Here is a 56643-nt window from a genome sequence, read left to right as displayed (position 1 = left end):
CGCCGAGGTCCCCATGTCCACCACCGCTCCGCCCTCCGGCGAGCAGGCCGACGCCGCACCCGAGTCCGCGTCGCTCGTCGAGCGGCTCTTCCGCGTCCGTGGCCGCGGCAGCAGCCCCCGTACGGAACTCGTCGCCGGCGCCTCGATGTTCATGGCCGCCGCCTACGCCGTCGTCGTGGTCCCCGGCCAGCTGGCGGGCGCCGGCGTGCCGCACGGCGCCGCGACCACCGCCGTCATCATCGCCATCGCGCTCGCGACCCTGGCCATGGGCCTCGTCGCCAACCTCCCGTTCGTCGTCGCGCCCGGCCTCGGCGGGGTGGCGCTGATCGCCTTCACCATCGTCGGCCAGGACCACGTCCCCTGGGACACGGCGCTCGGCATGGTGTTCTGGTCCGGCGTGGCCTTCCTGGTACTGACCCTGTTGGGCATCCGTGACCTCGTCACGCGCCTGATGCCGATGAACCTCAAGTACGCCATCAGCGGCGGCCTCGGCCTCTACATCGCCCTCATCGGCTTCCGCGACGCCGACCTCGTCGTCGGCAACGCCGACAAGGCCGCACTCGCCGTCGGCGACCTGTCGAAGCCCGCCGGACTGCTCGCCCTGGGCGGCCTGCTGCTGCTCACCGCGCTCGCCTCGCGCAAGGTGCCCGGCGCCTTCCTCATCACCATCGCGGCCGTCACGATCGTCGGCATCCCGCTCGGTGTCACGGACGTCCCCTCCAGCCTCTTCGCCGCGCCCGCCTCGCCGGGACCGCTGCTCTTCCACATCGACATCCTCGGCGCGCTCAAGCCGGAGTACTTCCCGTACATCTTCGCCTTCTTCGTGTCCGAGTTCTTCTCCATGACCGGCACGCTCCTCGCCGTCTCGGGCCGCGCCGGGCTGCTCGACAAGGACGGCAACATCCCCGGCTCCCGGCGCCCCTTCCTCGTCGACTCGGTCTCCGTGATGGGTGGTTCGGCCGTCGGCGCCCCGTCGATGACGGCCTACCTGGAGTCGTCGGCCGCGGCCGACGCGGGCGGCAAGACCGGCCTCGCCTCCGTGTGGGCGGCCTGCGGCTTCGGCCTGCTGCTCCTCGTCACACCGTTCGCGACGCTGATCCCCTCGGCGGCCACGGCGCCCGTGCTGATGTACATCGGCCTGAACATGCTCGGGGCCCTCAAGAACGTCGACTTCAAGGACCCGACCAACGCGATCCCGGCGGCCCTCACCGTCGCGACCACGCTGTTCTTCGGCAACTTCGGTACCGGCATCGCGGTCGGGCTCGCGGCCCACGTCCTGGTCAAGACCGTCAGCGGCCGGGTCCGCGAGGTGCCCTGGCCGCTGTGGATCGTCATGGTCCCGTTGGGCTACTACTTCTACACACTCGTCCCGTGACGGCCTGCCCCACACCGAGTGACGCACCCCTTCCGAAGGAGCACGACCCCATGAGTGAGCAGCACGACCTCCGGATCAGCGGTGGGCGCGTGGTGTCCACCTTCACCGGCGAGGAGTTCGCCGCGGACGTCCTCGTACGAGGCGAGACGATCAGCGCGGTGCTGCCCCCCGGCACCCCGGCCGACGCCCGCGAGGAGATCGACGCGAGCGGCATGCTCGTCGTCCCCGGCTTCGTCGACGCGCACATGCACATCGAGAGCGCGTTCCTGACGCCGCAGGAATTCGCCGCGGTGACACTCGCACGCGGCACGACGACCGTGCTCGCCGACCCGCACGAGATCGTCAACGTCGCCGGGCGCGACGCCATGCGCTGGATGATCGACGCCGGCCGGGAGACCGCCCAGACCCAACTGTGGGGCGTCCCGTCGTGCGTGCCCGCCCTGGAGGGCCTGGAGCACGCCGGGGCCGCGTTGTCCGCCGACGACATCGCGGAGATGCTCCGCTGGCCCGGGGTGATCGCGCTCGGCGAGGTCATGGACTACCGGGCCGTGGTCGCGGGCGACCGCCGCATGCACGAGATCACCGCCGCCGCCCGCGCGCAGGACGTCATTTTGGACGGCCACTGCCCGAACCTGACCGGAGCCGAACTCAGCGCCTACCTCGCCACCGGCGTCGACTCGGACCACACCAAGAACCGCACCGAGGTGGTCCTGGAGAAGGCCCGCCTCGGCATGACGATGATGCTTCAGGAGAAGTGCCTCACCGAAGAGGCCGCCGATGCCCTCCTCGCCCTGCCGCAGCTCCCGCCGCTGTGCCTGGTCACCGACGACCTCGCCGCCGACCACATCGTCGACAAGGGCCACCTCGACCACATCGCACGGGTGGCCGTGGCCGCCGGATTCCCCGCACACGTCGTCCTGAAGGCGCTGACGTGGACGCCCGCTCAGCGCCTTCGCCTCCACGACCGCGGCGTCGTCTCGCCGGGCAAGCGCGCCGACCTGGTGCTGCTGCGCGGCGAACTCGCCGCGTTCGAGCCGGAGTTGGTGCTGTCCGGTGGCCACGTGGTGGGCCGGGGCGGCGTGCCCGCCCGCTCGGAGGAGGTCGGTGACGCCCCGGCCGTCACACCGCTCGGCAGTCGCATCGACGTCGAACCGCAGGACGCCGACACGTTCCGCTGGACCGTCGAACTGCCCGACGGGGTGCACACCTTCCGTGCCATGCGGGTCAACGAACGGGACACCTACACCGAGGAAGCCGAGGTCCAACTCCCGGTCCACGGGGGCGAGGTGCAGTGGGAGGGCCGCGCCACCCTCGTGCGCGTCCGCAACCGCTACGGGCGTCAGGGTGCGGTCTTCGCGCCCCTCCTCGGCCGCGAGCTGACCTCCGGCGCAGTGGCCTCGACGTACGCCCACGACAGCCACAACCTGCTGACCATCGGCACCTCCCGCGCCGCCATGGCCGCCGCCGCGGCGACCGTCGTCGCGGACGGGGGAGGCGTCGCCGTGGTCGCCGGGGCCGAGGGCGAGTCGATCGCGGCACGCATGCCGCTGCCCGTGGGTGGTGTGCTGTCGGCCCGCCCGGCCGGGGACGTCGCCGACCAGGCGGCCGCGGTGCGGGGCGCGTTGGAGAGCTGGGGCTGGCGCCACCTCAACCCGTTCATGAGTGTGTCGACCCTGACCCTCGCCGTGTCACCCGCCCTCAAGATCACCGACCGCTCGCTGGTCGACGTCGTGCGCCGTGAGGCCGTAGGGGCGACGACGGGTAACTGACCGCAACGACGCACCATTTGTCCGTTTCGAATCGTCAATTGACCATGTGTTCAGAGGGGGTGGGGTGCGCGGCCTGCACGTATGGCCTAAAGTGACGACTCGGCTACGCTGAGAGGCGACACGGAGAAGGGGGCGGCAGCAGTGCGCGAAGAGCAGCTTTCCAGGTGGGATCAGGCGGCCTGCCGGACAACGGACCCGGACGAGTTGTTCGTCGAGGGAGCCGCGCAGAGCAGCGCCAAGCGCATCTGCGGCGGATGCGTGATCAAGACCGAATGCCTGGCCCACGCGCTGGATCAGCGTATCCAGCACGGGGTCTGGGGCGGGATGACCGAGCGCGAGCGTCGCGCGCTGCTGCGTCGGCGGCCGACCGTCACCTCGTGGCGACAGCTGCTCGAGGCCGCCCGCGCCGAGCACGAGCGGCCTGTCCGAGCGGTGCATGCGGGGGTGTCGTGAGGGGCGTTGCCCGCCAGGGCCCGACCCAGAGCGACAGGCCCTAACCCCACGCTCCGAGCGTGAACTCGGCGATGACGACCGAGAGCAGGAACGACGCGGTGATGGCCACGAGCCCGACCGGGACGATCTTCCACCCGATGCGGCGCAGCAGCGGCAGATCCTTTCCGAGGGAGAGCCCCGCCAGCGTCAGCATGATCGTCGCGATGGACAGGAAGTCCACCGACGACACCAGGCGGTTCAGTGTGTCCGAGGCGAAGAACCACGGACTCGACACGTACGCGCCGACGGTGGTGATCCACACGATCGCCGAGACCTTCCGGCTGACCTTGGCCAGCACGATCCCGACCAGCACCAGGGCCAGCAGCACGGCGTAACCGCCGATGATGTCGAGGCCGAGGTGCCCCGCCGCGACGGAGGCGGTGCCGATGCCCAGCACCGTCAGCACACCGAGCGACAGCCACAGCGGGAGCTTGATCTCACCCGCCGCAGAGGCCACCTGCTCGCGGAAGGCGCGGTTCTCCGCCGCGCTCTGCTCCGTCTCGACCGGTTCGGTCCGTGCGGTCACTGCCGCCTCCGTACGCCCGCCACGCGTCAGAAAGCGGTAGAAGCGGTCGGCCAGCGGCAGCGCCAGATAGATGCCGACGTAGACACCGAGGATCGTCGTGATCAGGTTGGAGACCGCGGCCATCCCCAGGATGGCCTGCTCGTCGCCGGGATAGGCGGCCACGATACTGGCCGAGGACGCCGCCATCATCGACCCGGAACCGACACCGGCACCCATCGCCAGGGCCAGCGGGTCGAAGATGTTCCAGTTCGACACCAGCGAGGTCAGGAGCGTGATGAAGACCGCTCCGAACATCGTGCCGAACACGTACATGGCGAGGACACCGCGGTACTGATCGGAGTCGGGACCGTACTTCTCCGAGACCATCGCGAACGACGGCTCGCGGTCCAGCGAGAACGTGGCACCCACCGTCGCCTTGCCCATGCGCAGCAGCACGGCGAGCGGCAGCGCGATGGCGACCGTGCCGAGCAGATGCCCGATCTCCTGGAGCAGCAGCGCGGGACCGGCGTCGGCGAGCGTCGGCAGACTCGGACCGATGTTGAACGCCAGCCGCGCCACCAGGATCATCACGGCGACACCGACGAGCGCCGCCGCCACCTTCTGCAGGTCGATGCCGAGCGGCCGGAACTTCTGGATCGACACCAGCAGACCCAGCAACAGGCCCCACACCATGGGGAAGATGATGATGGAGCCGATGCCCAGGTCGATGTCGAGTTCACCGATGAACTGCACGACCAGCGCGATCACCAGGGCCAGCCCGGCGATGGGCAGCGTCTGACGGGTCCGCGTGCCGCGGTCGTTCGGCTTGACGAGGGTGGACATGTCGTCACCCGGCCCTTCTGATGTCACGGTGGAAGGCGGCCTCGACGAACCGGGCGCGCTGCTCCGGATCGCTCGCCGCGTCGACGACGGTCCAGGCGAGCGCGCGGGCCGCTTCGAGCATCAGCCCGTACGCCGCGTCGGTGTCGGCGACCGCGGTGAATCCGTGGGAGTGGATGGGCACTTCGGCCCCCGGGATGCTCAGCCAGGGGTGCAGACTCGGGATGACCTGGCTGACATTGCCCATGTCGGTCGACCCGCCGCCGAGCCGGCCGCCGGACGTGGTGTCACGCCCGAACGACTCCATCGCGGCCGTCCAGTACCCGGCCAACGCCTCGTCCTGCACGAGCGGTTCGTACAGTGGCTCGGTCGCCTCGATCGCCAGCTCGGTGCCGCTCGCGAGCGCCGCCCCTTCGAAGCAGCGCCGTACGCGGGCGAGGAGCGCCTCGTACTCGGGCAGCGTGAACGCGCGGCACTCGAAGTCGACGACGGCCCGCTCGGGGATGATGTTGGTGGCCACGCCCGCCTCCGACACGAACAGGGCCACCCGATGGTCGCCTGGGATCTGCTGGCGCAGCAGCCCGATGGCGACCTGGGCGAGGGTGGCACCGTCGGCCGCGTTCACACCCTGGTGGGGCGCGGCCGCGGCGTGCGCGGCACGTCCGGAGAACACGGCACGGTAGCGGCCGACCGCCTGCGCGGTGGTCCCCGCCGGGTTGTACGAGACACCGTCCTGCACCGGGTGCACCATCAGGGCCAGGCCCACACCGTCGAACGCGCCCGACTCCAGGAGCAGCGACTTGCCGCCGCCGTGCTCCTCGGCCGGGGTGCCGATGGCCTTGAGCGTGATGCCCAACTCGTCGGCGTACGGTGCCAGGGCGAGGGCCGCGGCGACCGACGCCCCGGCGATGAGATTGTGCCCGCAGGCGTGGCCGACCTCGGGCAGCGCGTCGTACTCGACACACAGCGCCACGGTCAGGTCGCCGCTGCCCGCCGTCGCCGTGAACGCGGTGGGCAGGCCACCGGTCCCGTGCTCGACCGTGAGCCCGCCCTCCGCGAGCAGAGCGGTGATCGCCGCGGCGGACTCGGTCTCCTCGAAGGAGAGCTCGGGCCGGGCGTGCAGGCCGCGGGCGAGCGACAGCACCCGGCTCTGCCAGTTGGTGACACCGGCCGAGGTGTCCTTTTTGAGTCGGTCGCCTTCGGCGACGGTGTGTGTCTGGCTCATCGAGGACTCCTCAGTAGCTCAGCGACGGGAACGGGGAACCGGCGGCACGCGTGGGGGTCCACACGGCTTTGGTCTGGGTGTACTCGTCCAGTACGCCGGGGCCGGAGGACCGGCCGTGCCCGGAGTCACCGAAGCCACCGAAGGGCACGGCCACGTGGATCGTCTTGTACGAGTTGATCCAGAAGGTACCTGCCTTCACCGCGCGAGCCACATGGTGGGCCCGCGCGACGTCCTGGGTCCACACCGCTCCGGCAAGGCCGAAGGTGGTGGCGTTGGCGCGCTCGATGGCCTCGGCCTCGGTGAAGAAGGAGTCGACGCCGACGACCGGACCGAACACCTCGGTGGTCTCCAGCACATTGGCGGGGCTGACCCCGTCCAGCACAGTGGGAAGCACCCAACGCCCCTCCGTCAGTGGCGAGTTGGTGACGTGGGTGGGAAGGCTCGCCGCCGTGGCCCGGTGGGCGCCGCCCGCGATGCCCGCCTCGACGAGCGAGGTGACCGTGGCGAACTGCGACTCCGTGATGATCGGGCCGACCTCGGTCCGCGGGTCGAGGGGATCGCCGACCCGCAGCCGGGCCGCTCGCTCCGCGACACGTGCCACGAACTCGGCGTGCACCGACCGCTCCACCAGCAGCCGCGAACCGGCCACACACGACTGCCCGGCCCCGGAGAAGATCGCGGACACGGCCCCGTCCGCCGCCCGGTCCAGATCGGCGTCGGCGAACACGATGTTGGCGCTCTTGCCGCCGAGCTCCAGGACCGTCGGGATGCCCGCGGACGCCGCCGCGACGGCCACCCGCCGCCCCGTGCCCACCGAGCCGATGAAGGACACCTTCCCCACACGCGCGTCGCTGGTGAGGGTGGCGCCGACCGTGGAACCCAGGCCGGTGGCGACGTTGAACACACCGTCCGGCAGACCGGCCTGGTGTGCCAGCTGCGCCAGGCGCACCGTGGAGGCGGGGGTGAACTCGCTGGGCTTGACGACGACGGCGTTGCCCGCGGCGAGCGGCGCCGCCGAGTTCCAACCCCCGGTGAACAGCGGCGCGTTCCACGGAGTGATCGCCACGACGACACCCCACGGGACCCGCTCGGTGTACGTGTGCCAGTTGCCGGGGACCGGGATGGTGTGTCCGAGCAGCTTGTCCGCCCAGCCCGCGTAGTAGCCGAACATCTCGGCGACCTTGGCGGCCTCGCCGCGGGTGTCGCGGATCGGCTTGCCGGTGGTCGCGGACTCCAGCGCGGCGAGTTCCTCGACGTGCTCGGCGACACTGCGGGAGACCTCACGCAGGATCGCCGCCCGCTCGAAGGGGTCGGTGGCGGCCCACACCTCGGCCCCGCGGGCCGCGCTCGTCAGGACGGCGTCGGCGCCCTCCGTACCGGCGTCGGCGTAATCGGCCACCCACTCGGAGGTGGCGGCGGATGTGAGGCGGACGGCTTCGCCGCGGCCGGGGACGACATGGCCGTCGACGAACGAGCCGAGTCCCTGCGGGAAGTGGGCGTCCAGGGCGGCGCGGGCGGTGGCGGCGCCGGAGGTGGCCGAGGCGATGGAGAAAGCGGTGCTGTTCATGGTGCGTCGGTCCTTAACGCGTGAGGGTCGGTGCGACGGTGCGGGCTATCTCGGAGAAGTCGGCGGCCGGGCCCAGTTCGGCCAGGGCCTCCTGCCACCGCTCGCTCGCGGCAGCCAGCAACTGGGGTGTCTCACCGCGCTGCTTGGCGGTCTCGACGGCCAGGGCGGCGTCGCGCGCCATCAGCCCGAGCGAGAACCCGGAGTCGTACGTGCCACTGAGCACCCAGTCCGGATACATCGCGGCCGACGCCTTGCTGGCACCGGACGCGCCACTGATGCCCGCAGCGGAGGCGGCCGGGTCGACGCCGTAGGACTTCGCGACGGCCAGTGCCTCGCCGACCGCCACCAGGTTGACCGCGGCAAGCATGTTGTTGAGCAGCTTGACCACGTTGCCCGAGCCGGGGCCGCCGAGGTGCCGGAACTGGCCGCCGGTGAGCGCGTCCAGGACGGGCCGCGCGGCATCGAGGGCGTCCGCCTCGGCGCCCACGAACGCGGTCAGCCGACCGGCCACGGCGCCGGTGCGGCCACCGGACACGGGCGCGTCGACGAAGGACACACCCTTCTGGGAGGCGAGCACCGCACACGCGGCCGAGATGTCGGGCTGCGACGTCGTGGTGTCGACGACGGCCACCGTGCCCGGCTGCGACAGCAGGACGGGCAGGCTCGCCTCGACGACCTGGGCCGACGGCAGCGACAGCACCACGTACGGCGTGCCGGCGAGCTGCTCGAGCGTGTCGACGGCGTCGACACCGGCATCCTGCGCGGTGGCCCGCGCCGCGGCGGAGGGATCGTACCCACGCACCTGCCAGCCGGCGGCGACCAGAGCGGTGGCCATGGCACCGCCCATCGACCCGAGGCCGACGACGGCGATGTGCTTACTCATCTGTGCTCCTTGCGGGCAAAAGGCGCGGAGCCCGTCGCCCGATGTGACGGTCGAGATGTCGGGATGCCGGGTTCTCAGTCGAGATAGATGTCCAGGTCCCGCCACAGCTGCTGGGTGCGGCGGATCGCGGCACGGCTGCGCTCGGGCCGAGCCTCCTGCATGCCGGCGAGCAGCCCGTAGACGACCGACGTGGCGGCGGTGACGGACTGGAAGAACGAGATGCCTTCGGAGGGCACGATCAGCAGGTGGTCGGCGATGGAGGTGGCGAGCCGCCCCCGGCGCATGTCGGTGATGGCGACGACGGTGGCCCCGGCCTCGTGAGCGGCCTCCGCGGCGGCGATGACCTGCTTCGTGGAGCGCCACATGTTGACGACCAGGAGCACATCGCCGGGGCCGACACTGTTCACGGCCGACGCCAGGTGCACACCGGCCCGGTTCTCCAGCGTGATCGGGTAGCCCATGGTGGAGCCGAGGTGTGCCATCACCGTGGCGGGACCCGAGAAGGATCCGACCCCGACGACGAGGATCGACCGGGCCTCGGCCAGCGCCGCGATGGCGGCCTCGGCCTCCGCGGCGGAATTGCTCTCGAGGGTCTGGCGCAGATTCTCCAGGTCGTGCGTCAGTGCGTCGTGCAGCGGGCTGCGGTGCTCGCCGTGCTCGGTGAGCGTGTCCTCGGTCGAGATCTGCACCAGGTAGCGCGCCCGCAGCTCCCGCTGCAGGTCGGGCCAGCCCTGGTAGCCCAGGGTCTGCGCGGCCCGGACGACCGTGGAGCTGTTCACGTCCGCGCGCTCGGCGATCTGCGCGATCTCGGCGTACGAGGCGAGCTGCGGGTTGCGCACGATGACATCGACGACGCGGGTCTGCGCCTTGGACAGGGGTACATCGGGCAGGGCATCGCCCAGCCAGTCGGCCTGGCCGGGGTTCTTGGGGGTGCGGGATGAAGGCACGGGCGTTGCTTTCTGAGAGAACGAGCAATCTGCAAGTGCGATTGCATAAAAGTACCTCGCAATTTCAATTGCGGGAACCCCTGTGTTCGGCCTGCCGCCGGCTCCGTCGCAGGTGGCTTCAGCACAGGTGACTTCGGCGCCAGTGACTTCGGCACAGGTGATAGAGATGGTCCTGCCGTGATCTTCACCGGAAGGAACCACCGTTGAGCTCCGACGCCGCCCCCGTGCTGCGGGCCGTCGAGGGACGCGCCGCGTACCTCACCCTGAACCGGCCCCCCGCCCTGAACTCCCTCACCCACGCCATGCTGCGAGCGACCGCAGAGGCACTCGACACCTGGGAGGGTGACCCCGCCGTCGGGACCGTCGTGCTCCAGGGGGCGGGGGAGCGGGGCCTGTGCGCGGGGGCCGACATCCGGCTCTTCCACGACGACGCGCGCAGCGGGGACCACCGTGCGGCGCAGGCCTTCCTGCGCGACGAATACCGGCTCAACTCCCGTATCGCGCACTACCCGAAGCCCTACGTCGCCGTCATGGACGGCATCGTCATGGGCGGCGGCGTCGGACTGTCCGCGCACGGCGGCATCCGGATCGTCACCGAGCGCTCGAAGGTCGCGATGCCTGAGGTCGGCATCGGCCTGGTCCCCGACGTCGGCGGCACGTACCTGTTCACGCGCGCGCCCGGACACCTCGGCACCCACCTCGCGCTCACCGGCATCGCAGTCGGCGCGGCCGACGCGATGCTGTGCGGTCTCGCCGACCACTACGTACCGTCCGAGGCGCTGCCCAAGCTGCTGCGCGAGCTGGCCGAGGCGGAACCGGACGAGGCCGTCGCCCGCCACACGCGGCAGGCGCCGCCCGGAATCCTCGCCGAGCAGCGCACATGGATCGACACGTGCTACGCCGCGGACACGGTCGAGGAGATCGTCGAGCGGCTCTTCGCCACCGGCGATGTCGCCGCCAAGGAAGCGGCGGACCTGATCCTCTCCCGGTCGCCCATGGCCGTGAAGGCGACACATGAGTCCCTGCGCCGTGCGGCCCGCCTCGACTCACTGGAGCAGGCCCTCGACCAGGAGTACCGGGTGATCTGCGCGGCCCTCGACACCCACGATCTGCCCGAGGGGATCCGCGCCCAGATCATCGACAAGGACCGCGACCCGAAGTGGTCCCCGGCGACACTGGCAGGGGTCGGGGACGCCGACGTGGAACGCTACTTCGCGCCGCTGGGGGAGCGGGAGCTGGGCCTCGGCTGACCGCCTGGAGGGTAGGCCACGCCCGTGTGCGTTACGGAACGCGGGCGACACCGACGTAGAAGCCGCTCAACTCCTCGGCGGGTGCGGGCCCTGACCTGTACCACCGGGTCGCCGTCACCAGTCCCGGCTCCACCAGTTCCAGCCCCTCGAAGAACGGCTCGACCTCGGACCGGGTGCGCATCCGCAGCGGAATCTCGCCCTTGCGGTACGTCGTGGTCACCGACTTCACCAGATGCGGATGCTCGTCGGCGGTGCCGTGCGACAGCACCAGGTAGCTGCCGGACGGCAGCGCGTCGACGAGCGTCCTGGTGAGGCCGTAGGGGTCCTCGTCGTCGCCGATGAAGTGCATCAGCGCGACCATCGACAGGGCGACGGGACGGGAGAAGTCCAGGAACGTACGCGCGTGGTCGAGGATCCGCTCGGGCCTGCGGACATCCGCCTGGATGTAGTCCGTGGCCCCCGCCGAGTGGCTCACCAGCAGGGCCTCCGCGTGCCGCAGCACGATCGGATCATTGTCCGCGTACGCGACCCGCGCCGACGGCACGATGCCCTGCACGATCTGGTGGAGGTTCGGCTCGGTCGGGATGCCCGTGCCGATGTCGAGGTATTGGTCGATGCCGTTGCCGGCCAGCCATGCGGCGGCGCGGTGCATGAACGCGCGGTTGCGCAGGGCGTTCTGCCGCGCCTCCGGCGGCAGCTTCTCCGCCACCGCCTGGTCGACGGGGTAGTGGTCCTTGCCGCCCAGCAGCCAGTCGTAGACGCGCGCCGGGTGCGGCCGGCTCGTGTCGATGCGGTGATCGGAGGACGGTACCGACATACGTGACTCCCGCGGGTAGGGGTTCGCGGATTATGTCACCGCCGGAACCTCCCCCGTGATCGGCGGCACCTCCGCCTCCGAGGCCCGCACCAGCCGCGGCCCGTCCGGCCCGTACACCGCGCGCGGTTCCGGGAAGGCGAACAGCAGGGCCAGGTAGACGACGGCGGCGAGGGCGAGGCCGACCGGGAGGGAGATGTCCGTGCCACCCGCGAGCGCGCCGAGCGGCCCGACGAACTGACCCGGGGAGATTCGTGAACAGCAGTGCCAGGCACGCCGAGACCAGCCAAGCCGTCAGACCACGCCAGTTCCAGCCGTGCGTGAACCAGTAACGCCCGCCCCGCTGACGCCGGTTGAAGACCTGGAGGGCCTCCGCGTCGTACCAGCCGCGCCGGGTCACGTAGCCGAGGGCCATGACGACCATCCATGGCGCGGTGCACGTGATGATGAGCGTGGCGAACGTCGAGATCGACTGGGCGAGGTTCAGGGCGAAGCGGCCGACGAAGATGAACGCGATCGACAGCGCACCGATGAAGACCGTCGCCTGCACCCGGCCGAAGCGGGGGAACACCGAGGAGAAGTCGAGGCCCGTGCCGTACAGCGCGGTCGTGCCCGTCGCCATGCCGCCGATCAGCGCGATGAGGCACAGCGGGAGGAAGTACCAGCCGGGGGAGATGGCCAGCAGCCCGCCCACGTAGTTGGGGGCCGCAGGATCCAGGTACTTCCCCGCCTTCGCGGCGATCACCGAAGCCGTGGCGAGGCCGAACAGGAACGGCAGCAGCGTCGCGAGCTGCGACAGGAACGCCGCGCCCATGACGCGCCCGCGCGGCGTGGCCGCCGGAATGTACCGCGACCAGTCACCGAGGAACGCGCCGAAGGACACCGGGTTGGACAGCACGATCAGCGCCGAACCGATGAACGACGGCCAGAACATCGGCGTCGACGTGGACGCGAACGCACCCGTGTACCCGGGGTCGAAGTCCCCCGCGAAGGCGAACACACCGAGCACGAACAGCGCCGACGCGGCAAGCACGGCGATCTTGTTCACGAACAGCATGAACCGGAACCCGTACACGCACACCGTCAGGACGAGCCCCGCGAACACCGCGTACGCGACCCCGTACGAGATGTCCGACTCGGGCAGCCCCGCCAGCCGGTGCGCCGCGCCGATCAGCGCGTCGCCGGACGACCACACGGAGATCGAGAAGAACGCGATCGCCGTGAGGAGTGACAGGAACGAGCCGACGACGCGGCCGTGCACGCCGAGGTGTGCCGACGAGGACACCGCGTTGTTCGTGCCGTTGGCCGGGCCGAACAAGGACATCGGCGCCAGCAGCAGCGCGCCCGCCACCAGACCCAGGACCGTCGCGGCGAGCCCTTGCCAGAAGGACAGGCCGAACAGGATGGGGAACGCGCCGAGCACACACGTGGCGAAGGTGTTGGCGCCACCGAAGGCGAGACGGAACAGGTCGAGGGGGCCTGCTGTGCGGTCCGCGTCGGGAATCCGCTCGACACCGTGGGTCTCAACTTCGGTGAGGCCGGGGGACGTTGGAGCCCCGGGTGTCGCGTCGACCATGCGTACCGCCTTTAGCGTCTTGCCGGACTTCATCGGGGAGACGGTATCCGTGACTGCGCGGCGGCCCGGGGCCCGGGTCCCGACTCGGCGGCCCCCAGGACCAGCACCTGAATCGCCAGTACGGCCCCACCGCGCGCCCAGTCGTGGAAATCGGAGACCTTGGTCTCCAGATTGACCGGATCGGCCCGCGGATGACGGTTCGCACGAATCGCCTCCTCGATCACGGGCGCCGCCACATCGACGAGACCGACCCCTTCCCCGGCGAGCAGGATCTTCTGCGGCATCGCGAAGTTCGCGATCTGCGCGACGAGCGTGCCGAGCGCGCGGGCCGCCTCGTCGACCACCCGGGCCGGGAGCGGCTCGCCCTCGACGGCGCGCGCGAGAATCTCCTCGTACGTGGCGTCCTCGCCGGTGGCGGCCCGCACCTGGCGGCGGATGCCGGGGATGGTGAGGAGGGAGACGGCGCTGCCGCGCGTGCCGTCGGCGGACAGCGGACCGGACGGATCGACGATCCAGAAGCGGCCAACCCCGAGCCCGTCCTCGGCGGTCTCCACCCGCCGACCCCCACTGACCAGCCCGTACCCGAGCCCCGCCCCGATCGTGAGCACGGCGAACCGGTCCAGGCCCCGTCCCGCCCCGAACCAGCTCTCGGCCTCGACGAGTGCGCTCACATCGTTGTCGACGACGGCCGGCAACCCGGTGCGCTCGCGTACGAGGCGCGCGAGCGGCACGTCCCGCCAGCCGAGGAACGCCGACTCGTCGACGACCGAACAATCCTGCGCCCGGCCGCCGAGCCCGATCCCGATCCCGCACAGCGAAGGAAACTCCCGGGCGAACGCGTCGGTCAACTCGCCGATGGCCGCGACGACTTGATCCGGATCCCGACTCGTGAGCGGCGTGTCCCGGCACGCCACGATGTCGCTCCTGAGCGTGGTGACGACGCCGTAGACCGTGTCCTCGGTGATCTTGAATCCGGCGAAGGCGCGGGACTCGGCCACGATGTCCAGCGGCAGGGACGGCCGGCCCTGCCGCGGCTCCGGGCGCTCCGGTCCCTCCGGCGCCTCGACCAGCAGCCCCGACTCGATCAGCGGTTTGGTCAGCCGGGTGAGACTGCCCGCCGACAGGGCGAGGCGCCGTGCGAGCTCACTGCGCGACAGTGGCCCACGCGTGAGCACTTCCAACGCCACGGCACGCTCGCCCGACGTGAGCGGCACCCAGGTGTCCGCCTTCGCGTTCATCGCCAACTCCCTGCCCTTTTCCTTCTGCTGCAAAAGGAATGACGTCACCATATGTGGCAGCAACCCCTTTCAGGTAGTCGCTGCACGCATCTTGACGGCTCAAAACTTCTGCCACGAAAGTAACAACGCCGAGGACGAGGCCGAACCCCAGACGAGGGAGCCACCGATGACCGTCGCTTCCAGCAGCCCGCCGAGACCCCTCCCGCTCGCCGACACCGCTCCGCGGGAGAAGAAGCGCAAACGCCCCCTCCGGGACGGCGCGATCGCCGCACTCTTCATCGCCCCGGCCATGCTCGGCTTCGCCGTCTTCCTGCTGTGGCCCACCCTGCGCGGCATCTGGCTGAGCTTCACCCGCTTCAACCTCCTCACACCACCGCAGTGGGTGGGACTGGCCAACTACGAGCGCATGGTCAACGACCCCATCTTCTGGGACTCATTGAAGGTCACCATCGAGTACGTCGTCATCAACATCGGCGTACAGACGGTGTCGGCGCTCGGCATCGCCGTCCTGCTGCACCGGCTCACCCAGTCCTCACTCCTGCGCGGCATCGTCCTCACGCCGTACCTGATGTCGAACGTCGTCGCCGGCATCGTCTGGCTGTGGATGCTCGACACCCAACTCGGCATCGGCAACGAGATCATCGCCGCCCTCGGCCTCGACCGCATCCCGTTCCTCGCCGACGAGACCTGGGCCATCCCCACCATCGCCCTCATCAACGTGTGGCGGCACGTCGGCTACACCGCGCTCCTGCTCTTCGCGGGACTCCAGGCGATACCCCACGACATGTACGAAGCGGCGCGCGTCGACGGTGCGAGCGAGTGGCGGATGTTCACCCGCATCACCATGCCGCTGCTGCGGCCCGTCCTCGCGGTCGTCCTCATCATGACGGTGATCGGCTCCTTCCAGGTCTTCGACACCGTCGCCGTGACCACGGCCGGCGGGCCCGCCAACGCCACCAACGTGCTGCAGTTCTACATCTACGGATCGGCGTTCGGCCGCTTCCAGTTCGGCTACGCCTCCGCGATGTCCGTGGCCCTCCTGGTCGTGCTCAGCGCGATCACCATCGTCCAGTACCGGATCACCCGCGCCGGACAGACCGACCTCGGCTGAAGAGCCGAAGAGAGGAGCACCGACATGGCCACCGCAACCGCACCCGCGCGCACCGTACGGCCCGCCCGGCGCCGCCCCTCCTTCGGGCGCGCCGTCGCCTGGACCGCGATGGGCGCGATCGTACTCATCACCCTGCTGCCGTTCTACTGGGTGCTGCGCACCGCGCTCTCCTCAAACCCGGGCGTCGCCGCGGACCCGACCTCCGCCCTCCCCGTGGACCCGACGGGCGGCGGCTTCGAGCGGGCGCTCGGCCTGCAGTCGACGAAGGAGGCCGTCGCCCAGGGCGGCGCGGGCGGCGGGCTCGACTTCTGGCGCTACCTGCTCAACTCGATCGGCGTCTCGACGCTGATCACCGTCTGTCAGATCCTGTTCTCCGCCATGGCCGCCTACGCGTTCGCACGCCTCAACTGGCGAGGCCGCAATACCGTGTTCGCGCTGTTCCTCGGCGGACTCATGGTGCCGACCGTCTTCACGCTGCTGCCCAACTTCGTCCTCGTGAAGGAACTCGGACTCATCGACTCCCTCCTCGGGATCGCGCTGCCCACGATGTTCATGACACCGTTCGCGGTCTTCTTCCTCCGTCAGTTCTTCATGAACATCCCGCGCGAGGTCGAGGAGGCCGCGCTCCTGGACGGCGCGGGCCGGATCCGGATCTTCTTCCGGGTGCTGCTGCCCATGGCGTCCACGCCCGTCATCACCCTTGCCGTCCTGACGTACATCACGTCCTGGAACGACTACTTCTGGCCGCTGATGGTGTCGTACAGCGACAGCTCCCGCGTCCTCACCGTCGCCCTCGCGATGTTCCGCGCGCAGACCCCGCAGTCCGGCTTCGACTGGTCGGGGCTCATGGCAGCGACCCTTATCGCTGCCCTCCCGATGCTGCTGCTCTTCGGAGTGTTCGCCCGCCGGATCGTCAGCTCCATCAGCTTCACCGGACTCAAGTAGGAGGCACCGGATGCGATTTCGTACGCTCGTCGCGCTGACCGGAGCGCTGGCGCTGTCGCTGACCGGGTGTGCGGGAAGCGACCCGGGAGCCCGCTCGTCGAGAACCGTCACGTACTGGCTGTGGGACGCCAACCAGTTGCCCGCCTACGAGGCCTGCGCCAAGGACTTCGAGAAGCAACACCGCGGCATGGACGTGAAGTTCACCCAGATCGGCTGGGGGGACTACTGGACCAAACTCACAGCGAGCTTCATCGCCGGCACCGAGCCGGACGTCTTCACCAACCACATCCAGAAGTTCGGCCAGTTCGCCGACCTGGAGGTACTCGAACCCCTCGACGACCTCGGCATCAAGGACACGGACTACCAGCCGGGCCTCGCCGCGAACTGGGTAGCCGAGGACGGCCACCGCTACGGCGCGCCGAAGGACTGGGACACCTTCTCGCTCTTCTACAACAAGAAGATGCTCGACGACGCCGACCTGTCGGCGAAGGGCCTCGACGCGCTGAACTGGAACCCCAAGGACGGCGGCACCTTCGAGAAGACCATCGCCCACCTCACCGTCGACACCAACGGCAAACGCGGCGACGAACCCGGCTTCGACAAGCACCACGTCAAGACGTATGGCCTCGCCACCAACGGGGGAGGGGACGGCGACGGCCAGACCCAGTGGAGCCCGTTCACCGGCTCGGCCGGCTGGTCCTACACGGACAAGAAACGCTGGGGCGAGAAGTACCGCTACGGCGACAAGACCTTCCAGTCCACCGTCGACTGGTACTTCGGCCTCGCGAAGAAGGGATACATGGCGCCCTTCACCGCCTGGAACGCCGGACTCAACCAGTCCAACGCCCAGTTCGCCGCGGGCCGCGCCGCCACCGCCTTCGACGGCGCCTGGATGCTCTCCACCTACGCCGGGTTCAAGGGCATCGGCTTCGGCACCGTCCGCAACCCCACAGGACCCACCGGCAAGCGCGCCACCATGATGAACGGCCTCGCCGACTCCGTCACCAAGGGCGCCCGCAACAAGGCGGGCGCCAAGAAGTGGGTCGCGTACCTCGCCTCCGACGCCTGCCAGCGGACGGTCGGCCGGTACGGGATCGTCTTCCCCGCGACACCGTCGGGGACCGATGCAGCGGTCGAGGCCTACAAGAAGAAGGGCATCGACACCTCGGCCTTCACCACCCCGGTCGACGACCGCGAGCACTACCGCACCTTCCCCTTCCCGATCACCAACTACGCCGCCGACGTGTACGCCCTCATGCACCCCGCCATGCAGGACGTCTTCGGCAACGGGGCGCCCGCGAGCCGCCTCGACGACACCAACGACCAGATCAACCTCCTGCTCGACCAGTGAGACCAGACAGACCAGTCGGACCAGTGAGACCTGTGACCACGCAGCACGTACCGAAAGGCATGCGCACATGACGTTCACCCTCGGCATCGTCGGCGCCGGACAGTTCGCCGGCGGCTTCGCCAAGCTGTTCCTCGCCCACCCCGGCGTCGACGCCGTCCACGTCACCGACCTGCTGCCGGAGCGGGCGGAGCAACTGGCCGCGAAAGAGGGCCTCGCCGGAACCTTCCCCTCGTACGAGGCGATGCTGGAGTCCCCCGACATCGACGCCGTCGCCGTCTTCACGCAGCGCTGGACGCACGGCCCACTCGTCCTGCAAGGCCTCGAAGCCGGCAAACACGTCTACTCCGCCGTCCCGATGGCCATCACCCGGGACGAGATCGCGGCGATCATCGACGCGGTCCGCCGCACCGGACTCACGTACATGATGGGCGAGACCAGCGAGTACAACCCGGCCACCGTGCACGCCCGCAACCAGATCGCCGACGGCGCCTTCGGTCGGCTCTTCTACGCGGAGGGCGACTACGTCCACGACATGGACCTCGGCTTCTACGAGGCGTACCAGTACAGCGGCGGCGAACGCTGGAAGGAGACCGCCAGCTATCCGCCGCTGCTCTACCCGACACACGCGGTCGGCGGAGTGCTCGGCGCGTGGCGGACCCACGCGGTCAGTGTGTCGGCGATCGGGGTGAAGGACGAGCGCGGCGACGGCGTCTTCGACACCGAGGTCAGCCAGTTCGACAACGACATCTCGAATGCCACCGCACTCTTCGAGGTCGCCGGTGGCGGCTCGTTCCGTACGAACGAGTTCCGGCGGGTCGGCTACCCCTCGCACATCAGGGAGTCACGCTTCCGGTTCTTCGGCACGGACGCCAGCATGGAGCAGCTCGCCACGGTCAGCTTCTGGCAGGACAAGAAGGGCGTGCAGGACATCACCGAACTCCTCGAACCGAAGCCGTCGCTCAGCCCGGACGACCCGTCGCTCGAGAAGATCGCGCCCGCCCTGCGCGCCGCGTTCACCTCGGGCTCGGCCCCCGTCCACGACCGATCCCGCCTGCCCAGCGTCTACGACGACATGCCCAACGGTCACGAGGGCAGCCACCACTTCCTGGTGGACGACTTCGTCACCGCGGTCAACACCCGCACCCTGCCGTCGGTAAACGCGTGGGTGGCAGCGCGCTACACGCTGCCGGGCATCGTCGCCCACGACTCGGCAGGCCAGGGCGGAACACGCCTCCAGATCCCCGACTTCGGGGACGCTCCGGGGGCCTGAGGGAGCCGCGAGCGGGGCCCGGAAGCCCGGCCTCGGCAAAGCAGCGGAAGAACGCCCGAGACAGCGATGCCTGTAGTGACGTTGATCAATGCAGGAAAATTTGCACGATGTGCCGCAGGCGCCGAACGCCTCGACGTGGGCATGATGGGGCTGGTGTGCCGGGGGAGGGGCGCAGGGCCGACCTTCGGCATGCGTGGAGTGGCAGCGAGGGGGTAGGCGCGCCGCCGGAGGCGCTGCGCGCAAGAGGGGCGCCTCGGCGGCTGAAGGGACGGTTATGGGGCAGGCTCGGGTTCGGTTCCCAGTGCGCTGGGAGGACGGAGGTGTCCTCGTCGTACAGGTCGTGGGCCGCTTCGACGCCGACGCCGCGGCGGAGCTGGGCGCGCTGATGGGACGCCTGGACGCGACGGGCCAGTCCGGCCTCGTGGTGGACTTCCAGGACGCCGAACACTGCGGAGCCGACGGGGCACAGCAGTTCGTCGCGGCAGGCCTGGACATGGTGGCGGGCGGCGGCGCGCTGGCCGTCGTGGCAGACGCCGCCGAGCAGGCCGTCCTGCACGCCGCGGGAGCGGACCGGCTTCCCCTCGGCGTGCACGACGACGTCGCATCAGCCCTCGAAGAAGTCTCGGGCCGCTCCGCCGACACCCTGGGTGACCGGGACGCGGACGCCGGATCGGGCTCCGCACTGCGCTAGGCACGCCGCCCCGACACCCGTGCGCACGCAGTGGACCGGAAACCGTGCAGGAGCGGCGTGAACTGGTCCTGACGAAGCCGGGGCCCGCCGGGCACCATGGTCCGGTGGTCGGACGGGAGGGCCGTCGTGTGCGCGAGGGTGCGTGACGTGGTGCGGGACGTGGTCGCCGAGGTGGCGCCGGACGAGGTCCTGCTGCTGGACCGACTCGCGCGCCTCGACGAGGGGAGCGTGACCCGCCTCTTCGAGCGCAGAGTTCAAGACATGGACACGGACCCGCACCTGGAACCGGACCGGGGCCCGCACGCGGATCGGCACACGGACCCACTCGAATGCGGTCACGTCGATGTCACCGCGCCGGTCACCCCGATCGTATGGCTCGCACTGGACGAGGCGGCCCGTCGCACCACCTGCCGGACCGACAAACGCCGCACGCCGCTCCTGCACCACCTGTTACGCCGCCGGCCCCAGCCCCCTCCCGCGATCCATCCCCTCACTGCGGCCCAACTGGACGCCGTACGGCACCTGGTACGCGACCACGTACGCTCGGCGCGACTCGGGGAGGACGCGGCGACAGCACTCGCCGACGCGGTGGCCTCCCGCCTGGCCCTGGAGCTGACGGACGCGGGCTGACGCCGACCGACGAGAGGGTCCTGGGGCGGGTCGGACCACCACGCACGGCGAAGGTGTCAGGACCGGGTGAGAGTGTAGGAGAGCTGGTAGTTGGCGCCGTCCTTGGTGAAGTTCAGGATGCCGCTGCCTTCCTCCGACAGGGTGTGCGACCCCAGGAAGTCGCTGCCGTCGCCCGGCAGTCCGTCGGCTTCGTGGAGCGTGATGGTGACGTCGCCGTCGAAGGCGTGGTACGCGTCGATGGCGTACTTCTGGCCCCCATTCATGCTCGGGAGCAGGATGTTCTCCCCGTTCACGGCGAGTTGAGGGTCGTCGTGGTGGAGCCAGTCCTCGGTCTCGACGCACTTGAGCGTCTTCAGGTGAAGGTTGGCCATGTTTCTGCTCCCCGTTCTTGCGGTCGAACTTCCGCCGGCCGGCGGGCCGTACCCCCGCAGGTAAGCATCGTGAACTGCGGGCCTTCCTGTCGAACGCGGGGTCGATACGCAATCTTCACGGGTGCGGCACGGGTCCCGGCGCCGCGACTTGGGTGGGGACGCGGCCCTGTGTTCGGATGAGGCGGTGATTGAGAACGCCCATCCCGAAGACTCCACACAGACCCCGGACACGCCCCCAGATGGCCAGGCCCCGACGGCTGACGACTCCGGCACCCCCTTGGACCGCAAGGCCCGCAGGGCTCGTCGACGTGCGGCGCGCAAGGTGCTGCGCTCTCCCGCTCGTACGACGGCGAAGGTGACGGCGACACTGGTCGTGGTGCTCGCGTTCCTCGCGCTGGGGGATCGCTGGGCGGTGCTCTACGCGGAGAACATGGCGGCCAAGAAGGTGCAGGAATCGCTGAAGTTGCACGCCGAACCCGAGGTGCACATCGACAGCTTCCCCTTCCTGGGCCACGTCGCCACGGGCACCATCGACCACGTGGAGGTCAACGTGCCCCACGTGCCCGCGGGCCCCGTCTCGGTCGCGCAGGTGAAGGGCTCGGTCGACGACATCCGCATCGTGGGCAGCCTCCCGTCCTCCGTCAAGGGCGCCGTCCTGAGCAAGGTCCGCGGCGACGTGTTCCTGGCCTTCGACGACCTCAACCGCGAAGTCGGCGCATCCCAGGTGACGTTGGCCCCCGGCAAGCAGAGCAACACGGTGCAGGCCAAGGGCGCTCTCCCGGTGGCCGGCAAGCAGGCTCAGATCCGGGGCCGCGCACACCTGGAGCGCACCGGGGACCGGGGCCTGGCGCTGTCCGTGGAGGACACCCGGATCGTGGTGCCGGGCCTCCTCACCTACACCCCGGGCCGGGGCGGCGGCCTGCAACTGGCCGCACCCACCGTCGACAAGATGGACCGCCGCGAGACCGAACAGGCCACAGGGCAGCCGCTCTTGCCGGGCCAACTGCTGAAGGGCGGCGCCCTGGACGCGCTGGCCGATCACCCCGCACTGCTCAAGCCCGCGGGCATCGACCCGTCACTCATCGAGGGTCTTCAGAAGCTCCAAGAGCCCAAGGTCGCCCAGAAGATGGAGTTCTCGGCCCAGCTGCCCAAGAACATGCCAGGCGACCTGCGCCTGCGCGACATCACCGTCACGCACGACGGCATCCGCGCCCAATTGTCCGGCAAGGACGTCCCCTTGGGCACCTGACACACGCCTGCACTGAGCGGTCCGCGAGCGGTCCGCGGGCGGCGGAGAGTAGTGCCCCCTGGGACAAAGGCCTCAGCGCATCGGCGTCAGGGGTGTGTGTTCCAGTGGGGTGCGGTGCGGGCCCAGGCGGTGTCCCATTGGGTGAGGTTGTGGCGGTTGATGAGTCGGCTGATGGTGGCGTGGGTCGCGAGGCCGGTGAGGGGGACGGCGAGGAAGGCGAGGAGTGCCCAGCCCATGGCGTGGTTGCGGACCTGGTCGGTGGTCAACGGGGGCCGGGTGATTTTGCCGTCGGTGTCCGTCCAGACCAGGACGGTGCGGCCGGCCGGCAGTCCTGGTGCCACGTCGGCTCTCCCGGTCCGTGTGTCGCCGTAGGGATCGACGTAGCGGACGGGGACCGTGTAGCGGGCTTCCTTCGCTTCGTCCGATCCGGGTTCGGGGTGGCGAGGTGTGTCGTGGGTGAGGGTGGCGGGGTGCTGGGTACGGGTGTGTGCTTCGTGCTCGGCGGTGGTGCGGTAATGGCGGTGGGCGCTGTCACCGGCCGCGAACATGGCGGCCGGTGCGGTGGTCAGTACGGCGAGGGCGAGAGTGAGTGTGACCCACGCCTGCAGCCGGTCGCTGGGCCGTCGCAGCGGGTTGCGCCGCCACCGCCACAGGGGGAGGTGGTGTGCCGGGTCGGGGTTGGTGGGTGGTGGCTGGGCGGAGGGGATCTCGCCGGCCATGGTGCCTCCTTCCGGGCGGCGGTAGCGGTGGTGGCGGGCGTCCGGGGTGTGTGGGGTGGTGTGGTGCGGGCCGGGACTCGCGGCTAGTGCGGCGTGTTCGATGGGTGGGTGTGTGCGGCTGTCAGGAGTTGCGCGGCGCCGCGGACAGCGGCGGTGTGCGGCGCCGGGACGGGGCGGAGCGGTACGTGCAGCCGGTCGGCGAGGCCGTAGGTGATCTCGGGGTGCAGTGCGCCTCCGCCCGCCAGCAGCGGGCCCCGGGCCAGCGCGTCGAGGGTGAGCGAGGTGCGGTCCTGGCGCCGCATCGCGGCCGTCATGTCGGCGAGGGCCTCGCCGATCTGTACGGGGTGGGCGCTCTGGTTGCGGGTGTCCTCGGTGCCCAGCGCGGTGCGGCGTGCGTCGTGGACGGCGCCGTCGGCCAGGAGAACCACCTCGGTGAGGTGCGCGCCGATGTCGATGACGAGCAGGGGCCGGGACAGGTCCGAGCCCGCCGCGTGGGCGATGGCGCGCGCGGTGGGGACGGTCAGCACGTTGCGCGGGTGCAGGACCTGCACGGCGGCGCGGGCCTGGGCGCGATAGGTGAACCCGTCGAGGACGGGGGTGGTCACCACGATCAGCGGGCGGGCGAAGCGGGGCAGCCGGTTGCTCAGCAGCCGCTCGAGCATCCGTGCGGTGCCGGGGCCGTCGACGATGGTGCCGCGCTGGACCGGGTGGGTGGCTCCCGTACCGGGGAACGTCACCGTCGGCACGTCCAGGACGAGCCCGCGCCCGGGAACCCAGGCGCGGGTGCGGGCGCTGCCCACGTCGAGGGCGATGCCGCTGCTGGTCCGGCGCAGTGGCCAGGGGCGGGGCCGGGGCTGGAGCAGGCTCATCGGCCGGCCGCCGGGGCCAGTTGGCACAGGGTGCAGTAGCGGGCCTGCGGCACGATCCGCAGGCGATCGCGGTCGATGGTGTGCCGGCAGCGGTGGCAGCGGCCGTAACGGCCCTCGGCGAGGCGGTCGAGGGCCGCCTCCACGTCGGCGAGCACCATGCGTGCGCAGGCCGCGAGTGTCTCCTGGACTTCCGCGCGCGCGGCGGAGTGCCGCAGAGACGGCCGTCCGACGCGGGAGGCGGCGGCGTTGATCTGCCGCAGCTGGTCCTCGCGGAAGCGCCGCTGTTCGTGAAGGTTGTCCCGCAGCGCCGCGAGATCCTTGGGTGACAGATGTGTGTTGCGGTCGAGGATGGTCTGGTGGTTCACCACTTCACCCCTTGGGGCAGGGCGGGAGGGACAAGGGACTGGCCGGCGGCCACGCCGGGCGGCCGACGGGGCCGGGGAGCGGGACGACCCGTCAGGTCGTCGCGCGGCGGCGACAGGTGACGCAGTACCGCGTGTACGGGAGGATTTCCAGGCGCTCTTCGGGAACGGGAGTACCGCAGCCCTCGCAGGCTCCATACGTGCCGTCCTCGAGCCGGACGAGGGCGGCGTCGATCTCCTTGAGCGTCTGCTCGACCGCGGTCTTCTGCGCGGGCGCCAACTGGTCCTCGGTGTGGCCGTCCTGGGTGAGGGCCTGGAGCTGGGCGAGGTTGGTCCGGTGAGCGTGCTCGAGGCGCCGGCGCGCTTCGTGAGCGGCGGGCCGCTCGGGGCGGGATTCGGTGCGGGAGGCGTCGAGAGACACGGCGGAGGGCCCCTTTGTCTTGGCAGGTGTGCGGGTGTGCGGGTGTGCCGGTGTGCGGATACGTCGGTGGGCGGATGGGTGGGTGCGCGGCATGCGGATGTGCGGGTACGTGGATATGCCGAGTGCCGGGCCGTCGGGGCCCGGTTACCGTCCACTCTGGTCGGGGGGCGGGAACAAACCCATCGGGCGCGGGCCCCATTTCCCGGGGACACGGGCTCCATGCCGGGCCGCCCGCACAGGTGCGGGCAGTCGTCCGGCGGGCCGCCGGGATCCGGGCGCTGTGCGGGAGCGTATGGGTAGTGCGTACCCCGCAATGTGGGGGCGCGGCCCCATGGCCCGGTCGGGCCCGCATGCGGCAGGCTGGCCGGATGCTCGGCCGCTCACCTGGACCTCGGTTCCCACCGAGGGCGCGCGATGACCGACAGTAGAGCCGTACATGGTCGTTCATGGTCGTTTCGTCGCTGAAGGAGGCGTACTCGCGGTGTCCCTGTTCTGGCGGGTCTTCGGGCTCAATGCGGTGGTGCTGGGGCTGGCCACGGCTCTGCTGCTGTGGGCTCCGGTGACGGTTTCGGTGCCGATCTTGCTGACCGAGGCGGTCGTCCTGCTGGCCGGCATGGGGGTGATGCTGGTGGCCAACGGGGCGTTGCTGCGCTGGGGGCTGGCGCCGCTGGCCCGGCTCACCGCGCTGATGACCACGGTGGATCTGCTGCGCCCCGGCCAGCGGCTGCCGGTGTCGGGCGGCGGTGAGGTCCCCGAACTGATCCGGACGTTCAACGCCATGCTCGAGCGCCTGGAAAGTGAGCGGGCTGTAAGCAATGCGCGTGTGCTGCTGGCGCAGGAGTCCGAGCGGCGCCGGATCGCTCAGGAGTTGCATGATGAGGTCGGGCAGAGCATGACCGCGGTGCTGCTGGTGCTGGGCCGGGCCGCGGGCGACGCCGACGAGCCGCTGCGCGAGGAACTTCACCAGGCCCAGGAGATCACCCGGGAGAGTCTGGGCGAGGTCGGCCGACTGGTGCGCCGGCTGCGGCCCGGTGTCCTGGACGATCTCGGTCTGGTCAGCGCGCTGTCCTCGCTCACGCAGGACTTCGCGACGCACACGGGTCTGCGGGTGGTACGTCGTTTCGACGCCGACCTCCCCGCGCTGGATCATGAGGGGGAGCTGGCGCTGTACCGGGTGGCGCAGGAGAGTCTGACCAACGCCGCCCGCCACGCCGATGCCGAGCGTGTGGAGGTGTCCCTGCAGTGCGCGGACGGCGCGGTGACGCTCACCGTCACCGACGACGGCCGCGGTATCGAGGAGGTGCACGAGGGGGCGGGTATCCGTGGCATGCGTGAGCGGGCGCTGCTGATCGGGGCCGACCTCGACATCACGTCCGCTGTCGGTTCGGGTACCCGTGTCCGGCTCACCGCACCCTTTCCCGGGAAGCAGTCCTGATCATGTCTGTCCTGTCCTGGCCCGCTCCGCGCGGGTATTCGGCGGCCCGGTCGGCGATGTCGGCCGTGTCCGTGTCCGGCGGGTCGACCGCATCTTCCGCATCTTCCGCGTCCGGTGTGTCGGCGGCGTCCTCAACGGCTTCTGCCGCCGCACCTGCGCCTGCGCCTGCGTATGGGGCGGGTTCGGCTCCTGCGCCGGTGATTCGTATCCTGCTCGCCGACGACCATGCGCTGGTACGCCGCGGGGTGCGTCTGATCCTGGACCAGGAGCCGGACCTCGAGGTGGTCGCGGAGGCGGGGGACGGGGCCGAGGCCATCGAGATGGCGCGCGCTCATGAGGTGGACCTGGCCGTCCTGGACATCACGATGCCGCGGCTGACGGGTCTGCAGGCGGCGCGTGAACTGGCGGCGCTGAAGCCGGGATTGCGCATCCTGATGCTGACGATGCACGACAACGAGCAGTACCTGTTCCAGGCGTTGAAGTCCGGGGCCTGCGGGTATGTCCTGAAGTCGGTGGCCGACCGGGACCTGGTCGCGGCCTGCCGGGCCGCGATGCGTGACGAGCCGTTCCTGTACCCGGGGGCGGTGACGGCGCTCATCCGCAACTTCCTGGACCGGGTCCGGCACGGCGAGGAGGCCGCGGGCGACCTTCTGACGCCGCGTGAGGAGGAGGTCCTCAAGCTGGTGGCCGAGGGCCATTCCTCCAAGGCGATCGCCGAGATCCTCTTCATCAGTATCAAAACGGTTCACCGGCACCGGGCCAACCTCCTGCAAAAGCTCGGCCTGCACGACCGCCTGGAGCTGACCCGGTACGCCATCCGCGCCGGACTCATCGAACCCTGACGGACAACGGGACAACGGGCTACGGGCTCTGCCTGAGCCACTGCCACCGGGCACCCACAGCACGACGTACGCAGTGAGCGACACGCAACGGAACGGAAAGGGGACGGTGCATGCGCTCCGCATCTGCCGGCACCGCCCCCGCCGTCGTCCACCGCGGCCGGTTCGCGAGGCTGCTCACCGTGCTGGCGGCGGTCCTGCTGCCCCTGTTCCTGGCGGCCCCCGCGTCCGCCGACCCGCGTCCGGATGCGGCCGCCGTCCTGTCCGTCGATGCGGTCGCGGCCCCCGATGCCACCCCGGCCGCCAATGTCACCCCGACCGTCGACGGCCCGTCGGCCGTCGAGCGATATCCGGCCTTCGGCCCGCACGCGGACGACGGCATTACGCCCTGTGTGGCCCAACAGCGGGCCCGGCCCGATCACCCGGCCGGACGCCCCTTCGCCCTGGACCACCAGGGGGCGCCCACGGGGTGCGGCCCGGGCACCGCCACGGGTGCCTTCACCCGGGACACGGCCGGCCCCGGCACGGCGCCGGCCTCGCCGGGCCGCACGGGCCACGACAACAACCGGGCGCCTCCCGCCTCCTGCGGCATCTGAGACACACCCGATCCGCACCCGACCCGCACCACCTCCTTTCTCTTCTGCCATCTTCTTGCGCCGCGGCCGCGGTCGGCCGCCGCTGCGGCGTGCCTGCCGGAGGCCCGTGTTGTCCCGCTCCCGACCCCTGCCACATCCCCGTACCCGTACCGGTAACCGCCCGCGTCCGCGTGCTCGTTCGCGTGCCCTGACCGTCCGCGTGTGCGTCGCGCTTGCTGTGCTGGCCGCGTCGCTGGCCATCGCCCTGACCACGCCGATCCGTCTCGGACTCGATCTGCGCGGCGGCACGCAGATCGTGCTGGAGACCCAGTCCACCGCCACGACCCGGGCCGACCGGGAGGCGACGGACCGCACCCTGGAGGTGCTGCGCGGCCGCATCGACGCCCTCGGCGTCGCCGAGCCGAGCATCGTCCGCTCCGGTGACAAGCGCATCGTCGTCGAACTGCCGGGCGTGCAGGACCCGAAGAAGGCCGCGGCCCTGCTCGGCCGCACCGCGCAGCTCACCGTCCACCCGGTCCTGTCAGAGACCAAGCCCCCCAATACATCCCCCCACAATCCCCGGACCACCCCCGACACCGGCCCCTCCGAGGAATCGGCCCCTGAGGGCGCCTCGGTACTGCCCGACGAATCCGGTCGGCAACTGCGTCTGGCGCCCGCCACCCTGACCGGCCAGGACGTCAAGGGGGCCGATGCCCGCTTCGACCAGCAGGGCGGGGCCGGCTGGCATGTGACCGTCGATTTCAAGGACTCCGGCAGCAGCCGCTGGCAGCAGGTGACCGGTGAGGCCGCCTGCCACGCGCCCGGCGATGCCCAGCGCCGGGTCGCCATCGTCCTCGACAAGAAGATCATTTCGTCGCCGCAGGTCGACCCCTCCGTCTCCTGCAAGACGGGCATCACCGGCGGCTCGACGCAGATCACCGGCTCCTTCGACGACACGCAGGCCCGCGAACTGGCCCTGCTGATCACGGGCGGCGCTCTGCCCGTGCCGGTCGAGACCATCGAACAGCGCACGATCGGTGCCACCCTGGGAGACGAGGCCATCGCCTCGGCCGCGCAGGCCGCGGTGATCGGTACGGCGTTGACGGCGTTGTTCATCATGGTCGTCTACCGCCTGATGGGGGCTCTGGCGGCCGTCGCCCTGCTCTGTTACGGCCTGGTCTCCTACGCCGCGCTGGCCGCGCTCGGCGCCACTTTGACGCTGCCGGGGCTGGCCGGGTTCGTCCTGGCGATCGGCATGGCCGTCGATGCCAATGTCCTCGTCTTCGAGCGGGCCCGCGAGGAGCGGGCCGCCCGCCCCCGGACGAGTATCCGGTCCGCGCTGAAGGCGGGTTTCCGGGGCGCCTTCAGCGCGATCGCCGACTCCAACGTCACCACCTTGATCGCCGCGGGCCTGCTGTTCTTCCTGGCCTCCGGCCCCGTCAAGGGTTTCGGTATCACGCTGGGGATCGGCGTTCTGGCCTCCATGTTCAGCGCTCTGGTCATCACCCGCGCGCTGGCCGAACTCGCCGCGAACCGCCCGGCCATCCGCCTCCGCCCGCACCTCACCGGCATCGCGGGCGCCGGCCGGGTCCGCTCCGCGCTGCTGCGCCGCAACCCGTTCTGGATGCGCCGCCCGCGCCGCTGGCTGGCGGTGTCACTGCTGGCCGTCCTGGCGGCGGGCTCCGGCATCCTGGTACGCGGGGTGGATCTCGGCATCGAGTTCACCGGCGGCCGCCTCATCGAGTACGCCACCACCGCCCCGGTCGACCCGGACCGGGCCCGTACGGCGCTGGCCGAGTCGGGCTTTCCCCGCGCCATCGTCCAGTCCTCCTCCGGGGGCGACCTGACGGTCCGCACCCAGCAGCTGACCGACACCGAGGCCGCCGCCGTCACCGACACCATCGCGGGCCTGGGCGGCGAGACCCGCACGGTGCGCGATGAACGGATCGGGCCCAGCCTCGGCAAGGAACTGCGCCAGGGCGCGTTGATCGCCCTCGGTCTGGCCATGGGCGCCCAACTCCTTTACCTGGCCGCCCGGTTCCGCCCGCTGCTGGCGACGGCCGCGGTCACGGCCCTGGCCCATGATGTGGTCATCCTGGTGGGCGTGTTCGCCTGGCTGGACAAGCCGCTCGACGGCGTGTTCCTGGCCGCACTGCTGACCGTGATCGGCTACTCGGTCAACGACTCGGTGGTCCTCTTCGACCGCATCCGCGAACTGTCCGGCGGCCCGCGCGCGGCCCCGTTCGGCCGCCTCACCAACGAGGCGATCCTGCAGACGTTGCCGCGCACGGTGAACACGGGCATGGGTGCGGTGTTCATCCTGGCCTCGCTGGCGGTCCTGGCGTCAGACCCGCTGACCGATTTCGCACTGGCCCTGCTGATCGGTGTGTGCGTCGGCACGTACTCCTCGGTGTTCACGGCTTCCCCGCTGGCCATCGCTCTCCAGGCACGCGGCCGCCGCGGCGCCCCGACCACAAAGAAGGCGGGGAAGGCGGGTGAGCTGGCACTGCAGAGCACGCTGCGGCGGGGGTCCCGGCCGTAGCCCGCCCTGGCTCAGGGGACCTTGGTCCAGCGGCCGGCCACGTGCCCTCCCGGAGGAACAGGGGCACGTGGCGGGCCCGCCCAGCCCTGAGGCCGGTCCCCAGCGTCAGCCCTCCGAAGCGTTCCCGGGCCGGCAGGGAGGTCCTGTCCGGCCCACGCCGGCCACGCCCGGCCCCTCCTGCTCCCTCTTCTTGCCTGTCTCTCGTGGGCAATGACCCGGTCGTCGTCCCGGTCGTCGGAGGTCGAGGCGGTCGGGTACGAACCGGTGGAGGACGCCAAGGCCGGGATGAGCAGTACCGGTTGGGTTGTGTTCACGCCGGACAATAAGACGCAGAAGCTCGTGTTGCGCTACAAGCGGCTTGCTGCCAAGGGCTCCGACGGCACGGCCGTCTCGGCGAAGAACTTTGACATCCCGCTGAACTGATACGGGCCGGTCGCCCGTCTTTGGCATGCGGCGGTCTCACGCGGGACGGTCGAACGAGCGGCCCTGTCTCGCGTGCGGTGGTGGCGCAACGGGGCCTTGTCCCGGGGCCGGGCAGTCGGCAGTGCCGCGCCCCGGCCGACGTCCTCGGTGGCCGGGCCACCGAGGACGAGGCGCAGCCCGGGGGCCGCATGGTGAACGCCCCGGCCCTGGAACGCGCCGGGAGGTGCGGTGGCCGGGCCGTCGGACTGCCGGACGGCGGTGCCGGCGTCGGGCTTCGGCAGTCCGGTTCGGGCCGAGCGGTGTCTTCGCGGTGGTGGGCTTCGGCCGGGTCCCCTGGGTTCTGTCCGGAGTTGTGATCCGGTCTCCCGGGGCTGTTGTCCTGGAGTGCTCTGGAGGCGCTGGTCCGCGGTGGAGTCTCCTCGCGGGTGAGCGGCCGGTGGGTCTCGTCGTTCTGGAAGTCGTTCTGGAAGTCGTTCTGGACGGGGGCGGGTTGGTGTTCAGTGACCGTCCTGGTGGAGGGGCCAGCAGGTGGTGGTGGTGAGGGTGTCCAGGTCGGGTTCCGTGTCCGAGGCCCAGGCTGCGTAGCCGTCGGGGCGGACCAGGATCGCCTGGGGGAGTCCGGGTACGGGTGCGGCGGGTGTGGCGCCGAGGTGGGGCGGGAGGATGCCGGCGAGGTCGAGCAGGACGGGTTTGCCGGTCAGGAACAGTGACGGGTCGAGGCCGGGGATGCGGTGGCCGGCCAGGGGGTGGTGGGGGCCGGGCACGTCGTAGGAGTGGGCCAGTCCCGACATCAGGCCTGCCAGGTGCCGGTTGGTGTCGGGCAGGCGCATCAGGTTGGTGAAGACCTCGCGCAGTTCGATGGTGTCCGGGCCGGGCCGGGGGGTGGCGAACACGCGCTGGGCCTGGGTGATGTGCAGGACCCAGGCCCCGGCCGGGTGCCGCTCGGTGTGGTAGCTGTCCAGCAGGTCCGCGCGGGCCCGGCCGTGCAGCGCCGCGGCCAGCTTCCAGCCCAGGTTGAAGGCGTCCTGGATGCCGAGGTTGAGGCCCTGGCCGCCGAACGGCGGATGGATGTGTGCGGCGTCGCCGGCGAAGAACACGTTGCCCATCCGGTAGCTGTCGATCTGGCGGGTGGCGTCGCCGAACCGGGACGCGTGGTCCACGCTGTCCAGCACGGTGTCCTCGCCGTACACGATGCGCAGCGTTTCGGCGATCTCCTCGAAGGCCACCGGCCTGTCCCTGGCCGGCTCCTGCTCGCCGGCGGCTCCGCCGGTGTAGCGGTAGCGGTCGTCGCCCAGGGGCACGAGCATCACCCAGCGGTCGGCGGCCTCGCGGGTGAGGGTGCTGATGTGCCCGATGGTCTTGGGCACCAGGGCGGATGCCGACGAGAGCCGGATGTCGGCCAGGACGGCCGTGAACGTGCCCGCCCTGCCGGGGAACGGGACGTCGAGCAGCTTCCTGACCGTGCTGTGCCCGCCGTCGCAGGCCACCAGGTAACGGGCTTCGATGCGCCGGCCGCCGGCCGTCACCACCACACCGGCGTCCGACTGCTGCACCGCTGTCAGCGGGGTGCCGCGCAGCACCTCGACCCCGAGTGCCGCGGCGCGCTGCTCCAGGACCTCCTCGATCTGCCACTGTGCGATGGACAGCGGGTAGGGGTGCGCGGTGTCCCATGCCGTGCAGTCGAGCGGCACGGGCAGCATGCCGAAGTGACCGCCCACCGGCTCGCGTGCCATCGCCTGGGCCTGCATCGGTTCCAGCAGGCCGCGCAGTGCGAGCAGTTCCTGCACGCGCGGCTGGATCACGCCGCCCTTGGTCTGCTGGATCCGGTCCGCCAGCCGCTCCACGATGACGGTCTGAACCCCGGCCAGGGCCAGTTCGCAGGCCAGCATCAGCCCGGTGGGGCCGGCTCCCGCCACGATGACGTCGGTCATTGCTCCTCCAAAGATTCGCCTCAGTGCAAATGTACACCGAGTGCGAAAAGTGGCTGAGTGCAGCCTCCTGTTACCCTGGAGCCATGACAGGGCTGCGCGAACGCAAGCGGGCACGGACCCATGCCGCCATCTCGGACGCGGCGATCGCGCTCTTCCTGGAGCACGGGTTCGACCGGGTGTCGGTGGCGCAGGTCGCCGAGGCCGCCGAGGTGTCGAAGCGGACGGTGTTCGCCTACTTCCCCACCAAGGAGGACCTCGTCATCCACCGCTTCGCCGACCACGAGGCGGAGGCGGCCCGCGTGGTGCGCGCCCGGCCGGCGGGCGTCACGCCCCTGGCGGCGCTCCGCGGTCACTTCCTGCACGGCCTGCACGAGCGGGACCCGATCACCGGCCTCAGCGACCACCCGCACATCCTCGCGCTCACCCGCATGGTCCGGGACACCGCGGCGCTGCGCACACGGGTGGTCCGCTTCCAGGAGGGCTCGCAGCGGGCGCTCGCGCAGGCACTCCAGGACACCGCTGGTGTCGCGTCCCTGACCGCGCGCCTGGCCGCCGGCCAAGTAGTGGGTGTGCAATGGCTCTTGGCGATGGACAACTTCGAGACGCTCGCCGGCGGCCGGTCCGCCGACGAGCGCTGCCCGCAGGCGGTTGCCGACGCCGAACACGCCTTCACCCTGCTTGCCGAGGGCCTGGCCGGGTTCGTCTAGAGCCCGGCGGCCGCTGCGCCCCGCCGCCTCTTCGGGGCCGGAGGGGTGCCGCGGGTCTCGCCGGGTGTCCGGCCGCATGGGACGGCGCCGTGGGCGGGCCGGCGGCCCCGGATTCCGCTCGCCCCGGGTGCTGTCCGCAGTGGTGATCCGGATCAGCGCACGGGGCGGTACGGGGCGGGGCGGGTGCGGTGGCAGGGCGCCTGGTGCGTGGTCCGTTGTGGTTCTGCTGCCGTGACCGGGGACCCCGTCCGCAGGGGCGGGCCGGCGGCTTGCGGGGTGTGGGCGGACCCCCGGCCGCCGTCTGCCGGCCGGGGGCGAGAGGTGAGGGGCGAGGGGTGAGGGATGGCGGGCTGCTCGAAGGGCGGGGCCCGGCCGTCGTGGTGAGGGGCCGTCATGTGGCGGGTGAGGTCCGAAGGGGGTGGACCCTCGTGCGGCGGTATGGGCGACACGCGCGGTGGTCCCGAAAATCGCGAGGTCGGGGGCTGGTGGCTGGGCTGGTTGGGTGCGGCCGAACGGGGTGTCCCGATTGCGGCCGGTATGTGCTGCTCGCACGGTTGCTGGGAGCACTACTCGCCAACCGCGAAAAGGAAGTTTCATGCGTATTTCCCGGAAAGCCGGCCTCCTTGCCTCCACCGCGCTGTGCGGTGCCCTCGCCCTCGGCGCGGCCGGCCCGGCCTTCTCGTCCGTGATGGACGCGCCGTCCCACAGTGCACCCGCCGCCCCGGTTCCGGGCGCGGACGCGCTGGCGAAGCAGAACGCGGCGCTGGCGGGGGCGGGTGATGTTGTGCAGCCGGTGACCGCTCTGGTCGCCGGTGTGCTCAAGGCCCCCGGCGGCAAGCTGTCCAAGGAGGAGGCCGCCAAGCACGCGGCCGGCGTCACGAAGGCGCTGGACGGCCTGAAGTCCGGTGCGAAGGGTGCGGCCGGCAAGGCGGCCGGCGCCTTTGGCGGCCGCGCACAGGCTCCCGGTGCGGAGCTCGTCGTGAAGGCGGCGGCGGATCTGCAGGCGAAGGTGGACGCCCTGGTGAAGGCGTCTGCTGCGGGGGATGCGAAGGCGACCGCCGCCGCCCTGCAGGCGACGCTGACCGGCACGGTCAACGTCGTGGTCGCGATCGTGCTGGGCGGTGACCTGCCGGCGCCCGACCTGAAGGGCCTGCCGAAGCTGCCGACGCTGCCGGGCGTGGACCCGGCACAGACACTGCCGTCGCTGTAGGCGCGCGCAGCACCTCGAGATGAGGGGAGGGGGCGGCCCGTTCGGGGCCGCCCCCTCCCTTTCCGTATGCCCTTTGCCCGCAGTGGCCCGTTGGCCGGCACCTCACGGCACTCCACGGCATCTCACGGGGCGTGGCGGGAGCTCGCGGGCGGGGCGCGCGGGTGGTGGCGGACGGCTCCGCATGATTCCGCCTGCCCTGCCCTGGTCGGCGGCCGGTTGGGGGTGTTCGGCCTGGTCCTGCGGGTGCGGGGTGGGGCCTGCACTCCACCGCCCCCGGACGAATCGTCTGCGAGGACGACGTACAGATCGTGGTCGTACCCCGCCGGCAGGCACCCGCCACCGGCCCCGGCACCACCCACCCGTGACCGCCGACCCGGCCGGGCCGCAGGGCCGGGCAGCCGGTGCCGTGGACGCACGGGATGTCCGGGTGGCCGGGGATGCGGGCGGGGAGGTGTGGGGCGGAGGTTTTGAATCAGGCTGCTGCGCCGGGGATGGTGTCGTGGTTGTGGACGTGGGGGGGGCGACGGTTGAGAGGTCGGTGTACGCGGCGTTGGACCGGGTGTCGCCGATGCGGCGGAAGGCTTCGTGTCCGTTGGAGAGCTTTCCTGCCGTGCCGTGCCGGGGTGCGGGTGAGTCCGAACACGCCGGTGAAGTGGCCCCGGTTGGTGCCGGTTGGTGTGGTGGGGCGACGGGCAGCGCCCGGCCCGGCCCGGCCCGGCCCGGCCCGGCCGGGGCCACGGACCGGACGCCCCCCCGGCCCCGCACGGTCGGTGCACCGCGTGGACCTTGCTTGGGTGCCTTAGTGCCCCGGCCCGGGTGAACCCTCCCGCGCGGCACGCGTGAACCCTTGGGTGTTCCGCGTGCCGCGCGGACGCCCACACGGCGGAGGACCGGCGGGGTCAGGGGCGTGGCTCGTCGAGGTACTGGTCGGCCCAGGCGCTGATGATGTGGGCGGCGCGCTGCGCCTGCCCCCGTGCGGTCAGCAGATGGTCGGCGCCCTCGAGGGAGACGAAACTGCGCGGGTGGCGGGCCTCCTGGAAGATTTCCGCGGCGTTGTCGACGTCGACGGTGGCATCGGTGGGGGAGTGCGCCACCAGCAGCGGGAGGTCGAGTTTGCCGATCGTTTCGCGCAGGTGGGCCTTGCGGACGTCCTCGACGAAGGCGCGTTTGAGGACGAGGGTGCGTCCGCCGACGAACCATTCGTGGGAGCCGTCGCTCAGGACGCGGTCCAGGACGGTGTCGTACTGCCGCTCGACGTGGCTGGGGTCGACGGGCGCGGCGATCGTGGCCAGCGCGCGCAGTCCGGGGATCTCGTGGGCGGCGGCGAGTGCGGCGGCGCCGCCCCAGGAGTGCCCCACCAGCAAATCCACGGGAGTGCCGCGCTCGGCCATGAAGGCCGCCGCGCGGAGCGTGTCCCTGACCTTGACGGTGAAGGAACCGTCGCCCCAGTCGCCGTCGGAGTCACCGATACCGAGGTTGTCGAAACGCAGCATCCCGACGCCCTCGCCGGCGAGTTGCTTGCACACGCGGGAGGCGGCCGGTGAGTCCTTGCCGAGGGTGAAGCCGTGTGCGAAGAGCCCCCAGCCGCGGACCTCACCCTCCGGCAGGTCGATCACTCCGGCCAGTTCGGGGCCGACGACGCTCGGGAAACTGACTTTTTCTCTCATCTGTGGTGTTCACCTAGGCAGAAACTGATCAGGGGACGGGGCGCGGGCGGCACCGGGCGGTGCCACAGCGGGCCGGTGAGCAGCATGCCATGCACGGGTCACCACGTTCGACGGACCGGGCCCGCCCCGGACCGGGCCCCGGCAGTCCCCGCCGGGCGCGTACCGGGCGTGCAGCGTGAGGGAGGTGGCGCGGCGTCTGCTGGCGGATGGTTCAACTGGGCCGGGGAGAACGCCCGTAGGACAGCGAGCAGACTACGGCCCGACTGGCCCGACTGGCCCGTTGTGGGTTCTCATTTTGCGTGAGGCCCTAGCGTCGGCTACCTGAGCTGATGGCTCGCAGTCCCGCGCTAGTTTGAGATTGATCTTGATTTTTTGCCGACACGCACTTGGCCTGCAAGGACTACATCCTGAAAATCAATGGCCGTGATTCTGTGGTGCGGTGAGCAGGAATCCCTGTTGGGTTTGAGATTCCCTGATTCTCTTGAGAGCCATTATGGGGGACGGTTTTCAAGTGTGTTGGATGCGGCGGCTGTTGGGTGCAGCTCGCTGCGCAGCTGGCGGTAGCCGTTGGTGAGGCAGAGGGTCAGCTGCAGGAATTTGATGACCTGGGTGTGAGGCTTACCTGTCGGCGGTTCCTAGGTGCCCCCGGCATGCGGTTTGCGAACCTCCCGGAGGCCTTGAGTTGTTGGGACTGGGGCTCCGTGCCCCGCTGCGCGATCCGGGCCCGGAGTAGACGGAGAAGAAGATCGTTGAAGGAGACGAGGCGCTTCGCCGAGGTGTGTTCAGTGAGCTGTTTCCAACCTGTCGCAGCATGAGGCCTGTTGGAGACGGCCCCCGCTGCAGGACGCAGTGAAGCTCCTGGTAGACGAGTTCACGACCAAGATCACTCGCCCTACCAGGGGCTTCGTCGTGCTTGTCCACCTGTCGGCCATCGATCTGTCCAGCCGGACTTTGCGGTACCTGACCAGGCAACTCGCCTCCCGCCGCAAGGAGATCGGCACCCGGTGGCGGCGACTGACCGCCGGTCGGCAGGCCCTCCTCGCCCTGGCTCACCTGCGGTGCGGCGACACCTACGCCCGGCTCGCCGCCGGGTTCGGTATCGGCCTCGCAACCGTCTACCGCTACGTACGCGAGGCCGTCGATGTCCTGGCCGGCCTGGCTCCCACGCTCGACGAAGCGATGATGACCGTGCGCACCAGGGCGTTCGTGATCCTCGACGGCACGGTGCTGCCGATCGACCGCGTCGCCGCCGACACCCCGTACTACTCCGGCAAGAAGAAGCACCACGGCATGAACGTGCGGCCGCCTGTTGTGGGCCTCGCCGCCTTGCCCGGCGCCACTCACGATCTGACCGCCGCCCGCCACCACGGCATCATCGACGCACTCGCAACCGCGGGCGTGAAGTGCTGGGCGGACAGTGATGATGGCTGATGGCGTCACCGACGGATCTGTCCCTTGGGCTGACTGACCGGAATCTCGTGTCCTTGCCTTGATCCGTCGATCAAGGCGTACCAGGTCGCAGGTCGCCATGTGCGCGTGCCGTTCCGGGGCCGCCGACTGCGGCGGTGGCAGCGTCGCCACAACACCACCCACGCCAAGAGCCGATGTGTCGGCGAACAGGCCATGGCCGTCCTCAAGGGCTGGCGACTGCTCCGCAAGCTGCGCTGCAGCACCAACCGGATCACCGACGTCGTCAAGGCAGTCCTCGTCCTTCACCTCGCCTCAACGTGAGACTGGAAAAGGCTCATTGTCGACTGGTCCTGAACGGGTCCCGGAAGAGAGCTTCAGTCGCGCCCGAGCCGGCGGCGCGAGGAGTACAAGTGCCCTCGCGCCGGCCTACCGCGGGGCCGGAGGTTTCGGGCACGACCGAAACCTGTGGCTGGCGCAAGCACCCCCCACTAAACATGACGGTGTCCCGACAAACACGACCACGGGGGAAGAGATGATCAACCGTCGAAGGGCTGCGCTCAGCTGCGCCTCGCTGCTCCTGGCGTCTGGAACGCTGGCGGCCACCGGCAGTGTCGCAGCCGCGGAAACCGCGTCCGGTTCCGCAGCAGGGAAGGCTGCCCGTCTCACCGTCGAACCGACGTCACAGGCGACGTGCAACTACCGCGGATACGACAAGTCGGGGGCCATCTTCGAAGCCTGGAAGGGCAACGGACTACAGGACATCGGGGGCGGACGATCCCTGGGGCTGGCCACGGGGCAGGACAACGTCTTCGTCGACGGAGACCGCTCCAGTGCCCACCTGGAGAAGGCACAGAAGGGCGACAGCGCCTGGGTGGAGATCCTGACCCAGGAGGACCGGCCGGAGAGCTGGCGTAGCGGCGTGCCCTGCGGGATCACCTCAGAGCGGCACCCGCGGGCGACCAACCCTGGAGCGCCCAAGCGCTACTACATCCGCACGCAGTGGTACTGGCACAGCGGGCCGACGGTTCATGATCGCTGGATGCGGGCCTGCGCAGAGATGAGCGGCGACGTGAAGTGCGGAAAGTGGTACGACGACCACATTCACTGAGCGGCAAAGTCAGGGGCCGAAGGCCCCGCAGCAGTGAACCCACAAAAAAAAGGGGGCGCCTCAGTGGAGGCGCCTCCTGTGCTCGATGCTGCCTGGGGCGGGCGGGGGTTTCGTCATTGCCGTGGGGGTGGGCTGGGTACGCGTCCTGGGTGATAGACGAGAGCAGTGACGGGGACTGCTGTGTCTTCCTGCCCGATCTATGCGACCTGTGCGGCGTGGTGATCGCGGACGGTGGCGAGGTCTATGGACTGGTGCCGGATTCGTCGGCGGTTCATGCGGGGAGACGCGGCCAGGACGGGCTGCGTCTGGTGTGTGCGTGTTCCCCGGGGCACCTGGAGCTGCTGGATGAGCAGTACCGGCAACGGCCGTTCGTGGGCGAGGAATTGTGGGCGGGAAGGATCGTACGCGTCATGGACGGGCATCCTGGTGGCGAACTGTCCAGGGGACAGTTGGCGTATCCGGCCGGACTGCTGCCCGGGCAGATCGCAATGGCGGTGGCCTGGTTCAATGCGCGAGCCCGTGAGCGTTTCGGCGGTGGCGCGGAGGACTCCGCGCCGTGAATTTTCTGATGCGAGCGGGGCTGTTGTCTTTCGCGCGGGATGGTCGGGACGGCGAGTGCACCCCTTCCTCCGTGGCCCGGCCCTGACGGCTGGCCCCTGGCGGGAGACCTGTTCGACCTGAAGGTTCCATGACGGGGCGAGATCCGGCTTCTCGGGGAAGCAAGGGGCCTTGGGCCGGGCCCACGCCGTGGCGGGCGGATACGGGCCTGTACGCCGTGGGGCAGTGGTGGTAACCGGGTTCTACCCGGAAGGTCATGGGCTCAGCGCCAGTCGACCCCGCCCGCGCCCGTGCCCTGCGCCAGTCTTGCCTCGATCTCCTCGCGCACCTTCTGCATCACGGTCACAATCCGCCGCTCGCGCTCCTCGGTGAGTCGTGCCACCGGGACCGAGCAGCTGATCGCGTCCTGCGGCGGCGCTTCGCCGTTCACGCGCAGTGCGAAGCCGAATCCGACGATGCCGGTGACGCCCTCCTCGCGGTCGATCGAGTAGCCGCGTGCCCGCACCTGCGCGAGGTCGGCGATGAGCGCGGCCCGGGTGGTGCGGGTGCGTGGGGTCAGTGCCTCGTAGGGCGCGTCCGGCAGCGCCGTGTCCGGGTGGTGGGCCAGCAGCGCCTTGCCGAGTGCGCCCGCGTGGGCGGGAAACCAGCGCCCCACTCGGCTGAGGGTGCGGAGATACTCGTGCGACTCGCGGGTCGCGAGGTAGGCGATGTCCATGCCGTCGAGGCGGGCCAGGTGGATGGTCTCGCCGAGTTGCTCCGAGGCCTCGTCCAGGTAGGGGCGCACCATGCGGACCGCGGGGTCGGTGTCCAGATAGGTGGTGCCGGTGAGCAGTGTGCGCAGGCCGATTCCGTAGAGCGAGGCGGTGGCGTCGGTGCGTACCCAGCCGCGTGCGATGAGGGTCTGCAGCAGCGCGTACATGGAGCTGCGCGGTACGCCCAACGCGGCGGCGAGTTCCTGCAGTCGGGCAGGCCGGTCGCCGCGGTCGGCGAGGAGTTCGAGCAGTTCGACCGTGCGGGCGGCCGACTTCACCTCGCGCACGCCGGACTCGGACGGCCGGGCCACGGGCTCAACAGATTCGGGCATGGGGCGATCGTACGTACCGTCCTGACCTGCGTGTCCACGCCTGCACTTGATGCGGAATCGCTTGCTCGAACCCATTGACGAGGTGGTTTCCCGAGCCTAATGTCCATCCTCATGTGCGAACGTCATCTACATACGGAGACAGCATGGTGACTCGGACCCCCCTCGCCGGCACTGTGGCGCGGCTGCGCGACGGCATGGCCCAGGGCGTGCTGTCGTTCCCGCTCACCAGCTTCCAGGCCGACGGATCGCTCGACCTCGACGGCTTTCGCAGCTATCTCGCCGGGCAACTGGAGACGAACCCCGGCGCGCTCTTTCCGGCCTGCGGCACGGGGGAGTTCAGCGCGCTGGACGAGGACGAGTACGGCCAGGTCGTCGCGGCCGCCGTGGAGGTGACGGCGGGCCGCGTCCCGGTCGTGGCCGGGACCGGCTACGGCTACGCCCAGGCGCTGCGCTTCGCCCGTATCGCCGAGGACGCCGGAGCCGACGCACTCCTCGTCCTGCCGCACTACCTCAACAAGGCCCCGCAGGACGGGCTGGTCGAGCAGCTGAACCGGATCGCCGACGGCACCCGGCTGCCACTCATCGCCTATCAGCGTGACCACGTGACGTACGACGCGGAGACCGTCCGCCGGATCGCAGCGATCCCCGGCGTCATCGGCCTCAAGGACGGCCACAGCGACCTCGACCGGCTCCAGCGCAGCACCCTTGCCGCCCCCGACGGTTTCCTCTTCTTCAACGGCGCCCCGACAGCCGAGCTCCAGGCCCGCGCCTATGCCACGGTCGGCATCCCGGCATACTCCTCGGCCGTCCACGCCTTCGCCCCGGAGATCGCCAACGCCTTCTTCCAGGCCCTGTCGGCAGGCGACGACGGCCGCGTCGACAAGCTGCTCGCCGACTTCTACGTGCCCTTCGTGGAGCTGCGCGACCGGCGCCCCGGCTATGCGGTGTCCCTGGTCAAGGCGGCGGCCCGACTGCGCGGCCGCCCCGTCGGACCGGTCCGCGCGCCTCTGACCGACCCGACCCCGTCAGACCTAGCAGACCTCGAAGCACTGCTCACCACCGGCCTGAACCTCGTTGGAGCCACCCGATGAACGACCTGACGATCACCGACGTCCGGCTGACCCCGATCCTCGTCGCAGACCCGCCGCTGCTCAACGCCCAGGGGGTGCACCAGCCGTACACCCCCCGCCTGATCATCGAGGTCACCACCGCGGACGGGACCACCGGCCTCGGCGAGACCTACGGCGACACCAAGTACCTGGAGTTGGCCCGCCCGTACGCCGAGAAGCTGGTCGGCCGGTCCGTCGCAGACCTCAACGGCCTGTTCACCCTCGCCGACGAGGTCGCGGTGGCCGAGGAGCGGGTGACGAACCAGGTGGACGTGGGCGGCCTGCGAGGCGTCCAGACCGCCGACAAGCTGCGGCTGTCCGTCGTCTGCGGCTTCGAGGTCGCCTGCCTGGACGCACTCGGCAAGGCACAGGGCCTGCCGGTCCACGCCCTGCTCGGTGGCAAGGTGCGCGACGCCGTCGAGTACAGCGGCTACCTCTTCTACAAGTGGGGCGAGCACCCGAAGGGCGTCGAGTCCGAGGCGGACGACTGGGGCGAGGCCGTCGACCCGGCCGGCATCGTCGACCAGGCACGCAAGTTCACCGAGCGCTACGGCTTCCGCTCCTTCAAACTCAAGGGCGGCGTATTCGCGCCCGAGCAGGAGATCGCGGCGATACGGGCCCTCGCCGAGGCGTTCCCCGAAAGCCCGCTGCGACTCGATCCCAACGGCGCCTGGTCCGTCGAGACCTCCATCAAGGTCATCGAGGCGCTGCAGGACGTCCTTGAGTACATGGAGGACCCCACGCTCGGAACGCCCCATATGGCCGCCGTCGCCGCCCGTACCGACGTGCCGCTCGCCACCAACATGTGTGTGACGACCTTCGACGAGGTCAAGGAGGCGTTCATCCGCGACGCCGTCCAGGTCGTCCTGTCCGACCACCACTACTGGGGCGGCCTGCGCAACACCCTCGAACTCGCCGCCATATGCCGCACCTTCGGCGTCGGAGTGTCGATGCACTCCAACACCCACCTGGGTATCTCGCTCGCCGCGATGACACACGTGGCGTCCACCGTCCCGAACCTGCACCACGCCTGCGACTCGCACTACCCCTGGCAGTCCGAGGACGTGCTGAACGAGCGGATCGACTTCACGGACGGCAAGGTGACCGTCTCCGACGCCCCGGGCCTCGGTGTCACCCTCGACCGCGACAGGCTGGCCGTCCTGCACCAGCGCTGGCTGGACGACGACGGCACGATGCGCGAGCGCGACGACGCGGCCGCGATGCGCGTCGCCGACCCGGCCTGGAAATCTCCGGCCTTCCCCCGCTGGTGACACCAACTGCCTGACGGGAGCCGGGCGTTCGTCACACCCGGCCCCCGGCTTCTGGCTGCGGGAGTTCCCTGCCGGCGACACCCCGGCCTCGGCGACTCCCGCCCCTGCCGTACCCCGCATTCACGATCGGAGCCGCTCGTGTCCGCAGTACCCCACCGCGCCGTCAACGGCGCCGTGCAACACCCCCCGGCCGTCGAGTCCGCCATCAAGAAGATCTTCAAGCGCGTCATCCCGCTGTTCTTCATCATGTTCGTCGTGAACTACATGGACCGGGTCAACATCGGCTTCGCCAAGGACGAACTGAGCGCCGACACCGGTCTGTCGGCGGCCGCGTTCGGTGTCGGCGCAGGCATCTTCTTCATCGCTTACGCGATCTTCGAAGTGCCCTCCAACATCCTCATGGAGCGATTCGGGGCACGGATCTGGCTCACCCGGATCATGATCAGCTGGGGGGGGGCGTGGCCACCGCCATGGCCTTCGTGAACAGCGCCGAGATGTTCTACGTGCTGCGCTTCCTCCTCGGCGTCGCGGAAGCGGGCTTCTTCCCCGCAGTCATCTACTACTTCTCCCGCTGGCTCCCCGACTCCCACCGCGGCCGCGCCACCTCCATCTTCCTCATGGGCTCCGGCACGGCGACCGTCATCGTCGGCCCGGTCTCCGGCGCGCTCATGGAGATGCACGGCCTCCTCGGCCACGCCGGCTGGCAGTGGATGTTCTTCATCGAGGGCCTCTTCTCGGTCGTCCTCGGCTTCGTCGTCTACCGCTTCCTCGACAACAGCATCGAAAGCGCCGACTGGCTCACCGATGACGAGAAGCAGGGCCTCGTCGCCACGATCGACGCCGAACAGGCCGCCCGCGAGAGCAAACGAGGCACCGCGAAGGTCTCCCGCTGGAAGCTCCTCGCCGACCCCCAGCTGCTGCTCTTCCTCTGGATCTACGTCGCGATCAACGTCGCCCTGTACGCGGTGACGTTCTGGCTCCCCTCGATCGTCGACGACATGGGCAACCTCTCCGAGTTCCAGGTCGGCCTCCTCACCTCCGTCCCCTGGCTGTTCGCGATCGCCGCCGTCTGGGTCTCCGGCCGGATCTCCGACCGCTCGGGCAAGCGCCGCTCCCTGCTGATCACGCTCCTGCTCATCGGCAGCCTCGGCACACTCCTCGCCGTCTACGTCTCGCCGTGGCTCGGCCTCGGCGCCCTCTGCATCGCCGCGGTCGGCTTCAAGCCGGCTTCCCCCATCTTCTGGACCATCCCGCAGAACTACCTGGACGCCCGCGCCGCCGCCCCGGGCATCGCGCTCATCAACTCCATCGGCAACCTGGGCGGCTTCGTCGCCCCGACCGCCTTCGGCATCCTGGAAACCACGACGGGTTCCACCAAGGGGGGCCTGGTCGGCCTGACAGTGGTCGGAATTCTGGCCGCACTCAGCGTCCTTGCCGTTCGAGGAGGCGGCAGGAACGACAGCGCTGGAAGCGGGGCAGTGGACTCGGCAGCCGACGCCTCGTCAGCGGCCGATCCCAAACCCGCTTCCGCCTGACAGAGAGGACCGGTCGCCGCATCGCCCGGAAGCCCGGCTCTCCGCCCGACTGACGCTTCGACAGTCCCGGGTGGGAAACGTCAGGCTTCCGGGCGATGCCGCCCGGCGCGTGGCCGCCCGGACTCCCTGACGCGGGCCATGGGGTCGTGGGCGCTCGGGGCACCTCCCTCGCGCGCGAGGGAGGTGCCTCATTTCTGCGGGTGGGCGCGAGCAGGTCCTGAGGCACGGTCACTGTTCCAAGTGGGGGCGGCCGTACTGCGCTCATGCTCCAGACTCTCGTTTCGGGAAATCAAGGGCCGGGCAGCTGCTCGAAAGCGACTGCCCGAACACATGGGTTGAGCGCGAGGCACATGCCAATCAACGTCTTTCCAACTCAGCCCGTCACCGACCAGAACTTCAGAGGATCCGCACCCAACTCCCTTGCTGTCCGGGGCGATGGGTCGAAGGCCGATCTCGTCGGAACGTCCTAGACGTCGGCGCCCGGGAGTGGACCTGGCCGTCACTGCCGCTCAGCGGTCTCAGTCCCGGCCAAGAGCAAGGGGGGGAACGTCTTTGGAAATCTGGCGTACAACCAAAACCATGCAGACACAGGAAGCGTTCTGCGTGCGATGCGGCAGCGCAGACACCCGAGTTACCCGCCTGGGCGAGTCCAGAGCGCAAGGCAACTGCCTCCGCTGTGACCTGCCCTCCAACGCCCCCCGCCCCAGCTGCGGAGGCTTCCGCATCGACGGTTCCTTCGGCGTTTCCGGCACGCGGTTTGTGAACCTCCCGGAGACGGTGCAGTGCTGGGACTGCGGCCATCGCAATCGGCTACGCGACCCCGGACCCGAAGAGGAGAGCTGACGGCATGGAGCCGCGGCTCCATGCCGCCGGGAACGGCGCCGTGCGTCCTTCGCGCAGCTGACTCGTTGGGCTGGCATGACGACGTACAACACCGCTCCCCGGCCAGCTCCGAAGGCGGAGGGCGCGATCCCGACGAGAGTCCGCTTCGACCCGGGTGAGTCCCACGAGATCGACCATTGGCTCCTGGACCTGAGGGCTCAGACCGGCGTTCGCTGGGACAAGGCCGAGGTGATCCGTGAACTGCTCCGGATGGCGCGCGCGTCCGACGGCATCCTGCGCGACGCGCTGGTGGCCCGGGCAAAGCGGGTGGGCGCCTGACATGCGCGAGAGGGCACGCCCGACTCTGGCATGTCCCTCTCTAATGGGACGTCAGCGGCCAAGGTGCGGCGCTGCCGGGTGTGTCCTTGAGGTTCGTTCGCGCAGTCCATCCCAGTGCCATGAAGCGGGGCGCCCTCGAGCGGGTAAGGCCACGAAGGCCACGGCCACGGCATTCCGAGCCGCTCGCCGCGGGGTGGGGAACTAGTCACGCCCCGTCGCTGAGGCAGCCTGACCAGGGCCGAGCTGCTACTGGATCTCCTTGTGAACGGCCTCGATGTTGTTGCCATCGGGATCGCTGACGAACGCACAGTAGGCGCGATACTCACTCCAAAGCCGCGGAGTGTGCCGGGAGGCGCCTCCGGCTGCCACCGCAGCGGAGTGGAACGTGTCTACCGCTGCTCGACTCCCGGCGTCGAATGCGAGGTGCATCCCCCGAGTCGCCGTAGCGGACGGATCCGCGCGTTCCAACGACACCGAGGGAGTATCCCGATCCGGATGCCAATACTCGGCGACACCTTTTCCTCGATATCCGGCAGAGATCCCGAGCGGCTCAAGCGCCGCGGTGTAGAACCTTTCACTCGCCTCGAAGTCGGAGGCGAACACGCCAAGGTGATGGATGAAAGACATCGCTGATCCCATGACAGTGGAGCCTACGGCTGGATCAATCGATACCTCGAGATCAGGACCGCCAACCGGCGAACCTATGAGGTCAGAGCACTAGCGAGCTCACGTCGCCCAGCCGAGGCCGAGGCCGGCGAGCGCGGACAGCTAGCCCCTGCTGAGCTCCGCGCGTCGGCGAATGGTTCACCCCCAAGCTTGACCGGGTGCTTCCGGCCGAGCGGAACGAGTCAATCGCAAACCCGCCTCGGATAGCCCGCGAGCCAACTATCCGGCGTCTGCGCAACTTTGGTTTCGCGACGCCTGCGGTGCCGCAAGGATGCCGGGGGGCCTGTCCGCGCGGAGGGGCACGGAGTGCTGGAGACTGCATCCAAGGAGGGGTTTTGAGTTGGGTTCAGCCGGTCGCCAATGGCCTGCGGACGGATCACCCGGTTCCGGGCTTGCCGTTCATCAATGATGAGCGGTTGCCGTTGGAGAATCCCGACGCGATCGAGCGAAACGGGCCGTAACCAGGGTGAGGGGCTGTGGGGACGCACGGACCGTCTGCGCGGTGGGGGATGGGTGGCCTTCACGAGCGAAACGAAGAACCGCGCCTACGCGTGGGCCGTCCATCAGCACCCCGTTCACGGGCGCACCGTGCTGTTGATCCATGACGAGGACGTGAGCTCCCTTCACCACGAGTGGATGTTCGGGCGCAACGGGTTCCTCTACCGGCATTGAGGCTACTGGTGGGACGGAGCCGTATGGCACCGGCCCCAACTGTACGGAGACGTTGGTGGCGCGGGCGGCGACCGGGCCTCGTTCCGACTCCTCCGGATCCGCATCCTCACCCGACCATGAGCTTCACGGAACTGCGGTCTGAACCGGATTCAGATAGCGCCATCAACCGGCACATCCTCGGCCGCTGGGCCACGACCAGGGCCCACGCCACCGCTCGGCAGGACGGGTCGAGAGGCACGATCCGCCTGGGCGCCAACCTCGACCGCACTCGCGGCCGCCACGACGATCACCCCCTGTAACTGAAGGGTGTACCTCCAGATGTCGGCCGGGCAGAAGGGCCCTGTTGTGGCCGGGTATTTGGTCACTAACTGTGCACTCTTGAGGTGCTTTCACATGTCTGCGATGTCTCCTACGGAATGCCTTGATGTGTGCCGCCTAGCTTCATGAGTACGCGGTCGACACGACGCGTTCGACTCGATCGACCCACTCGAATCATTCGACTCATGGAAAGGGGCCGGCGCATGCAGACCTCTCGTATTGTCCGCACGACCCTGGCATCCGCCGTTATCGGTCTCGGTGCCGTGACCGCCCTCGCCGTGACTGCCGAGGCCGCTCCGGCCCATGCCGCCCCCGCGGCTACCGCCCGGCACGGTGACGCGGCGGGTCGTACCCAGACCCTGCCGCTCAGCGACGGCAGCACCGCGCACGTCACCGAGCTGGCGAACGGCACGTACCAGGCCTGGGTCACGCACAAGGGTGTGCGGATCGCGGCGCTCGACTCCGCGCACAAGAGTCAGCGCGTGCACGGTTACACGTACGTGCTCAACCAGGCGAACGGCTTCGTCGGAGTGACGCACCCCGGTGGCTGGCACAGCGAGCAGAACGTGCCGCAGCACCCCGCGAAGAAGGATGCGCGGCACAAGAAGCACCACAAGAGCCAGGTCGGCAAGACGCACGACGTGCGGCTCGCCGACGGTGACTTCGCCCATGTCACCAGGCTGGCGAACGGGACATACAAGGCCTGGATCACTCGGCACGGCGTGCGCGTCGCTGCCCTGGACGCCGGCCACAGCACGGCCCGTGCCCACGGCCACCACTACGTGCTCAATGCCCACACCGGAGCCGTCCACCTGCGCTGACGCTCCCGTCGGCGACCACACACGGCTACATCGAGCGAGCTTGATTTCGAACTCGCCGTGTTCGATGGCGCGGGGGACGGTCGGTGTGGCCGAGGAACGATTCGCCGGGCGGTGGGGGGGCCCCCCCCCGCCCGCCGCCCCCCCCCCCCTCTGCGTGGCGGTGGCTACTGCGGGTCCGGTCCCGTCGCCACCGGGCGCGCCTCGTCGGCGGACCACTGGGACCAGGAGCCGACGTACAGCTGGGCGTCGGTGCCCGCCACGGCGAGCGCCAGGATCTCGTGCGCGGCGGAGACACCTGAGCCGCAGTAGACGCCGACCTGGCCCGGATCACCGTTCGCGCCAAGGGACTTGAAGCGTTCCGCGAGCTCGGCGGCCGGCCGGAAGCGGCCGTCGCCGCCGACGTTCTCCGTGGTCGGAGCGGACACGGCGCCGGGGATGTGGCCGCCGACGCGGTCGATGGGCTCCACGTCGCCGCGGTAGCGCTCGGCGGCGCGGGCGTCCAGGAGGAGACCGGAGCGGGCCAGGGACGCGGCGGCATCCGCGTCGAGCAGTCCGGTGGCACCGGGTGCAGGCTCGAAGCTGCCCGGCTGCGGCGCCGGGGCCTTGGTCTCCAGGGGGCCGTCCCAGGCGTCAAGCCCGCCGTCGAGAACTCTCACGGACGGGTGACCCGTCCAGCGCAGCAGCCACCAGGCGCGCGCCGCGGCCCAGCCCTGGCCGCCGTCGTATACAACCACGTCGCGGTCCGCGGAGACGCCGGCCGCGCGCATCGCCGCACCGAATCCGGACAGCTCGGGCAAGGGGTGCCGGCCGTCGCCCGGCCCCGCGTGACCAGCGAGTTCCGTGTCGAGGTCGACGTAGACCGCGCCCGGCACATGGCCCGCCGTGTACTCGGCACGGCCGTCGAACGCCGGCGCACCGGCGGACTTGGCGAGGCTGAGCTGCCAGCGGACGTCGAGCAGCACGGGGGGCCGCCCGCCCGTCAACTCGCTCGCGAGTTCGGATGCGGAGATGATGGCATTCATGGGTCCATCCTTGCTCATGCTCTGGCCTGCGCGCTCCTGGTCGTATAGCGTGCTCGATCGACTACCGAGCGTATGTTGACCGGACATGGCGGGGCCGCGGCACCGAAACGTATGCGAAACACCGTTTCGGGCATCCTCCGCGGGGAGTCCGATGGTTTCGGCGCGGCCGAAGAGCGTCGTACGGCACCGAGTGCCACCATCGGCACGGGCGCCACCTGAGATACGGGCGCCACCTGACATTGAGAGCCCGAGCCGCGGGCCCCGAGGGTTCCGTTCCGAGGAGAGAGTGACGATGACCGAGGCAGCAGCCCGGCGCGCACCGGGCACCCCTTGCTGGGTGAGCCTGATGGTGCACGACATGGCCGCGACCCAGGAGTTCTACGGGGCGCTGTTCGGCTGGGAGTTCAGGCCCGGCCCCCAGCAGCTCGGCCCGTACGCGCGGGCGCTCCTCAACGGCAGGGAAGTCGCCGGCATCGGCCAGCTGCCGCCCGGCCGCCAGCTGCCGATCGCCTGGACCCCCTACATGGCCTCGGACGATGTGGACGCGACGGCCGAGACGGTACGGCACTGCGGCGGCACGGTGGGCGTGGGCCCGCTGGACGCCGGGGAAGCAGGCCGGCTGGCGATCGGCTCCGACCCCGCGGGCGCGGTGTTCGGAATCTGGCAGGCCGCCGGGCACGTGGGGTCGGCGGTGACCGGGGTGCCGGGTGCGATGGCGTGGAACGAGCTGGTGACGCGGGAGACCGCGAGCGTCGCGAAGTTCTACCAGGCGGTCTTCGGATACACCGAAGAGGCCGTCGTCTCCGCCGACTTCGACTTCCTGACCCTGCACCTGGCGGGCCGCCCCGTGGCCTCCGTGCACGGCGTCGGCCACGCCCTGCCCCGTGGCCAGGGCCCGCGTTGGATGACGTACTTCACGGTCAGGGACGTGGACGAGTCGGTGGAACGCGCCGCCGACCTGGGCGGCCACGTGGTGTCCGCCGCCCGCGAGGGCTCGCACGGACGGGTGGCCACGGTGGCGGATCCGGAGGGCGCGGAGTTCTCGGTGGTGGCGTCTCCGGCTGCGTAGGTGGAGCGTCTCCTGGGGCCTGCGTTTCCCGGGGACCCGTGTTTCGCTCAGGCCGAGCCGACCGGCAGCACGTCCGGGGAGAGCGCTGCCGCGTGCGCCGTCGCACTCGTCATCCGCCGCCGATGGTGCCGCCGGCACAGCACCTCGTAGCCGATCTCGTCCGCCATGTGGTCCACGTCGCCGACGACGACCTGGGCGCCTTCGACGACCATCGCGCCGTTGACCGTACGGGCGTTGTGCGTGGCACGGGCACCGCACCAGCACAGCGCCTCGACCTGCAACACCTCTACGCGGTCGGCGAGTTCGACCAGGCGCTGCGAGCCGGGGAACAGCTTGGAGCGGAAGTCGGTCGTGATGCCGAAGGCGAAGACGTCCAGTTCCAGCTCGTCGACGACGCGGGCGAGCTGGTCGATCTGCTCCGGCGCGAGGAACTGTGCCTCGTCCGCGATCAGGTAGTCCACCCTGCCACCGTGCGAGAGGTGGTCGACCACGTACCCGTAGACATCCAGGTCGTCGGCGACCTCCACGGCGTCCGTGACCAGGCCGAGGCGGGAGGAGAGCCTGCCCTCCCCCGCACGGTCGTCGCGGGTGAAGATGAGGCCCTGGAGGCCGCGCGCCGAGCGGTTGTGCTCGATCTGCAGAGCGAGGGTCGACTTCCCACAGTCCATCGTTCCGGAGAAGAACACCAGCTCGGGCATGGGAAGTTGAGCACCTTTCGCGTGACGTGAGGGGGTTGCCGAAGTGATCGGTGGGGCCGGTGGGTCAGGACCGTACTTCCAGCAGTGGTACGAGCTGCTCCGCCGGGGTCATCGAGCCGTGGTTGCCGACCATCAGGGATTCCTTCGGCTCGCTTCGTGAGGCGATGAGGACCACGTCGTCACGGGCCGCGGCGATGACGTCACCGAGCCGGTCGTACACACGTTGATCAACCTGTGGCCCGAACCAGCCGGCCGCGATGGCCTCGTCGCGCGAGGCGATCCAGAACTGCTCACCGAGCACCTCGCGCCACACCGTGAGCACGTCACCCGCCGCGCCCGGCACCGCGTACACATGGCGGGCGCGGCCCTCGCCACCCAACAGGGCGACGCCCGCGCCCAGTTCCCAGTCGTCGTCGAAGTCGATACGGGACTGCTCGTCGAAGGGGATGTCGACCATGCCGTGGTCGGCGGTGACGTACAGGGCGCTGCGCGGCGGCAGTTGCTCGGCGAGGCGCTGCGCGAGGCGGTCGACGTACATGAGCTGGCCGCGCCAGGGGTCGGAGTCGACGCCGAAGCGGTGCCCCTTGCCGTCGACCTCGCTGTAGTACGTGTAGACGAGCGACCGGTCCCCCGCGGACAGCTGCTCGGCGGCCAGGTCCATGCGGTCCTCGCCGGAGAGGCGTCCGTGGAACGTGCCGCCGCTGAGGGCGATCTTGGTGAGGGGCGTCGACTCGAAGTGCGGCGCGGACACCTGTGCCGTGTGCACGCCCGCCTCGTGGGCGCGCTGGAAGATCGTGGGGTACGGCTGCCAGGTCCGCGGCTTCGTCCACGGCTTCCAGCGGAGCTGGTTCATCAGCTCGCCGGTGTCCGGGTTGCGCACGGTGTAGCCGGGCAGGCCGTGCGCGCCGGGCGGCAGACCGGTGCCCACGGAGGCGAGGGAGGTCGCGGTGGTCGCCGGATAGCCCGCGGTGATCGGGCGGCCGGTGCCGCCGCGCGAGGACGATATGAGCGAGCTGAGGAACGGGGCCTCGTCCGGATGCGCCCTGAGCTGCTCCCAGCCCAGGCCGTCGATCAGGAACACGCAGGCGCGGTCGACCGGCTGCAGCTCGGGGATGGCGGCGGTACAGCCGGGCACGCCCAGGTGGGTGCCGATGGTGGGCAGTAGATCGGCGAGGGATCCGGTGCCGTACGCCGGGACGGGAGCGGAGTGGACGGGCAGCGGCTCTACGTCGTCCCAGGCGGCCTGCGTCATCGGCGGCCGGCGTCCGCGATGGCCTCGGAGAGGGACTGGGCGAAGGTGAGGGCCTGGCGCACGGTCTCCGGGCCGTCCCCTGCCTCGCTGACGCGCAGGCTCAGGTCGTCCGCGGTCGTGCTGCCCGTGTATCCGTGGTCCGCCTCGCAGTTGGGGTCACCGCAGGTCGCCGGCTCCATGTCGATGCGGGACACGGCGCCCCAGCCGATGGTGAGGACGACCTCGCGGGGCAGCGACCCCGGGACGTACTTCTCCGGATTGGCGACGACGCGGCTGAGCACGACCGACGAGATCCGGCCGATCTGCACGGACTCCGTCGACGTCGTCGCGTACGACGTCGGGGACGTGCTGTCCGCCGCCTGCTCGTCGGTGTGGCTGACGATGAAGCGGCTGTCGGTCAGGACCAGGACGGTGACATGCCGACGGACTTCGTTCGCGTCGAACGTGGTCTCCTGGTGCACCAGATATGACGAGATCGGCTCGCCGCCGACCGAGGCCTCCACCGCCTCGGCCACAAGAGCCGGGTAGTAACCGCTGCGCTCGATCGCCGCTCGCAGCCCTTGGGTCGTCGTACTGGTCTTGGCCATGGGGTCCATCCTAAGGCCCGCAAAGAGACTGCCGATGCCCCTGTGGATAACTCTCCGTGAGGGCTTCGGACGGGGTGGTCGCGAAGTGGTTCAGTACGCGTCGGGCAGGGTGCGCGGGCCGAGGTCGTCACGGGCGGGCGGCGGCGCGAGCCGGACGGAGGCGCCGAGGACGGTCAGCCCGCGCTCCGCCACGACGACCGGTTCGAGGGCGACGCCGACGACCTCGGGGTGGTCGTCGACCAGGCGCGACACCCGCTGCAGCAGCTCCTCGAGCGCGGGCGTGTCGACGGGGGCCGCGCCGCGCCAGCCGAACAGGATCGGGGACGTCTTGATGGACCGCACGATCGCCTGCGCGTCCTTGTCGGTCACCGGGATCAGCCGGTGCGCGGTGTCACCGAGCAGTTCGGAGGCGGCGCCGGCGAGCCCGAAGGAGAGCACGGCGCCCGCGGCCGGGTCTATGACGGCGCGCACGACGGTGTCGACTCCGCGCGGTGCCATCGACTGCACGACCGGCCGCAGTTCGGCCGGCTTGCCGAGCCGCTGGGTCAGGTCTTCGTAGGCGCGCCGCAGCTCTCCCTCGCCGGTCAGGTCCAGGCGTACGCCGCCCAGGTCGGGGCGGTGCCGCAGGTGCGGGGCCGTCGTCTTCAGGGCCACCGGGTAGCCGAGCGTGTGTGCTGCCGCCGCGGCCTCGTCCGGGCCGGGTGCGGGCGTGGTGGCGCGCACGTCGATGCCGTAGCGGGACAGCAGCGCGCGGGCGTCCTCCGGGGCGAGGTCGGCGCCTCGCGGGTCGCTCTCCTTGGCGAGCAGTTCCGCGATGAGGTCGGCGGCCCCCTGTTCGTCGACGGCGTCGTACTCGGGCACCTTGCCGGGCGCGGCCGTGTCCCGTCGCCACTGGCCGTACTTGGCCACCTGGGAGAGCGCGCGGACGGCGCGCTCGGCGGCCGGGTAGGCGGGGATGAGGCGCGGCGCGGGCTCCGCTTCCGCGGGAGGCGGCAGTTCCTCGGAGACCGTCTCGGGGGTGGTGCGGTGCGGTGGCGTGTCCGGCGCGTTGGGTCCCGTGCTGGCCGCGGCGGAGAGTGCTTCCGCGAGGCCACCGAGCTCGACGTGGACGACGAGCACCGGCTTCGTGGGGCCGGTGGCGGCTGCCGCGCTCAGGGCGGCCGCGAGTTCCGCGTCTTCCGAGGGGCCCTCCCCCACGGCGGGGATCGCGGTGACCACGACGGCGTCCGTCTTCTCGTCGGCCAGTGCCTGCTCCAGAGCCGCCCGGAAGTCGGCGGCGGACGCGGCGGTCGTCAGGTCCAGCGGTGGCTTGGGGCGCAGCCCTTCGGAGAGGCACACGTCGTACGTCAGGAGGCCCAGTGACTCCGAATTGCCGAGGATGGCGACGCGTGGCCCCTCGGGCAGCGGCTGGCGGGCCAACAGGAGGCCGGTGTCCACGAGTTCGGTGATCGTGTCGACCCGGATGACCCCCGCCTGCCGCAGCAGCGAGGACACGGTGGCGTACGGGAGGCGGGTGGCCCGCACCGCGTGCCCCGTCGGCGCGATGCCGCTGTGCCGGGCGCCCTGCACGACCACGAGGGGCTTGGCGGCGGCCGCGCGGCGGGCGAGGCGGGTGAACTTGCGGGGATTGCCGATCGATTCGAGGTACATGAGGGCGACGTGGGTGTCCGCGTCGTCGTACCAGTACTGCAGGACGTCGTTCCCGGAGACGTCCGCGCGGTTGCCCGCGGAGACGAACGTGGAGACCCCGCTGGCTCCGGTAACGCCCCCGCCCCTGCGGTGCAGGCGGGACAGAAGCGCGATGCCGATGGCGCCGGACTGGGCGAACAGGCCGATGTGTCCGGGACGCGGCATCTCGGGGGCGAGCGAGGCGTTGAGCCGTACCTCAGGTGACGTGTTGACGATTCCGAAGGCGTTCGGCCCGACGATGCGCATCCCGTAGCTGCGGGCCTGGCGGACCAGGGCGCGCTGGCGCTCGCGGCCCTCCTCCCCGCTCTCGGCGTAGCCGGCGGAGACCACGACGAGGCCCTGCACGCCGCGCTCGCCGCATTCGGCGACGACTTCGGGGACGTCCGGGGCGGGCACGGCGACGACGGCCAGGTCGACCGTGGCGGCCGGGTCGATGTCGCGTACGGAGCGGTGGGCGGGCACGCCGTCGATCTCGGTGACGTCGTCCCCGAACGCCTGGTTCACCGCGTACAGGCGGCCCGTGAAACCGGCGTCCTTCAGGTTGTCGAGAACGCTGCGGCCCACTCCTCCGGCGGCACGCCCCACGCCGATCACGGCGACGGAGCCGGGGGCGAGCAGGCGATGCACCGAGCGGGCCTCGGCGCGCTGCTCGCGCGCGTGCTGCACCGCGAGCGAGGCCTCCGTGGGCTCGATGTCGAACTCCAGGCGGACGACGCCGTCCTCGAAGCTGCGCTTCTGCGTGTACCCGGCGTCCCGGAACACCTTGATCATCTTGCTGTTGGCGGGCAGCACCTCGGCGGCGAACCGGCGGATGCCGCGCTCGCGGGCGACGGCCGCGATGTGCTCCAGGAGCGCCGAGGCGACGCCCCGGCCCTGGTGGGCGTCCTGCACGAGGAAGGCGACCTCCGCCTCGTCGGCCGGCGCGGTCGCCGGCCTCCCCTGCGCGTTGATCCGGTCGTAGCGCACCGTGGCGATGAACTCGCCGCCCACCGTGACGGCGAGACCGACCCGGTCCACGTAGTCGTGATGGGTGAAGCGGTGCACGTCCTTGGCGGACAGGCGGGGGTAGGGCGCGAAGAAACGGTAGTACTTCGACTCGTCCGAGACCTGCTCGTAGAAGCTGGTCAGATGCTCGGCGTCCGCGGTCGTGATGGGCCTGATCCGCGCGGTGCCGCCGTCGCGCAGCACGACGTCGGCCTCCCAGTGGGCGGGATACTCATGCCGGTCCGACGGGGTCTCCATGCCGCAAGAGTAGGGCCGGGCACTGACAGATGACGGCCTGTCGTACGGGTCGCGGCCCGTGCGTACGGGAGGCACGCTATGGAGGACCGAAGGGCCGTGCCGGTGAGGACCTGGGTCCGCGTCACGCACGCCTTACGATATGGAACACTGGTCTAGACAACCGTGAGACACCTGAAGGGCAGCATCACATGGCTGAGCGCCGCGTCAACGTCGGCTGGACCGAGGGCCTCCACGCCCGCCCCGCCTCCATCTTCGTCCGCGCCGCCACGGCGGCCGGCGTTCCCGTGACGATCGCCAAGGCCGACGGCAACCCCGTCAACGCCGCCTCCATGCTGGCCGTGCTCGGCCTGGGCGCGCAGGGCGGCGAGGAGATCGTGCTGGCCTCCGACGCCGAGGGTGCGGACGCCGCGCTCGACCGTCTGGCGAAGCTGGTCGCCGAGGGTCTCGAGGAGCTCCCCGAGACCGTCTGACACAAAGACAAAAGCAGTACGGCTGAGCCGCGCGTTCCCTTTTGGGACGCGCGGCTTTTTCGTTCACGATTGCGGAGCGAATTGAGCGACAGGGAATAGGAAGAAACAGGCAGCCAATTTTCCCCGCACCTCGTTCAATCCATTCACCGAATAGTGCACTTCTTTGTATACGGCGCTGTTGTTAAGCCTGGCGCCCCACCGTGTTGACTGCATGTTGCGAAGTCCTCACGCGCCCGCCCGCGCGGGGGACGCGCAGCCTGTGGGCGGCGGCCGCACGCTCCGCGTGCAGGGTGGTCAGGGCGCGGGCACGCTCCGCGTCGCCCCGCGCCACGGCGTCGACGATGGCACCGTGCTCGGCCCAGGACTCGGCCGGCCGGGCCGGGCTCTCCACGGCGTACATCCAGGCGATCTTGTGGCGGAGCTGGGTGAGCAGGGTGATCAGGCCAGGGCTGCCCGAGGCCTGGGCGAGCGTCTCGTGGAACCAGCTGCCGAGAGAGCGCAGATCCTCGCTCTCACCCCGCCGGGAGCGCTCCTGCCCCAGCCTGACCAGGCCGCGCAGCACCTTGAGGTGGGCCTCGGTGCGGCGCTGCGCGGCGCGGGCGGCGCCCATGGGTTCGAGCAGCATGCGGATCTCCAGGAGGTCGGCCGCCTCCCGCTCGGTGGGTTCGGCCACGCACGCGCCCGCGTGCCTGCGCGTGACGACGAACCCCTCCGCCTCCAGGGTGCGCAGCGCCTCACGGACAGGCACGCGCGAGACCCCGTAGCGACGCGCGAGCAGTTCCTCGGTGAGCCGGCCACCGCGCTCGTAGACGCCGGCGACGATGTCGTCGCGGATCGCTGTGCATACCGACTGTGCGGGAATGCGCATGACTCGGCCTCCGCCTCGATGCCCGCGATACGCGGTCGATTGACACCCGGTCAAGCGCGAATGGCACGCGGCCGGAACGTTTACCCCGTGACTCTATTCCACCGGACTTGAATTTCCGACGAGGGGACTGAATCCGGGGATATTTTTTGGACATCGCGACCCCACGCACGCGAAAGCCCCGGCTCGGTGAGCCGGGGGGTTGGGGGGCGGGGGGTGTTGGGGGTCAGTCGGTGA

The 56643-nt window shown here is 70.4% G+C and carries 49 protein-coding genes and 3 pseudogenes; 29 read left to right on the top strand and 23 right to left on the bottom strand.

The features are described from left to right. Window positions 1-13: 13 nt before the first annotated feature. From ABT004_RS06400 to ABT004_RS06390, 3 genes are all read left to right on the top strand, one after another. Complete coding sequence (locus ABT004_RS06400; protein ID WP_351331841.1) at window positions 14-1375, top strand: NCS2 family permease; 1362 nt, start codon at window positions 14-16, stop codon at window positions 1373-1375. 50 nt (window positions 1376-1425) lie between these two features. Continuing rightward, entirely contained in the window at window positions 1426-3144 is a 1719-nt protein-coding gene (locus ABT004_RS06395) for an adenine deaminase C-terminal domain-containing protein (protein ID WP_351331839.1), read from the top strand. A 141-nt stretch (window positions 3145-3285) separates the two neighbouring features. After that, window positions 3286-3597: a WhiB family transcriptional regulator gene (locus tag ABT004_RS06390; protein ID WP_351331837.1), complete on the top strand. Its 312-nt coding sequence runs from the start codon at window positions 3286-3288 to the stop codon at window positions 3595-3597. Window positions 3598-3637: 40 nt separating this feature from the next. On the opposite strand, the gene ABT004_RS06385 is transcribed toward ABT004_RS06390, so the two are convergent. From ABT004_RS06385 to ABT004_RS06365, 5 genes are all read right to left on the bottom strand, one after another. Further along, a complete protein-coding gene (locus tag ABT004_RS06385) occupies window positions 3638-4984 on the bottom strand; it encodes a DUF3100 domain-containing protein (protein WP_351331836.1) in 1347 nt (448 codons plus the stop codon). A 4-nt stretch (window positions 4985-4988) separates the two neighbouring features. Continuing rightward, window positions 4989-6206 carry a M20 family metallopeptidase gene (locus tag ABT004_RS06380; RefSeq protein WP_351331834.1) on the bottom strand — a complete coding sequence of 406 codons (1218 nt, stop codon included), beginning with the start codon at window positions 6204-6206 and terminating at the stop codon, window positions 4989-4991. A gap of 10 nt (window positions 6207-6216) precedes the next feature. Beyond that, window positions 6217-7773, bottom strand: a complete 1557-nt coding sequence (locus ABT004_RS06375) for an aldehyde dehydrogenase family protein (RefSeq protein ID WP_351331833.1) — start codon at window positions 7771-7773, stop codon at window positions 6217-6219. 13 nt (window positions 7774-7786) lie between these two features. Beyond that, window positions 7787-8656 (bottom strand): NAD(P)-dependent oxidoreductase, encoded by an 870-nt coding sequence (locus tag ABT004_RS06370; protein ID WP_351331831.1) that lies wholly within the window; start codon window positions 8654-8656, stop codon window positions 7787-7789. A gap of 74 nt (window positions 8657-8730) precedes the next feature. Further along, window positions 8731-9603 (bottom strand): MurR/RpiR family transcriptional regulator, encoded by an 873-nt coding sequence (locus tag ABT004_RS06365; RefSeq protein WP_351331829.1) that lies wholly within the window; start codon window positions 9601-9603, stop codon window positions 8731-8733. 203 nt (window positions 9604-9806) lie between these two features. Between ABT004_RS06365 and ABT004_RS06360 the strand changes: the two genes are divergently transcribed. Beyond that, the gene (locus tag ABT004_RS06360) at window positions 9807-10853 is read left to right on the top strand and encodes an enoyl-CoA hydratase/isomerase family protein (protein WP_351331828.1); all 1047 of its coding nucleotides are present in this window, start codon (window positions 9807-9809) and stop codon (window positions 10851-10853) included. Between the two features lie 31 nt (window positions 10854-10884). On the opposite strand, the gene ABT004_RS06355 is transcribed toward ABT004_RS06360, so the two are convergent. The 3 genes and pseudogenes from ABT004_RS06355 to ABT004_RS06345 all read right to left on the bottom strand — a co-directional run bounded on the left by ABT004_RS06355 (window position 10885) and on the right by ABT004_RS06345 (window position 14481). Further along, window positions 10885-11670: an SAM-dependent methyltransferase gene (locus tag ABT004_RS06355; RefSeq protein ID WP_351331826.1), complete on the bottom strand. Its 786-nt coding sequence runs from the start codon at window positions 11668-11670 to the stop codon at window positions 10885-10887. A gap of 30 nt (window positions 11671-11700) precedes the next feature. Further along, window positions 11701-13243 (bottom strand): annotated as a pseudogene (locus tag ABT004_RS06350) (purine-cytosine permease family protein). Between the two features lie 29 nt (window positions 13244-13272). Next, on the bottom strand, window positions 13273-14481 hold the full coding sequence (locus tag ABT004_RS06345; RefSeq protein WP_351331996.1) for an ROK family transcriptional regulator: 1209 nt from the start codon (window positions 14479-14481) through the stop codon (window positions 13273-13275). A gap of 166 nt (window positions 14482-14647) precedes the next feature. Here ABT004_RS06345 and ABT004_RS06340 point away from each other — a divergent pair, with 166 nt between their 5' ends. From ABT004_RS06340 to ABT004_RS06315, 6 genes are all read left to right on the top strand, one after another. Further along, window positions 14648-15592 (top strand): carbohydrate ABC transporter permease, encoded by a 945-nt coding sequence (locus ABT004_RS06340; RefSeq protein WP_351331824.1) that lies wholly within the window; start codon window positions 14648-14650, stop codon window positions 15590-15592. A 24-nt stretch (window positions 15593-15616) separates the two neighbouring features. Then, on the top strand, window positions 15617-16537 hold the full coding sequence (locus ABT004_RS06335) for a carbohydrate ABC transporter permease (protein WP_351331822.1): 921 nt from the start codon (window positions 15617-15619) through the stop codon (window positions 16535-16537). A 10-nt stretch (window positions 16538-16547) separates the two neighbouring features. Continuing rightward, window positions 16548-17888, top strand: coding sequence for an ABC transporter substrate-binding protein (locus tag ABT004_RS06330; RefSeq protein WP_351331820.1), 1341 nt, complete (start codon window positions 16548-16550; stop codon window positions 17886-17888). A 67-nt stretch (window positions 17889-17955) separates the two neighbouring features. Beyond that, the gene (locus ABT004_RS06325) at window positions 17956-19158 is read left to right on the top strand and encodes a Gfo/Idh/MocA family protein (protein WP_351331818.1); all 1203 of its coding nucleotides are present in this window, start codon (window positions 17956-17958) and stop codon (window positions 19156-19158) included. Window positions 19159-19459: 301 nt separating this feature from the next. Next, complete coding sequence (locus ABT004_RS06320; protein WP_351331816.1) at window positions 19460-19849, top strand: hypothetical protein; 390 nt, start codon at window positions 19460-19462, stop codon at window positions 19847-19849. A 126-nt stretch (window positions 19850-19975) separates the two neighbouring features. Next, a complete protein-coding gene (locus ABT004_RS06315) occupies window positions 19976-20479 on the top strand; it encodes a hypothetical protein (RefSeq protein WP_351331815.1) in 504 nt (167 codons plus the stop codon). A 56-nt stretch (window positions 20480-20535) separates the two neighbouring features. Here the strand turns inward: ABT004_RS06315 and ABT004_RS06310 are convergent, their stop codons facing one another. Continuing rightward, on the bottom strand, window positions 20536-20850 hold the full coding sequence (locus tag ABT004_RS06310; RefSeq protein WP_351331813.1) for a hypothetical protein: 315 nt from the start codon (window positions 20848-20850) through the stop codon (window positions 20536-20538). A gap of 355 nt (window positions 20851-21205) precedes the next feature. On the opposite strand from ABT004_RS06310, the gene ABT004_RS06305 reads away from it, so the two are divergent. After that, on the top strand, window positions 21206-22099 hold the full coding sequence (locus tag ABT004_RS06305; protein ID WP_351331811.1) for an LmeA family phospholipid-binding protein: 894 nt from the start codon (window positions 21206-21208) through the stop codon (window positions 22097-22099). Window positions 22100-22185: 86 nt separating this feature from the next. On the opposite strand, the gene ABT004_RS06300 is transcribed toward ABT004_RS06305, so the two are convergent. The 4 genes from ABT004_RS06300 to ABT004_RS06285 all read right to left on the bottom strand — a co-directional run bounded on the left by ABT004_RS06300 (window position 22186) and on the right by ABT004_RS06285 (window position 24470). Next, window positions 22186-22818, bottom strand: coding sequence for an Rv1733c family protein (locus ABT004_RS06300; protein WP_351331809.1), 633 nt, complete (start codon window positions 22816-22818; stop codon window positions 22186-22188). An 83-nt stretch (window positions 22819-22901) separates the two neighbouring features. After that, window positions 22902-23687: a rod shape-determining protein gene (locus tag ABT004_RS06295; RefSeq protein WP_351331807.1), complete on the bottom strand. Its 786-nt coding sequence runs from the start codon at window positions 23685-23687 to the stop codon at window positions 22902-22904. Beyond that, window positions 23684-24055, bottom strand: a complete 372-nt coding sequence (locus ABT004_RS06290; RefSeq protein WP_351331805.1) for a TraR/DksA family transcriptional regulator — start codon at window positions 24053-24055, stop codon at window positions 23684-23686. Before ABT004_RS06290 ends, ABT004_RS06295 begins: the two co-directional genes overlap by 4 nt. An 88-nt stretch (window positions 24056-24143) precedes the next feature. Continuing rightward, entirely contained in the window at window positions 24144-24470 is a 327-nt protein-coding gene (locus ABT004_RS06285; RefSeq protein WP_351331803.1) for a TraR/DksA family transcriptional regulator, read from the bottom strand. Between the two features lie 481 nt (window positions 24471-24951). Here ABT004_RS06285 and ABT004_RS06280 point away from each other — a divergent pair, with 481 nt between their 5' ends. The 5 genes from ABT004_RS06280 (at window position 24952) to ABT004_RS06260 (ending at window position 30284) form a co-directional block, all read left to right on the top strand. Beyond that, on the top strand, window positions 24952-25905 hold the full coding sequence (locus ABT004_RS06280) for a HAMP domain-containing sensor histidine kinase (protein WP_351331801.1): 954 nt from the start codon (window positions 24952-24954) through the stop codon (window positions 25903-25905). 56 nt (window positions 25906-25961) lie between these two features. Beyond that, window positions 25962-26747, top strand: coding sequence for a response regulator (locus tag ABT004_RS06275; protein WP_451187750.1), 786 nt, complete (start codon window positions 25962-25964; stop codon window positions 26745-26747). A 110-nt stretch (window positions 26748-26857) separates the two neighbouring features. Next, on the top strand, window positions 26858-27340 hold the full coding sequence (locus tag ABT004_RS06270; RefSeq protein ID WP_351331797.1) for a hypothetical protein: 483 nt from the start codon (window positions 26858-26860) through the stop codon (window positions 27338-27340). Between the two features lie 199 nt (window positions 27341-27539). Beyond that, a complete protein-coding gene (gene secD, locus ABT004_RS06265; protein ID WP_351331795.1) occupies window positions 27540-29861 on the top strand; it encodes a protein translocase subunit SecD in 2322 nt (773 codons plus the stop codon). Between the two features lie 210 nt (window positions 29862-30071). Beyond that, window positions 30072-30284 (top strand): hypothetical protein, encoded by a 213-nt coding sequence (locus ABT004_RS06260; protein WP_351331793.1) that lies wholly within the window; start codon window positions 30072-30074, stop codon window positions 30282-30284. A gap of 497 nt (window positions 30285-30781) precedes the next feature. On the opposite strand, the gene ABT004_RS06255 is transcribed toward ABT004_RS06260, so the two are convergent. Next, window positions 30782-32215 (bottom strand): FAD-dependent monooxygenase, encoded by a 1434-nt coding sequence (locus ABT004_RS06255; RefSeq protein ID WP_351331791.1) that lies wholly within the window; start codon window positions 32213-32215, stop codon window positions 30782-30784. A gap of 83 nt (window positions 32216-32298) precedes the next feature. Here ABT004_RS06255 and ABT004_RS06250 point away from each other — a divergent pair, with 83 nt between their 5' ends. Then, window positions 32299-32922 carry a TetR/AcrR family transcriptional regulator gene (locus tag ABT004_RS06250; protein ID WP_351331789.1) on the top strand — a complete coding sequence of 208 codons (624 nt, stop codon included), beginning with the start codon at window positions 32299-32301 and terminating at the stop codon, window positions 32920-32922. Between the two features lie 595 nt (window positions 32923-33517). Then, the gene (locus ABT004_RS06245; RefSeq protein ID WP_351331787.1) at window positions 33518-34132 is read left to right on the top strand and encodes a hypothetical protein; all 615 of its coding nucleotides are present in this window, start codon (window positions 33518-33520) and stop codon (window positions 34130-34132) included. A gap of 899 nt (window positions 34133-35031) precedes the next feature. Here the strand turns inward: ABT004_RS06245 and ABT004_RS06240 are convergent. Continuing rightward, complete coding sequence (locus ABT004_RS06240) at window positions 35032-35799, bottom strand: alpha/beta hydrolase family protein (protein WP_351331785.1); 768 nt, start codon at window positions 35797-35799, stop codon at window positions 35032-35034. 909 nt (window positions 35800-36708) lie between these two features. On the opposite strand from ABT004_RS06240, the pseudogene ABT004_RS06235 reads away from it, so the two are divergent. The 3 genes and pseudogenes from ABT004_RS06235 (at window position 36709) to ABT004_RS06225 (ending at window position 38877) form a co-directional block, all read left to right on the top strand. After that, window positions 36709-37530 (top strand): annotated as a pseudogene (locus tag ABT004_RS06235) (transposase family protein). 211 nt (window positions 37531-37741) lie between these two features. Continuing rightward, on the top strand, window positions 37742-38317 hold the full coding sequence (locus ABT004_RS06230; RefSeq protein ID WP_351331783.1) for a hypothetical protein: 576 nt from the start codon (window positions 37742-37744) through the stop codon (window positions 38315-38317). A gap of 149 nt (window positions 38318-38466) precedes the next feature. Continuing rightward, window positions 38467-38877 (top strand): hypothetical protein, encoded by a 411-nt coding sequence (locus tag ABT004_RS06225; RefSeq protein ID WP_351331781.1) that lies wholly within the window; start codon window positions 38467-38469, stop codon window positions 38875-38877. A 260-nt stretch (window positions 38878-39137) separates the two neighbouring features. Here ABT004_RS06225 and ABT004_RS06220 read toward each other — a convergent pair whose 3' ends face one another. Beyond that, complete coding sequence (locus ABT004_RS06220) at window positions 39138-39959, bottom strand: IclR family transcriptional regulator (protein ID WP_351331779.1); 822 nt, start codon at window positions 39957-39959, stop codon at window positions 39138-39140. Between the two features lie 143 nt (window positions 39960-40102). Here ABT004_RS06220 and ABT004_RS06215 point away from each other — a divergent pair, with 143 nt between their 5' ends. The 4 genes and pseudogenes from ABT004_RS06215 (at window position 40103) to ABT004_RS06200 (ending at window position 45035) form a co-directional block, all read left to right on the top strand. Continuing rightward, window positions 40103-41050, top strand: coding sequence for a 5-dehydro-4-deoxyglucarate dehydratase (locus ABT004_RS06215; RefSeq protein ID WP_351331777.1), 948 nt, complete (start codon window positions 40103-40105; stop codon window positions 41048-41050). Further along, on the top strand, window positions 41047-42339 hold the full coding sequence (locus tag ABT004_RS06210) for a glucarate dehydratase family protein (RefSeq protein WP_351331775.1): 1293 nt from the start codon (window positions 41047-41049) through the stop codon (window positions 42337-42339). Before ABT004_RS06215 ends, ABT004_RS06210 begins: the two co-directional genes overlap by 4 nt. A gap of 246 nt (window positions 42340-42585) precedes the next feature. Then, window positions 42586-43874: pseudogene (locus ABT004_RS06205) on the top strand (MFS transporter). A 918-nt stretch (window positions 43875-44792) separates the two neighbouring features. Beyond that, window positions 44793-45035, top strand: coding sequence for a hypothetical protein (locus tag ABT004_RS06200; protein WP_351331773.1), 243 nt, complete (start codon window positions 44793-44795; stop codon window positions 45033-45035). Window positions 45036-45281: 246 nt separating this feature from the next. On the opposite strand, the gene ABT004_RS06195 is transcribed toward ABT004_RS06200, so the two are convergent. Then, window positions 45282-45674, bottom strand: coding sequence for a VOC family protein (locus ABT004_RS06195; protein ID WP_351331771.1), 393 nt, complete (start codon window positions 45672-45674; stop codon window positions 45282-45284). A 540-nt stretch (window positions 45675-46214) separates the two neighbouring features. Between ABT004_RS06195 and ABT004_RS06190 the strand changes: the two genes are divergently transcribed. Together ABT004_RS06190 and ABT004_RS06185 are read left to right on the top strand one after the other, a co-directional pair. Next, window positions 46215-46373 carry a hypothetical protein gene (locus tag ABT004_RS06190; protein WP_351331769.1) on the top strand — a complete coding sequence of 53 codons (159 nt, stop codon included), beginning with the start codon at window positions 46215-46217 and terminating at the stop codon, window positions 46371-46373. 521 nt (window positions 46374-46894) lie between these two features. Next, complete coding sequence (locus ABT004_RS06185) at window positions 46895-47512, top strand: hypothetical protein (protein ID WP_351331767.1); 618 nt, start codon at window positions 46895-46897, stop codon at window positions 47510-47512. A gap of 164 nt (window positions 47513-47676) precedes the next feature. On the opposite strand, the gene ABT004_RS06180 is transcribed toward ABT004_RS06185, so the two are convergent. Continuing rightward, entirely contained in the window at window positions 47677-48534 is an 858-nt protein-coding gene (locus ABT004_RS06180; protein ID WP_351331765.1) for a sulfurtransferase, read from the bottom strand. A 292-nt stretch (window positions 48535-48826) separates the two neighbouring features. Here ABT004_RS06180 and ABT004_RS06175 point away from each other — a divergent pair, with 292 nt between their 5' ends. After that, entirely contained in the window at window positions 48827-49603 is a 777-nt protein-coding gene (locus ABT004_RS06175; RefSeq protein WP_351331763.1) for a VOC family protein, read from the top strand. A gap of 47 nt (window positions 49604-49650) precedes the next feature. Here ABT004_RS06175 and ABT004_RS06170 read toward each other — a convergent pair whose 3' ends face one another. The 4 genes from ABT004_RS06170 to ABT004_RS06155 all read right to left on the bottom strand — a co-directional run bounded on the left by ABT004_RS06170 (window position 49651) and on the right by ABT004_RS06155 (window position 55071). After that, window positions 49651-50301: a thymidine kinase gene (locus tag ABT004_RS06170; RefSeq protein ID WP_351331761.1), complete on the bottom strand. Its 651-nt coding sequence runs from the start codon at window positions 50299-50301 to the stop codon at window positions 49651-49653. Between the two features lie 64 nt (window positions 50302-50365). Next, window positions 50366-51553: an alkaline phosphatase family protein gene (locus ABT004_RS06165; protein ID WP_351331759.1), complete on the bottom strand. Its 1188-nt coding sequence runs from the start codon at window positions 51551-51553 to the stop codon at window positions 50366-50368. Continuing rightward, window positions 51550-52140: a DUF5998 family protein gene (locus ABT004_RS06160; protein ID WP_351331757.1), complete on the bottom strand. Its 591-nt coding sequence runs from the start codon at window positions 52138-52140 to the stop codon at window positions 51550-51552. Before ABT004_RS06160 ends, ABT004_RS06165 begins: the two co-directional genes overlap by 4 nt. Before the next feature lie 90 nt (window positions 52141-52230). Next, window positions 52231-55071: a bifunctional acetate--CoA ligase family protein/GNAT family N-acetyltransferase gene (locus ABT004_RS06155; protein WP_351331755.1), complete on the bottom strand. Its 2841-nt coding sequence runs from the start codon at window positions 55069-55071 to the stop codon at window positions 52231-52233. Between the two features lie 188 nt (window positions 55072-55259). Between ABT004_RS06155 and ABT004_RS06150 the strand changes: the two genes are divergently transcribed. After that, window positions 55260-55541 carry an HPr family phosphocarrier protein gene (locus ABT004_RS06150; protein ID WP_351331753.1) on the top strand — a complete coding sequence of 94 codons (282 nt, stop codon included), beginning with the start codon at window positions 55260-55262 and terminating at the stop codon, window positions 55539-55541. 181 nt (window positions 55542-55722) lie between these two features. Here ABT004_RS06150 and ABT004_RS06145 read toward each other — a convergent pair whose 3' ends face one another. Then, window positions 55723-56409 carry a GntR family transcriptional regulator gene (locus ABT004_RS06145; protein ID WP_351331752.1) on the bottom strand — a complete coding sequence of 229 codons (687 nt, stop codon included), beginning with the start codon at window positions 56407-56409 and terminating at the stop codon, window positions 55723-55725. Window positions 56410-56643: the final 234 nt, after the last annotated feature.

The organism is Streptomyces sp. NPDC002790, assembly GCF_040295505.1.
Lineage (GTDB): Bacteria > Actinomycetota > Actinomycetes > Streptomycetales > Streptomycetaceae > Streptomyces.
The sequence above is the reverse complement of the archived record's forward strand: the minus strand, read 5'-3'. Positions and strand labels throughout refer to the sequence as shown.

Excerpts from the sequence above, each read along its gene's own strand:
- ABT004_RS06400 (WP_351331841.1), top strand. The coding sequence starts at position 14 with ATGTCCACCACCGCTCCGCCCTCCGGCGAGCAGGCCGACGCCGCACCC.
- ABT004_RS06395 (WP_351331839.1), top strand. The coding sequence starts at position 1,426 with ATGAGTGAGCAGCACGACCTCCGGATCAGCGGTGGGCGCGTGGTGTCC.
- ABT004_RS06385 (WP_351331836.1), bottom strand. The coding sequence starts at position 4,984 with ATGTCCACCCTCGTCAAGCCGAACGACCGCGGCACGCGGACCCGTCAG.
- ABT004_RS06380 (WP_351331834.1), bottom strand. The coding sequence starts at position 6,206 with ATGAGCCAGACACACACCGTCGCCGAAGGCGACCGACTCAAAAAGGAC.
- ABT004_RS06375 (WP_351331833.1), bottom strand. The coding sequence starts at position 7,773 with ATGAACAGCACCGCTTTCTCCATCGCCTCGGCCACCTCCGGCGCCGCC.
- ABT004_RS06370 (WP_351331831.1), bottom strand. The coding sequence starts at position 8,656 with ATGAGTAAGCACATCGCCGTCGTCGGCCTCGGGTCGATGGGCGGTGCC.
- ABT004_RS06355 (WP_351331826.1), bottom strand. The coding sequence starts at position 11,670 with ATGTCGGTACCGTCCTCCGATCACCGCATCGACACGAGCCGGCCGCAC.
- ABT004_RS06345 (WP_351331996.1), bottom strand. The coding sequence starts at position 14,481 with ATGAACGCGAAGGCGGACACCTGGGTGCCGCTCACGTCGGGCGAGCGT.
- ABT004_RS06340 (WP_351331824.1), top strand. The coding sequence starts at position 14,648 with ATGACCGTCGCTTCCAGCAGCCCGCCGAGACCCCTCCCGCTCGCCGAC.
- ABT004_RS06335 (WP_351331822.1), top strand. The coding sequence starts at position 15,617 with ATGGCCACCGCAACCGCACCCGCGCGCACCGTACGGCCCGCCCGGCGC.
- ABT004_RS06330 (WP_351331820.1), top strand. The coding sequence starts at position 16,548 with ATGCGATTTCGTACGCTCGTCGCGCTGACCGGAGCGCTGGCGCTGTCG.
- ABT004_RS06325 (WP_351331818.1), top strand. The coding sequence starts at position 17,956 with ATGACGTTCACCCTCGGCATCGTCGGCGCCGGACAGTTCGCCGGCGGC.
- ABT004_RS06310 (WP_351331813.1), bottom strand. The coding sequence starts at position 20,850 with ATGGCCAACCTTCACCTGAAGACGCTCAAGTGCGTCGAGACCGAGGAC.
- ABT004_RS06300 (WP_351331809.1), bottom strand. The coding sequence starts at position 22,818 with ATGGCCGGCGAGATCCCCTCCGCCCAGCCACCACCCACCAACCCCGAC.
- ABT004_RS06295 (WP_351331807.1), bottom strand. The coding sequence starts at position 23,687 with ATGAGCCTGCTCCAGCCCCGGCCCCGCCCCTGGCCACTGCGCCGGACC.
- ABT004_RS06275 (WP_451187750.1), top strand. The coding sequence starts at position 25,962 with ATGTCGGCCGTGTCCGTGTCCGGCGGGTCGACCGCATCTTCCGCATCT.
- ABT004_RS06270 (WP_351331797.1), top strand. The coding sequence starts at position 26,858 with ATGCGCTCCGCATCTGCCGGCACCGCCCCCGCCGTCGTCCACCGCGGC.
- ABT004_RS06260 (WP_351331793.1), top strand. The coding sequence starts at position 30,072 with ATGACCCGGTCGTCGTCCCGGTCGTCGGAGGTCGAGGCGGTCGGGTAC.
- ABT004_RS06255 (WP_351331791.1), bottom strand. The coding sequence starts at position 32,215 with ATGACCGACGTCATCGTGGCGGGAGCCGGCCCCACCGGGCTGATGCTG.
- ABT004_RS06250 (WP_351331789.1), top strand. The coding sequence starts at position 32,299 with ATGACAGGGCTGCGCGAACGCAAGCGGGCACGGACCCATGCCGCCATC.
- ABT004_RS06245 (WP_351331787.1), top strand. The coding sequence starts at position 33,518 with ATGCGTATTTCCCGGAAAGCCGGCCTCCTTGCCTCCACCGCGCTGTGC.
- ABT004_RS06240 (WP_351331785.1), bottom strand. The coding sequence starts at position 35,799 with ATGAGAGAAAAAGTCAGTTTCCCGAGCGTCGTCGGCCCCGAACTGGCC.
- ABT004_RS06230 (WP_351331783.1), top strand. The coding sequence starts at position 37,742 with ATGATCAACCGTCGAAGGGCTGCGCTCAGCTGCGCCTCGCTGCTCCTG.
- ABT004_RS06220 (WP_351331779.1), bottom strand. The coding sequence starts at position 39,959 with ATGCCCGAATCTGTTGAGCCCGTGGCCCGGCCGTCCGAGTCCGGCGTG.
- ABT004_RS06215 (WP_351331777.1), top strand. The coding sequence starts at position 40,103 with ATGGTGACTCGGACCCCCCTCGCCGGCACTGTGGCGCGGCTGCGCGAC.
- ABT004_RS06210 (WP_351331775.1), top strand. The coding sequence starts at position 41,047 with ATGAACGACCTGACGATCACCGACGTCCGGCTGACCCCGATCCTCGTC.
- ABT004_RS06200 (WP_351331773.1), top strand. The coding sequence starts at position 44,793 with ATGACGACGTACAACACCGCTCCCCGGCCAGCTCCGAAGGCGGAGGGC.
- ABT004_RS06195 (WP_351331771.1), bottom strand. The coding sequence starts at position 45,674 with ATGGGATCAGCGATGTCTTTCATCCATCACCTTGGCGTGTTCGCCTCC.
- ABT004_RS06185 (WP_351331767.1), top strand. The coding sequence starts at position 46,895 with ATGCAGACCTCTCGTATTGTCCGCACGACCCTGGCATCCGCCGTTATC.
- ABT004_RS06180 (WP_351331765.1), bottom strand. The coding sequence starts at position 48,534 with ATGAATGCCATCATCTCCGCATCCGAACTCGCGAGCGAGTTGACGGGC.
- ABT004_RS06175 (WP_351331763.1), top strand. The coding sequence starts at position 48,827 with ATGACCGAGGCAGCAGCCCGGCGCGCACCGGGCACCCCTTGCTGGGTG.
- ABT004_RS06170 (WP_351331761.1), bottom strand. The coding sequence starts at position 50,301 with ATGCCCGAGCTGGTGTTCTTCTCCGGAACGATGGACTGTGGGAAGTCG.
- ABT004_RS06165 (WP_351331759.1), bottom strand. The coding sequence starts at position 51,553 with ATGACGCAGGCCGCCTGGGACGACGTAGAGCCGCTGCCCGTCCACTCC.
- ABT004_RS06160 (WP_351331757.1), bottom strand. The coding sequence starts at position 52,140 with ATGGCCAAGACCAGTACGACGACCCAAGGGCTGCGAGCGGCGATCGAG.
- ABT004_RS06155 (WP_351331755.1), bottom strand. The coding sequence starts at position 55,071 with ATGGAGACCCCGTCGGACCGGCATGAGTATCCCGCCCACTGGGAGGCC.
- ABT004_RS06150 (WP_351331753.1), top strand. The coding sequence starts at position 55,260 with ATGGCTGAGCGCCGCGTCAACGTCGGCTGGACCGAGGGCCTCCACGCC.
- ABT004_RS06145 (WP_351331752.1), bottom strand. The coding sequence starts at position 56,409 with ATGCGCATTCCCGCACAGTCGGTATGCACAGCGATCCGCGACGACATC.